Genomic DNA, 54,123 nt, shown 5'->3' with positions numbered 1-54,123 from the left:
TCCGGTTGACCTCGGTCAGCACGGCCCCGTACAGCTGCCAGGTGCGGGCGTCGCGCTGCACCTCCTCCAGGAGCAGCTGGGCGAGCTTGTCCCGGGTGGCCGCGGCCTGGCGCAGTTCGGCGGTCAGCCGGGCCTCGGCCGACTCGGCGCTGACACTCACGCTGGTGGTGACCAGGACCGCGAAACTGACCACCGCGTCCGCGATCTCCGACAGCAGCCGCTCCACCGCGGCCCCCGTCTCCGGCGCGAACAGCGGCTCCGGATCGCGTTGCTTGGCGAGGTCGGTCAGCGTGCGCGCCAGCACCCGCAGGACGACCGTGCAGATCTCCAGCGTGTCCAGCCCCGTGCGCAGCACCACCCGGTGCAGCAGGCCCTCACGCACGCGTGGGTTGAGCCGCAGGCTGTCCTCGGCCTGCCGGAGGGCCGCGTCCACCTCGACGATGTCGTGGTCGAGCCGGCGTGCCTCGTACAGCCGCTCGGTCGCGTGCTCGACCGGAGTACGGCCCGCGGCCTCCTCGCCCATCCGCAGCATCAGGCGCCGCACCCGGCGGGCCAGCCCCTCGATCGACTCGCCGGCCTCGTCCACCCACACCGGCGGCGCCAGCAGCAGATTGCAGGCCATCCCGACGACCGCGCCGATCAGTGTCTCGACGATCCGAGCCCAGGCGGTGTCCCCGACGGTGGTGACGCCGAGCACCAGCATCGCGCTGATCGCGACCTCGGGGACGTACTCGTCGACGCGCACCAGGCGTCCGACCGCGAGCGCGGCCACGATCAGCAGCGCGAGACTCCACCACGTCAGGCCCACCAGCAGGCTGAACGCGATCGCGACCAGGACACCGGCCACGACCGCGTTGACCCGGCGGATGCCGTTGGTGAGGGTGGCGTACAGGGTGACCTGGACGACCAGCAGCGCGGTGAGCGGCGCGGTCAGCGGCGCGGCCTCGGGACTCAGGCGCAGGGCGACGACGTAGGCGACCGTCGCCGCGACGGCCGACCGCAGTGTCTGCACCACCACGGGGTCGCGGCGCCGCTTCACGAACTCGACGAGCGGCGCCGTCCACTCTCGTACGTCTGGCACCTGGCGCTGATCCTCTTTCCTTGGCTTTCCCGTGCGCTCGTGCTCCTTGCGGTGCAAGAGGGGAGAACGGTGATGGCGGACACCCGGGGTTTCGAGGTTCTCACACGCGCGCACGCCCATCTCGGGGAGGTGGTCGCCGGGGTGCCGGTGTCCGCCTGGTGGGCGATGAGCGGGGAACTGGCGGAGGGGATCCGGCCGGCCGTGGAGCACCTCGTTGACCGGCCAAGAGGCCCGTAGAGCCCATAAATCGCTGGAGCGGCGTGAAAACCGTGGCAAGATCGTGCTCGCCGTGGGCGACCTCTGAGCCGCGGTCGAAGACGGGCGGCCCGGGGGAGGAGCCGGCGGTGGAAGTCACGAAGGTCCTGTCCGAGCGGGCGCGGCAGGCGTTGCGCCATGTCGCCTCCCGCTCGACGGGCCCGGCCGTCGGTGCCGACGTGCGGATCGCGCTGAACTTCCACCCCGACCGGCTGATCGGCGGGCTGCCCATCCTCCGGGCGCTGGCCCAGGACGGCTCCTACCACTCGCAGTTCGTCACCGGCACCAGCAACGGCGGCCTGACCGCGCACCCCGGCGGCGACCGCTGGCGCTGGGAGAGCCGGATCTTCGGCGGCGCCTACGACGAGGCCGACCCGTACGAGCGGCCCGTCTACGGCGCCCTGAACTTCCGCCGCCAAGTGGTCGGCGCCGCCCCGCGGTTCGGCTCCTCGCACTTCCGTCTCACCGCCGACGCCCTGGCCCGCGCCACCTTCTGCTACCCCGACAGCGCGGCCGAGCCGACCGACTTCGGGGTGGCGGCCGGCATGTCCCTCGTCGCGCTCGCCGAGGCCGACGAGCAGGACGCCCTGAACGACTACATCGAGGCCCAGGTACACGGCGGTGTCACCCTCGCCGGGCACGTGGAGGCACTGGTCCTGGACGCGAGCTACCGCGGCACGCCGGTCGAGGCAGCGGCTCGGCTGCTGCCCTGCCCCGTCGAGTGGCACCCCGGCTACCGGCTGACCGTGGCCGAGCTGCGCGAGCACGCCGACTACCGCGGACGGGAGTTCGCGGAACTGGGCGCCCGGATCGCCCAGGACGGCGTGGTCGATCCACGGATCATCGGGGACGCCGCCCGTACCGGCCACCACGAACTGCAGGACCTGAAAATGGTGTGGCACACCCTCGCCCGCTTCGGCGCCCCGGAGGGAGCGGGCACGGCCCGCGCTCCGGGCAGCCAGACCCCGGGTGCCGGAACGCCCACCGCATAGGCCCGGTCCGCCCCAACTCGGTGCGGTTCGCCGCGCCCCAGCACCCAGCGCTACACGATCATGCGGCGGACCCGGGGGTGAACTCGTCGGTGGCCAGCCAGACCGCCTGGTCAGGAGCCAGGACGCCGTCCTCCACCGGGCCGCTGGCCAGCAGCACCGACGTGTGCTCCGGCAGCGGGCAGGGCTCGGCGGAGAGGTTGACCGCGCACACGAATCCGGGTTCCCGGCGGAAGGCCAGCACTCCTGCGGGGACATCGAGCCACGCCAGGTCGCCGTCGCCGAGCGCGGGATGCTCGTGCCGCAGCCGCAGCGCCGCGCGGTACAGCGCCAGCATGGAGCGCTCGTCCCGCTTCTGCTTCTCGACGCTCAGCTCGGCCCACGCCGCCGGCTGCGGCAACCACGGCTCGCCCCGCGCACCGTCCGGGCTGAAACCGTACGGCGCGCTCCGACCCGACCACGGGATCGGCACCCGGCAGCCGTCGCGGCCCCGGTCGGTGTGCCCGGACCGCTCCCACACGGGGTCCTGCAGCGCCGACTCCGGCAGGTCCTCCACCTCCGGCAGACCCAGCTCCTCGCCCTGGTAGACGTAGGCGCCGCCGGGCAGCGCCAGCATCAGCAGGGCCGCCGCGCGGGCCCGCCGGGTGCCCAGCTCCAGGTCCAGGGGGCCCTCGGGCCGGTAGGGCTCGTTCACCGTCCACCGCCGCACGACCTTGCGGCCGTAGCGGCTGGGATGGCGTACGACGTCGTGGTTGGAGAGCACCCAGGTGGCCGGCGCGCCCACCGCGCCGAGCATCGCGAGGGAGCCGTCGATGACGGAGCGCAGGTCCTTCGGGTCCCAACTCGACATCAGGAAGTCGAAGTTGAAAGCGGTGTGCAGACCGTCCCGGCGGACGTAGGCGGCCAAACGCTCCGGTGTGTCCGCCCACGCCTCGGCGACGAAGGACCGGTCGCCGGGGAACTCGTCGGCCACCTTGCGCCAGGCCCGGTAGATGTCGTGCACCTCGTCGCGGTCCCAGTGCGGATGGTCGACGTGCTGCCGCGGCCCGTCGTCCGCCGGGCGCGGCGGAAGGTCGGGCAGTTCCGGATGCTTGATCAGCCCATGGGCGACGTCGATGCGGAAACCGTCCACGCCCCGGGCGAACCAGAACCGCAGGATCGACTCGAACTCGGCGCGCACCTCAGGGTGCTCCCAGTTGAGGTCCGGCTGCTCCGGGGCGAACAGGTGCAGGTACCACTCCCCGTCGGGCAGCCGGGTCCAGGCCGGGCCGCCGAAGGAGGAGGCCCAGTCGTTGGGCGGCTCGGCACCGTCCGGTCCGCGGCCCGGCCGGAAGACGTAGCGCTCCCGCTCCGGGCTGCCCGGACCGGCCGCCAGCGCCGCCTGGAACCAGGCGTGCCGGTCCGAGGTGTGGTTGGGCACGATGTCCGGGATGACCCGGATCCCGTGCCGGTGCGCCTCCTCGATGAGCTGCTCCGCCTCGGCGACCGTGCCGAACAGCGGGTCGATCTCACGGAAGTCCGCCACGTCGTAACCGTGGTCCGCCATCGGGGACCGGTACCACGGGTTGATCCAGACGGCGTCGACGCCGAGCCACTTCAGATACGGCAGCCGGGAGCGGATGCCGGCGATGTCGCCGACACCGTCGCCGTTCCCGTCGGCGAAGCTGCGGATGTAGACCTGGTAGATGACGGCGTCGCGCCACCAGGGTGCGGGCTGGGTGGACATAGGGGTGCGCGCTCCTCGCCTGTGACAACGCTTGCAAGCTTGCGGTCTCCAGGGTGGCACGGTCAATGCGCTACGTGCCGGTAACGCCGTGACAGCGCTGCCAGCCTCCCGTACGCCTGTGCTAGCGTCCGCGCATGCCAGCCGATCGACGGCACCCCACGATGGCCGACGTCGCCGAGCGGGCCGGGGTCTCCGTCTCCACCGTCTCCCGCACCCTGCGGGGCCTGTCGAACGTGTCGCCGCAGGTCCGCGCCCGCGTCGAACGGGCCGCGCACGAGCTGGAGTTCGCCGTCTCCCGGCACGCCTCCAGCCTGGTGACCGGCAGGACCGGAGTGGTCGCGGCGCTGGTGCCCACCCTCACCTCGTGGTTCATGGGCTCGGCCCTGTCCAGCCTGGGCCCGCTGCTGCGCGCGGCCGACAGGGAGCTGACCGTCTACGTCATACCGGACCTCGCCGAACGGGCCGCGTTCTTCGAGCGGTTGCCGGCCCGGCGCAACGCCGACGCGCTGCTGGTGTTCTCCTTCGACCTCACCGAGGAGGAGAGCGCGCGCCTGGACGACCTCGGGATGCCCGTGATCTACGTCAGCCAGCACGCCGAGGGACGCCCGAGCGTGTACGTCGACGACGTGGTCGGCGCCCGGAACGGCACCCGGCACCTGCTGAACCTGGGCCACCGCCGGATCGCCTTCATGCAGACCGCAGGGGCCACCGGGTTCGCCTTCAGCTCGCACGAGCGGCTGCTCGGCTACCAGCGGGCGCTCACCGAGGCGGGCCTCCCGCTGGACGACTCCCTGGTGGTGGCGGCCCAGGTCGCCGACGCACGCGGCGTCGCCGAGGCGCTCGGTGAACTGCTGAGTCTGCGCGAGCCGCCGACCGCCGTCTTCGCCGAGCAGGACGAACTCGCCGCCGCCCTGATCGCGACCCTGCGCAGGGCCCGGATCGCCGTGCCGGAGGGGATGTCCGTCCTCGGCTTCGACGACCAGCCGGTGGCCGACTGGCTCGACCTGACCACGGTCGCCCAGTCCCCGGCACGCATGGGCCGGCTGGCCGGCGAACTCGCCCTGGAGCTGATCGCCGAGGCAGACACCGACCACCGCCGGCACGTGGTCCTGCCGACCCGGCTCATCCCACGGGCCACGACGGCCGCCCCGCCCGAGCCGGAGATCGCGCCCTGACGCCTTGTCCATGCTCGGTGGTTCGAAAAGGCGCCCGAAGTGCGGGAGGCGTTCCGTACCCTGTTCCGTGATCACGGGGGAGAGGCGGGCGCACGGTGGTGGACTCCTGGGAGCGGGCTCGGGGCATCCTGGCGGGCGCGGGCATCCCGCCCGATCGTCTCGCCGGCCTGCGCGCCCTCAGCGGCGGCACCTACAACACCGTCGAGGAGCTGCGGCTCACCGACGGCGTCCGCCATGTGCTGAAGGTCGCGCCGACCACCCCCGGCCTGCGCCATGAGCGCCGGTTGCTCCTGGCGGAGGCGGAGTTCTACCGGGGCGCCGAGGAGGCCGACGTGCCCGCGCCGCGGGTGATCGCGCTCGACGCCGAGCGTGAGGTCCTGCTGATGACCGCGTGCCCCGGCGACCCCTGGGACGACTCGCTGCCGGCGGTCCAACGGCCGCCGCTGCGGACCGAGTTGGGGCGCCAGGTGGCGCGGCTGCACCGGGTGACCGGGCCGGCGTTCGGGTATCCGTCCGGGGCGCTCGGTCCGCTCGCCGCCGACTGGCGCACGGCGTTCGCGGGAATGCTGGACGCCGTCCTGGACGACGCCCGCGCGTACCGGGCGCGACTGCCCCGCCCCGTCGACGAGGTGGCCCGAGCCGTCCGCCCCGCCTACGGCGCGCTCGACGCGGTCACCGTCCCGCGCCTCGTCCACTTCGACCTGTGGCAGGGCAACATCCTGCTCGACCGTTCGACGGGGGAGCCCCGCATCGGCGGACTGATCGACGGCGAGCGCATGTTCTGGGGCGACCCGCTGGCCGACTTCGTCTCCCTCGCGCTGCTCGGGGACATCAGGACGGACGAGGCGTTCCTGGCGGGCTACCGCGAGGCCGGCGGCCGCACCGAGTTCGACCGGGGCGCCCTCCTGCGGCTCGCCCTGTACCGGGCCTACCTCTACCTGATCATGCTGACGGAGGTCGTCCCGCGGGGGCTGGAGAACGAGGAGTGGCGCCAGGAGCTGGTCGCCCCCGAACTCGTCGCGGCCCTGGACGAGATCGAGGACCTGGCCGCCGGCTACGCATAGCCGGCCCCAGACCCCACTCTCTTCGCTCACGACGTGAACTAAGGGTTGGAGGAATGTCGCGCCGGACCCGTCCGCAGAGGTATGTTGCAGCTCGGACAGGGTTCGGAAGGAGCCACATGGCGGGGCGGAACGGGCGCACGGTACGGGACCTCAGGCGGGCCAACCGCACGGCCGTGCTGCAGCGGCTCTACTTCGACGGACCGCTGAGCCGCTTCGAACTCGGCCCGGTCACCGGCCTCAGCTCCGGCTCGGTGAGCAACGTCGTCGCCGACCTGGTCGGCGACGGGCTGGTCGAGGAGGCCGGCAGCGTCGACTCCGACGGCGGCCGTCCCCGCACCCTGCTGCGCGTGGCGCCCGGCGCCGGCCACATGATCGGCGTCGACGTCGGCGAGACCCGCGTCCGCGTCGAGCTGTTCGACCTCACCCTCACCGAACTCGCCCGCGCCGAGCGGCCCCTGACCCAGCAGCGGTACGAGGTCGAGGTCATCGTCGGCCACATCCGCGACGGCATCGCCGAGGTGCTCGCCGGCACCGGAATCGACGCCGGCCGGCTGCTCGGCGTCGGCATCGGCGTCCCCGGCATCGTCGAGCACACCCCCGACCGCGGCGCCGTCGTGCACGGGCAGACCATCGGCTGGGACGCGGTCCCGCTGGAGGCGCTGCTCCGCTCGACGTCCGGACTCCCGGACACCGTCCGCTACTTCATCGACAACGGCGCCAAGACCCTCGGCCAGGCCGAGATGTGGTTCGGCGCCGGACGCGGCGCCCGCAACGCGATCGTCGTCCTGTTCGGCTCCGGCGTCGGCGCCTGTCTGGTCACCCCCGAGGTGGAGCACGGCCGGGCCGTCGAGTGGGGGCATCTGACGGTACGGGTCCGGGGGCGCCGCTGCCGGTGCGGAGCGCTCGGCTGCCTGGAGGCCTACGCCGGGGCCGAGTCCCTGCTGGAGCGCTGGCGCGAGGAGGGCGGACGGCCACCGGAGGGCACCGACGAGGAGACGGCGCTCACGGCGATGCTGGCCGCCGCGTACCCGGCCGAGGGGGGCGCGGCCGACCCGGTCGCTCTCGCCGTACTGGAGGAGACGGCCGAGTACCTGGGCGCCGGACTGTCCGACCTGATCAACCTCTTCCAGCCCGAGCGGATCCTCATCGGCGGCTGGGCGGGGCTCCAGCTCGGTACGCGGTTCCTGCCCGCGGTGCGCCGGCACGCGGCGTCGTACGCGCTGCGGCACCCGGCCGAGAAGGTCACGATCGACCTGGGCCGGCTCGGTCCGGACGCGGTCACCGTCGGTGCGGCGATCCTGCCGCTCGCCGACTTCTTCGCCCGCGGCGGGCGGCGCCTGGAACCCGCTCCCGAGGGACCGGTCCCGGCCTGGCGGACGGCTCTGGAGGAGCGCGCCCCCCACTGAGGGCGCCGCGCCGCGCCGGTCACGGCACTCCTCCGCGCACACGGACGTTTCGCCCCTCGCGCCCGGAGGTACTCGCGTCTGGCCCGACGACGTGAAGGGAGTGCGCCGTGGCCGATCGGCGTGACACAGGCCAGGGCGGCGAGCCCGTGCCGAGGGATCTGCCCGACCAGCAGGTGCGTGAGGGCGAGGATCCCCTCGACATCCCGCTTCCCGCCGCCGCGGAGAACGAGTCGGAGACGCCCGACACCGACGAGGCCGGGACGGGACGCCGTGACGGCCCCCGCTCCGCCACCGTCCACCCCGAACATCCCACGCCGGACGAGTCCTCCGCCTGACCGCGACAGGGAGCCACCATGGGTATGGGCGACCGGGTCCGCTCCTGGCCCGTCTACCGTCAGCTCACCGGCACCGACCGCACGGGCCGGGGTGCCGCCGCGGAATCGCCGTACACCGAGAGCCTGCGTCCGCGCACCGACCGCGCGGACCGGGTGGTCCAGTCCGTCTGCCCCTACTGCGCGGTCGGCTGCGGCCAGCAGGTGTACGTGAAGGACGAGAAGGTCGTCCAGATCGAGGGCGACCCCGATTCCCCCGTCAGCCGCGGCCGCCTGTGCCCCAAGGGCTCGGCGACGCTCCAGCTGACCACCGGACCGGCCCGTGAGCACCAGGTGCTCTACCGGCGCCCCCACTCCGGCGACTGGGAGACGCTCGACCTGGACACGGCGATGGACATGGTCGCCGAACGCGTGATCCGCACCCGGCGCGAGACCTGGGAGTGGGAGCACGACGGGATGCGCACCGCCCGCACCATGGGCATCGCCAGCCTCGGCGGCGCGACGCTGGACAACGAGGAGAACTACCTCATCAAGAAGCTGCTGACCGGCCTCGGCGTGGTCCAGGTGGAGAACCAGGCCCGAGTCTGTCACTCCGCCACGGTCGCCGGCCTCGGCACCAGCTTCGGCCGCGGCGGCGCCACCACCTTCATGCAGGACCTGCAGCACGCCGACTGCATCGTCATCGAGGGCTCCAACTTCGCCGAGTGCCACCCGGTCGGCTTCCAGTGGGTGATGGAGGCCAAGAAGCGCGGCGCCCGCATCATCGACGTCGACCCCCGCTACAACCGCACCAGCGCCCTCGCCGACCTCTACGTCCCGATCCGCGCCGGCACCGACATCGCCTTCCTCGGCGGGATCATCAACCACGTCCTGACCGAGGAGAAGGACTTCCGCGAGTACGTCCTGAAGTACACCAACGCCGCCACCCTGGTCAGCGAGGAGTTCCGGGACACCGAGGACCTCGACGGCGTCTTCTCCGGACTCGACGAGGACAAGGCCCACTACGACCCCACCACCTGGCAGTACGAGGGCGTCGAGATCCAGCAGCCCGCGGGCGAGGCCGACGAGCTGTACGAGGAGCGCACCCGCAAGGCCGCGGGCGCCGAGGCGCACGGCTCCGGAGGCGCCCGCACCGGGCACCGCGCCCCCACCGACGAGACCCTCCAGCACCCGCGCTGCGTCTACCAGGTCCTCAAGCGCCACTACGCCCGCTACACCCCCGAGATGGTCGAGGACGTCTGCGGCATCCCCCGCGAGACCTTCCTGCGGGTGTGCGACGAGCTGACCGGCAACTCCGGACCGCAGCGCACCAGCGCCTTCTGCTACGCCGTGGGCTGGACCCAGCACACCACCGGCAGCCAGTTCATCCGCGCCGCGTGCGTCCTGCAACTGCTGCTCGGCAACATCGGCCGCCCCGGCGGCGGCATCCAGGCGCTGCGCGGCCACGCCTCCATCCAGGGCTCCAGCGACATCCCGACCCTGTTCAACCTGCTGCCCGGCTACATCCCGATGCCGCACGCGCACGAGGACATGAGCCTCGACAACTTCATCGAGACCACCCGCACGGTGAAGGGCTTCTGGTCCGAGATCCGCGCCTACCTCGTCAGCCTGCTCAAGTCCTACTACGGCGACGCCGCCACCCCCGACAACGACTTCTGCTTCGACCACCTGCCGCGCCTGACCGGCTCACACTCCCACTACGACACCGTCATGGCCCAGCTCGACGGCGACTGCAAGGGCTACTTCCTGCTCGGCGAGAACCCGGCCGTCGGCTCCGCCAACACCCGGCTGCAACGCCTGGGCATGGCCAACCTGCAGTGGCTGGTCGTACGGGACTTCTCCCTCATCGAGTCGGCGACCTGGTGGAAGGACGGCCCCGAGATCGAGAGCGGCGAGCTGCGCACCGAGGACATCGGCACCGAGGTGTTCTTCTTCCCGGCGGCCGCCCACACCGAGAAGTCCGGCTCCTTCACCAACACCAACCGCTGGGTGCAGTGGCACTACGCGGCCGTGGAACCCGAGGGCGACGCGCGCAGCGACCTGTGGTTCATGTACCACCTGGGCCGCCGCATCAAGGAACGGCTGGCCGGCTCCACCGACCCCATGGACCGGCCCATCCAGGACCTCGCCTGGGACTACCCGGTCAGCGGCGAGCTCCAGGAACCGGTCGCCGACGCCGTCCTCGCCGAGATCAGCGGCCACGGCCCCGACAACAGTCCGCTCAGCGCCTACACCGAGCTGAAGGACGACGGCTCCACCCGCTGCGGCTGCTGGATCTACTGCGGTGTCTACGCCGACGGCGTCAACCAGGCCGCCCGCAAGAAGCCCGGCTCCGAGCAGGACTGGGTGGCCGCCGAATGGGCCTGGGCCTGGCCCGCCAACCGGCGCATCCTCTACAACCGCGCCTCCGCCGCCCCCGACGGCACCCCCTGGAGCGAACGCAAGAAGTACGTGTGGTGGGACGCGGACGCCGGGAAGTGGACCGGCCGCGACGTCCCCGACTTCGTGCCCGACCGCGCCCCCGACCACGTGCCCGACGAGGACGCCGAGGGCCCCGACGCGCTGCGCGGCGACGACCCGTTCATCATGCAGGCCGACGGCAAGGGCTGGCTCTACACCCCGGCGGGCCTGGAGGACGGCCCGCTGCCCACCCACTACGAGCCCCAGGACTCGCCCTTCCCCAACGCCCTCCACCCGTCGACCCCGCGCAGCCCCGTGCGCCAGCTGATGCCCCGCGAGGGCAACCGCTACCACCCCAGCGGAGACGAGAAGGGCGCCGAGGTCTTCCCGTACGTCGTCACCACGCACCGGCTGACCGAGCACTTCACGGCGGGCGGCATGAGCCGCTGGTCCGAGTACCTGTCCGAGCTGCAGCCGGAGTTCTTCTGCGAGGTCTCGCCCCAACTGGCCCGCGAACGCGGCCTGGAGAACGGCGGCTGGGCCACCGTCGTCACCGCCCGCAACGCCGTGGAGGCGCGCGTGCTGGTGACGGAACGGATCCGCCCGCTGCGGGTGCAGGGCCGCACGGTCCACCAGATCGGGCTGCCCTTCCACTGGGGGCCCAACGGTGTCTCCCCGGGCGACGCGGCCAACGAGCTGACCTCCATCTCCCTCGACCCCAACGCCCACATCCAGGAGGACAAGGCGCTGTCCGCCGACATCCTCCCCGGCCGCCGGCCGCGCGGACCGGACCTGCCGAAGCTGGTCGCCGAGTACCGGCGGCGGGCCGGCATCACCGGGACCACCGGGACGGAGGTGCGCAAGTGAGCGAGGAACGCGTCGGCTTCTTCACCGACACCTCCGTCTGCATCGGCTGCAAGGCCTGCGAGGTGGCCTGCAAGGAGTGGAACGCCATCCCCGAGGACGGCCTGTCCCTGACCGGCATGTCCTACGACAACACCCAGGCCCTCGGCGCCTCCACCTGGCGACACGTCGCCTTCATCGAGCAGCCGCGCCCCGACGGCCGCACCGAACTCCCCGTCGTCGAAGGCGGGGCGAGTGCCCAGGAGACGGCCGTCGACGGCTCGGGCGAACTGCGCTGGCTGATGTCCTCCGACGTGTGCAAGCACTGCACCCACGCCGCCTGCCTCGACGTGTGCCCCACCGGCTCGCTGTTCCGCACCGAGTTCGGCACCGTCGTCGTCCAGGAGGACATCTGCAACGGCTGCGGGTACTGCGTGCCCGCCTGCCCGTACGGCGTCATCGAGCAACGCCCGCACGACGGACGGGCGTTCAAGTGCACGCTGTGCTACGACCGCCTTGGCGCGGGACAGGAACCGGCCTGCGCCAAGGCCTGCCCCACCGAGTCCATCCAGTTCGGCCCGCTCGACGAACTGCGCGAGCGGGCCGCGCTGCGGGTCGACCAGCTGCACGAGGCCGGCGTCACCGAGGCGAGGCTCTACGGCGACGACCCCGACAACGGCGTGGGCGGCGACGGCGCGTTCTTCCTGCTGCTGGACCAGCCGGAGGTGTACGGGCTGCCGCCGGACCCGGTCGTCACCACCCGGGACCTGCCGGCCATGTGGAAGCACGCGGGCGCGGCCGCCCTGTCCCTGCTGGGCGGGGTCGCGGCCTGCTTCGCGCTCACGGGAAGGGGCCGGCGATGACCGTCTCGGAACGCCCGCGGCGCGCGGGGCGCAGGCGCCGGCGGGGCGAGCAGGCGATGGTGCCGCGCGCCGAGTTCCAGTCGTACTACGGCCGTCCCGTCATCAAGGCGCCGTCCTGGGCCGCGCCCGACATCGCCGGGTACTTCTTCCTCGGCGGGCTCGCGGGCGCCGGGTCGGTGCTCGCGGCGGGCGCGCATCTGACCGGCCGTACGACGACCGCCACGGCGCTGAAGGTGTCCTCGCTCGGCGCGGTCTCGCTGTCCGCGGCCGCGCTCATCCACGACCTGGGCCGGCCCGGCCGGTTCGCGAACATGCTGCGGGTGTTCAAGCCGACCTCGCCCATGAGCGTGGGGTCCTGGCTGCTGTCGGTCTACGGACCGGCGGCGGGCGCGGCGGCGGCGAGCGCCGTGACCGGCCGGCTGCCGCGTCTCGGGGGCGCGGCGACCGGGGCCGCGGCACTGCTGGGGCCCGCGGTCGCCACGTACACCGGGGTGCTGGCCGCCGACACCGCCGTACCGGCGTGGCACGGCGCCCACCGTGAGCTGCCGTACCTCTTCGGCGCCTCCGCGACGGCCGCCGCGGCCGGGATGGCCCTGGCGGTCGGTCCCACCGGCGAGAACGCGCCGGCGCGCTGCGCCGCGGGGCTGGCCGCGCTGGCCGACGCGGCGGTGGAGAAGGCGGTGGAGCGGCGGCTGGGGATGGTCGCGGAGACCTGGAAGGAAGGCCGGGCCGGAAACCTGCTACGGGCGGCCCGGGTACTGACGGCGGCAGGCGGGCTCGGCGCGGTGGCCTTCGGCGGCCGCCGCGTCCCGGCCCTGGCCTCGGGCCTCGCCCTCCTCACCGGCTCGGCCTGCACCCGCTTCGGCGTCTTCGCGGCGGGCGTGGCCTCGGCGAAGAACCCGAAGTACACGGTGGCGCCCCAACGGGAGAGGCTCGACGACCTCGACGACCTCGACGACGGAGAAGGGGCGGACGAAGAAGGGGTGTGAGCCCTCGGCCCACACCCCTCGGGGACCCGGGCTCAGCCGACCTTGCGGCCGTGCAGTGGCTCCGTGTCCGCTCCCGCTCCGTGCTGCAGGCCGTGCAGGAATTCCTCCAGGACCTCCGTCGCCGTGTGCTCGGGCTGCCAGTCCAGCTCCGTGTGGGCGCGGGTGCAGTCCATCAGGGGCAGCCGCAGGACCGCGTCGAAGAGGTGGGGCGAGGCGGGCAGCAGGTGCAGGCCCCAGGCGGCGGCGATCGCCTTGCGGGCCGCGCCGCGGGGGAGCCGCACCGGGCGCGTGCCCAGCATCTCGCCCAGCATCTCCGCGTCGACCGGCGGCTCCGCGGCCAGGTTGAAGGCGCCGCGTACCTCTCCCGCGAGCGCGAGGACGTACGCCCTCGCCGCGTCGTCGGTGTGCAGCGCCTGTACCCGCAGCCCCGGGATGTCGGGGAGGAACGGCAGCATCTCCGGACGCGCCAGCGGTCCCGGCAGGAACCGTCCGCCGAAGATCCGGCGCTGCTCGCTCGCCGACTCCCGCTTGAACAGGAACGCCGGCCGCATCCGCACCACCCGCACCTCGGGATGGTCCCGCTCGAAGCTGTCCAGGGCGCGCTCCAGATACGCCTTCTCCCGGCAGTACGCGGCGTCCGGCCAGCCGTGCGTCGGCCATGACTCGTCCACCGCGCGTCCCTTCGGCCCCGGCGAGTACGCCCCGACCGACGAGGCGTGCACCAGCGTCGGCACCCCCGCCCGCGCCACCGCCTCGAACACCCGGATGCCGCCGAGGACATTGGTCCGCCATGTCACCGCCGGATCGTGCGTGGGCTGGAAGGCCCAGGCCAGATGCACCACCGCGTCGGCGTCCGCGAAGACCTTGGTCAGATCCGTGCGCTCCGACGCCAGGTCGACCGGGGACCAGTCCGTCCGGGGCGGGGACCACTCGGGTATCCGCCGGGCCAGCCCCAGCACGGAGCCGACGTCCGATTCCTCGGCCAGGGCGCGCACCACGCTGGTACCGACGTTGCCGGTGGCGCCCGTGACCACGATCCTGCTGCCCGTCGTGCCGCTCACGATCGACTCCCTTCCAGGGGGAGGGTCCGAGTACCCGGCCGGTGCGGGGTTCATGACGTCGGAGGTAATCGACCCGCCCGGCGCCGCACGCGAGCATCAGGGACGTACCCACCGCACCGGCTCCCAGGGAGGACGTCCCATGCCGTACTTCGCCAGCCCCGCCGACGGTACGCGGCTCCACTACGTCGACCACGGACCGGCCGACGGACCCGTGGCCGTCTTCGTCAACAGCGCCTACCTGGGCTCGGAGATGTGGGAGTTCCAGATGCCCCGGCTCGCCGAGGAGGACTTGCGCCGAGTGGGCCTGGACCGCAGGGGGCACGGCCGCTCCGACGACGTGTGGGGCGGCTTCGACCTCGACACCCTCGCCGACGACCTGCACGGACTCCTGGTCCACCTGGATCTGCGGGAGGCGACCCTGATCGGTCACTCGATGGGCAGCGTCGAGATCACCCGCTGTCTCACCCGGCACGGCGCCGAGCGGGTGGCCCGGGTCGCCTTCGTCGCCGGGATCGCGCCGGGCCTGGTGCGCACCGCCGACAACCCGGACGGCGTGGCCCGGGACGCGGTGCCGGCGGCGAACGAGGTCTGCCGGCGTGACCGGGCGGCGTTCTTCCGGGACGGGGTCGACGCCTTCTTCGCCGTCGACCGCCCGGGCAACGACGTGTCCCTGGCGTACCGGGACCACGTCGTCGACCGCGCCCTGATCTCCACGCCCCGTTCCACGGCCGCGGTCCAGGCGCTGATCGCCGTCGTCGACGTCACCGCCGAACTCCCCGAGCTCGACCTGCCGGCCCTGGTGACCCACGGCACCCACGACACCTCGGCCCCCCTGGAGACGACGGCCCGCCGGGCCGCCCGCCTCCTGCCCGGGGCCACCCTCAAGGTCTACGAGCACGCCGGGCACGGCCTCTTCGCCACTCACGCCGAGCAACTCGGCGCGGATCTGGGGCAGTTCATGACGGACTGAGTCCGGCCCGCGGCGCCCGCATGCCGGGCGCCGCTCCTTCGGCTAGGCGGCGAAGGCGTTGACGCCCGTCAGCTGCGCCGACAGCTCCCACAGGCGGGCCGCCTGGTCCGGGTCGATGGCCCACTGCTTGACGCCGTTGGTGGTCGAGTCGTCCGGCGGGGCGATCTCGGCGACGTCGCAGTCCTCCAGGTAGACGCCGCCCAGGCCGTCCAGTTGGGGGGAGGTCGCCGCCCACACCTGGGTGGCCGCGCCCTGTTCCGGGGTCTTGAAGCCCTGGGGGTTGAGGATGTCGCCGTCCGCGTCGATCCAGCCGCGTTCGATCATCTCTTCCTTGGGGATGTGCCGTTGGAGGGGCGTGAGGATGCCGCCGGGGTGCAGGGAGAAGGCACGGACACCGGCGTCACGGGCCAGCCGGTCGAGGTGGACGGCGAAGAGGACGTTCGCGGTCTTGGCCTGGCCGTAGGCCTGCCACTTGTCGTAGCCGCTCGTCCACTGCACGTCGTCCCAGCGCATCCCGGAGAAGTGGTGGGCGCGGGAGGAGACGGAGACGACGCGGGCGCCGCCCGCTGCGATCGCCGGCCACAGCCGGTTGACGAGGGCGAAGTGACCGAGGTGGTTCGTGGCGAACTGCGCCTCCCAGCCCGGCCCCACCCGTGTCTCGGGGCATGCCATGATCCCGGCGCTGTTGATCACGATGTCGACGGTCCGTCCGGAGGCCAGGAACCGGTCGGCGAAGGACCGCACGCTCTCCAGGTCGCCGAGGTCCAGCTCGTCCACCTCCACGCCGGTCACCCCGGCCAGCGCCTCCTCGGCGGTGGCCCGGCGCCGCGCCGGGACGACGACATGGGCGCCCGCCCCGGTCAGCGCCCGGGTCGTCTCCAGGCCGAGCCCGGAGTAGCCGCCGGTGACCAGCGCGAGCCTCCCCGTGAGATCGACGCCCCGCAGGACGTCGTCGGCGGTGCTGGTCGCGCCGAAACCGGATCCGATCTTGTGCTGTGCAGTGGTCATGCCGTGAACGCTACGAATTGAAGTGCGCTCGAAGTCAAGCCGGAACCGGGGCCGGACGCGGAAGGGCCCCGACCGGACGGGGGAATCTCGGTCGGGGCCGTCGCAGGGTGGGCACGGATGGCGGTCGCCTCTCGGCGAAGGGCTCCACAGGGCTTCAGCCGAACGATCGTCCCTGTGGGCGAATGGTGAGGCCCGGGGACACTGTCCCATCCGCACCCACGACTTGTTCAACGGTGAACTACCGTGTGGTGTTCCGGCGTTGGGACCTTTTCCCGGTGATCTGCGTCACCGTCACCCGCGCACGGCGGCGGGAACGGTGTCCGCCCACAGGTTCTCCGCCTGCAGCAGCAGAGATCCGAGCACCGTCGTACGGTCCGCCCCGTACCCGGCCTGCTCCCGCAGCCCCTCCTGCAGCCGCCGGTGCAGCTCGCGCCGGGTCTCCTCGACCCGCTCGTCCACCTCCTCCTCGCCGGGCCCGTCGAGCAGCCGGCGCCCCTGCGCGTGGCAGGCCCGCGCGATCAGCTCCAGCAGGCGCGCGTAGGTGTGCAGCACCGGGGCGTCGGGCGGCGTGGGCGTCCGTCCGTCCTCGGCGGCGACCCCGAGGGTGCGGGTGAGTGCCGTCACGTGTCCGGTGATCCGGCTCCAGCGCTCGTCCTCGCTGTCGGGCGGTATGTCCGAGGGCAGCCGGCGCAGTCTGCGCAGCGGCCGGCTGGTCAGGCGCAGGCTCTCCCGGCTCCAGCGGCGGGCCGAGCGCACCGCCTCCAGCCGGTGTTCGAGCCGGGCGGCGCCGTGCTCCCAGCCGCCCACGGTCGCCGCGTCCCAGCGCTCGTGCCGCATGTCGTCGGCGACCGTGCGCAGCACGTCCGTCGCCTCCTCGGCGAGGGCCGCCAGGTTCTCGCGGACGTCCCGGAGATGGATCGGCGGCAGCACCAGCGCGTTGACGGCGATCCCGATGACCGCGCCGAGCGCCGCCTGCCCCACCCGGTGCCCGACCGTGGCCGCGCTGACGCTGCCGGCGGCGAGCGTGAACACCGCGGTGGTGGCGCCGTAGATGCCCTGGTCGCCGAAGCGGGACCAGTTCGAGAGCAGCATCAGCACCGGCAGGCACAGCGCCAGCGCGCCCAGGGTGTTCCCGGTGACCGCCTGGGCGAGTGAGGCGCACACCGTGCCGACGCAGATCGCCGCGAACTGCTGCGCCGCGCGCCGCAGGGAGCTGTACACGGTGGCCTGCACCAGGACCACCGCCACCCAGGGCGCCATCAGGGCCATCGGGTCGTCCATGCCGTCGCTCGCCACGAACCACGCCAGCACCGCCGCCCCCGCGGCCTTCAGCGACTGCACGACCAGGTCCCGCTCCCGGCCCGGCGAGCGCCAGGCCGCCAGCGTGTTCCGTCCGACGCCGGTCCACTTCCCGCCCTGTGCTGATCGTCGTACCGCTTCGGTCACTCGCGTCATCCGGTGCGGGTAACCGAAGATCGGCGGATCACAGCAGGCCGCGCCCAGTGACGTGGCGCACTCAGGGCCGCGCTCAGGATGCTGCCAAGGGCCCGCACCCGGCGCCGCACTCAGGCCAGCGGGCTGCCCTCGAGGTCGGCCAGAAGGTGCGCGGGGTCGTCGTACACCGCCTCGGCGCCCGCCTCCTCCAGGTCCGCCCGGGGGATTCCGCCGCACAGCACGCCGACGCAGCGCACGCCGGCCCGGGTGCCCGCGCGCATGTCCCACACGGTGTCGCCGACGAAGACCGCCCGTTCGGCGGGCACTCCGGCGAGCTCCAGGGCGTGTTCGACGGGCTCGGGGGCCGGCTTGCCCTCCTCGACGTCGTCGGCGCTGGCCGTGGCGTGGATCGCCTCGTCGGCGGAGATCGCGCGCCGCAGTGCGGACAGTTCCGGGCCGCTCGCGGAGGTGGCCAGCACCACCCGCCAGCCGTCGTGATGCAGCCGGCGCAGCAGCCGGCCGGCGTCCTCCAGCGCGGGCAGCCGGTCGAAGTACTGCGCGTACAGCGTCTTGTGCGCGGCGCTCAGCCCGCCGTCCCGGTCCTTGTCCCGCCGCTCGCCCAGCAGCCGGTCGATCAGATCCTCCGAGGGCAGGCCGACGGACCGGTGGATGGCGTGCATGGGCACCTGGTGGCCCGCCTGCCGGAACGCCTCCCACCAGGTCGCCACGTGCAGATGGTTGGTGTCCACGAGGGTTCCGTCGACGTCGAACACGGCCGCCCGTTCCATGCGCTCTCCCTTGCTCGCTCTCCGCCCGGGTACCACGTCACCGGCCCGCCACGCCCGCGGGCGTGCGCCGCTCGCGGGTCCAGGCGAGCAGGTCGTCGAGGGTCCAGCTGTTCACCACCCGCGCGGCTGGCACCCCGCACTCCTCGGCGCGGGCGCAGCCGAGGATCTGCCAGTCCAGCTGGCCGGGCGCGTGCGCGTCGGTGTCGATCGAGAAGAGCACGCCCGCCTCCACCGCGCGGCGCAGCAGCCGCCGGGGCGGATCGAGCCGCTCGGGCCTGCTGTTGATCTCCAGGGCGGTGCCCGTCTCGGCGCACGCGGCGAACACCTCGTCCGCGTCGAACTCCGACTCGGGCCGCCCCCGCCCGGTCACCAGCCTGCCCGTGCAGTGCCCGAGCACGTCGGAGTGCTCGTCGCGGACGGCGGCCACCATGCGCCGGGTCATCGAGCGGGCGTCCATGCGCAGCTTGGAGTGCACCGACACCACGACCACGTCCAGCCGTTCGAGGAGTCCGGGTTCCTGGTCCAGGGAGCCGTCCTCGAGGATGTCGCACTCGATGCCGGTCAGCAGCCGGAACGGCGCCCAGGTCTCGTTCAGCCGTGCCACCACGTCCAGTTGCTCCCTCAGCCGCTCGGGCGACAGCCCGCGCGCCACCGTCAGCCGCGGGGAGTGGTCGGTCAGGGCCGCCCACTCGTGCCCGAGCGCCGCGGCGGCCCGTCCCATCTCCTCGATCGGGCTGCCGCCGTCCGACCAGTCCGAGTGCAGATGGCAGTCCCCGCGCAGCCGCGCCCGCAGCTCCGCGCCCGCCCGGTCCATCTCCGCCGCCCCGGCCTCGTCCTCCAACTTGCGCAGATAGCCCGGCACCTGTCCGGCCAGCGCCTCCTGGACGACCTGGGCCGTCTTCGGGCCGACCCCCTTCAGCGACTCCAGCGACCCGGCGGCGGCCCGGTCGCGCACCTCGTCCGCGGGCAGCTTCGCCAGCACGCGGGAGGCCGTACGGAAGGCGCGGACACGGTAGGTCGGCGCCAGGGACCGCTCCAGCAGGAAGGCGATCCGGTCCAGTGCCTCGACGGGATCCATGGCTCCAGGGTTCCCCGGCCGCGCGGATCCCGCACGGTTTGTGCCCGCTCACCCGGGGTACTGCGATGCCCCACCCTCGGCGCGTTCAGGAGGAGGTCGGCGATGTCCTCATCAGCTTCCGGCAAGGTGGCCGTCATCACCGGCTCCGACTCCGGGATCGGCCGCGCGACGGCCGTCCGGCTGGCCGAGGCGGGCATGGACATCGGCATCACCTGGAACACCGACCGCGAGGGCGCCGAGGAGACCGCCGACGAGGTGCGCGCCCACGGGCGGCGGGCCGAGGTGGCCCACCTGGACCTGACCGGCCTGCCCGAGGCCGCCGACACGGTCGACGAGCTGTGCGAACGGCTCGGCCGCCTCGACGTCCTGGTCAACAACTCCGGTACGGGCACCATGACCCGGTTCCTCGATCTGGACCTCGGCACCGTGCGCGAGGTCCTCGACGTCGATCTGGTCGGCCCGTTCCTGTGCGGGCAGCGGGCGGCGCGGCGCATGATCCGGCAGGGCGACGGCGGCCGTATCGTCAACGTCACCTCCGTCCACGAGCACCAGCCGAGGGTCGGCGCGGCCCCGTACTGCGCCGCCAAGGGCGGCCTCGGACTGCTCACCCAGGTGATGGCCCTGGAACTCGCCGAGTACGGCATCACCGTCAACGCCGTCGCGCCGGGTGAGATCGCCACGCCGATGACCGGCCAGGAGGACGAGGACGTGCACACCGAGCCCCGTCCGGGCATTCCGCTCGGCCGGCCCGGTGACGCCCGCGAGGTGGCCGCCGTGATCGCCTTCCTCGCGAGCCCGGACGCCGGGTACGTCACCGGCGCGTCCTGGAGCGTGGACGGCGGCATGCTGCGGATGGGCCCGCAGGCGGGCTCGCATCTCGGCAGCGACGACTGGCGACGGCCCTGAGCGGGCTGAGGTGAGACTGCGCACCAGCCACTGCGACCGTCCCGGCTTCAGCCGCGTCCGCTGCGGCCGCGGCTTCCGCTACCGGGACGAGACCGGCGCGCCCCTGAAGGACCCCGCCCACCTCGAGCGCATCCGCGGCCTGGTCATCCCGCCGGCCTGGCGGGACGTGTGGATCTGCCCCTGGCCCAACGGCCATCTGCAGGCCGTCGGCACCGACGACGCCGGACGCCGCCAGTACCTCTACCACGAGCGCTTCCGCGCCCAGCAGGAGCAGGCCAAGCACGAACACGTCCGCGAGGTCGCCCGTACCCTGCCCGAACTGCGCGCCAAGGTGGCGGTCGACCTCGCCGGACGCGGACTGAGCCGGACCCGGGTCACCGCCTGCGCCGTGCGCCTGCTGGACCTGGGCTTCTTCCGCATCGGCAGCGACCGGCACACCAAGCAGAGCGAGACCTACGGCCTGACGACCATGCTGCGCGAGCACGTCACCTGCCGCCGCGGCGAGATCGAGTTCTGCTACCCGGCCAAGGGCGGCGTCGAGCTCGTCCGGGCCCTGGTCGACGAACAGGTCCACGCCGTCGTACGGGCCCTTGTCCGCCGTCGGCGCGGTGGGGAGCGGCTGCTCGTGTACCGGGAGCGGGGCGCCTGGCACGATCTGCACGGCGACGACCTGAACGAGGCGCTGCGGCGGCTGTCCGGGACCGAGATCACCGCCAAGGACTTCCGCACCTGGCATGCCACGGTCCTCGCCGCCGTCGCGCTGTCCGTCCCCACCGCGGAGACACGTGCCACCCCCGCGTCCCGCCGACGGCAGATCACGCGTGCGGTCCGCGAGGTCAGCCACTACCTGGGCAACACGCCCGCCGTGTGCCGGGCCTCCTACATCGACCCCAAGGTGTTCGAGCTGTTCGAGCAGGACGTCACGATCGCCGAGGTGCTCACCCGGCTGGGCGAGCACGGCGACTTCGGCCGTCCGGCCACGCAGGGCGCCGTCGAGCGGGCGGTGCTGGAGCTGCTGGAGAACGGGCGTTGACGGGTCGTCGTCCGGCTCGCGTTCTACGCTCTATGGCATGACCGAACAACGCGTTCCGCACATCCCCCATCCACGGGTTCTGGTGCTCGGGGTGTGCCCGGGCAGGCCGGGCGAGGCCCCCTTCCGGATCGTGGAGATCGACGGTCAGGTCATCGGCGAGGCCCGGGCCGTCACCGACGTACTGGAGGCCGCCGCCTCGTACGGCATCCCCATCCACGACCTCGACGACCCGGACCTGATCCGCTGGGTGGGAGGCGACAAGTACACCTGGACGAAGCACTGAGCCGACGCCTCAGCCGACCGTCCAGTCCTGGTCGGGGCCGCCGGTGCGGTCCCCACAGCATCGACGTGCCCGGCTAAAGGCTCTTCGTGCCCTTGGCGGGCCGGCGCGGGACCCGTTCCCGTGCGTGCACCCTGCCCATCCGCCGGCCCAGGACGACCCAGCCGATGAGCGCGCCGGTCGTGTTGAGGATGACGTCGTCGATGTCGAAGGCGCGTCCGTCGACCAGCGCTCCCTGGGCGAACTCCACGAGCAGCATGACCACTGCGGTCAGCAGCAGCACGCGCAGCAGCCCGCGCGCCCGTGGCGCGACGACCGGGATGAGAACCCCGAACGGGACGCCCAGCAGGATGTTGCCGCCGATCTGCTTCACGGCGTCGCGCAGCGCCGGCTGCTCGACATAGGCCCGGATCGAGCGGCCCGGATGCAGATTGGTGTGCACGAGCGAGGCCGAGGCGGGGGAGGGCTCCAGCGTCAGCTTGGCCAGCACCACGGCGAAGGCCACCATGAACCCGAAGGCGACCAGCATCGCCAGCAGCCGGATCGGCAGCGGCAGGACATGCCGCTCACGCGGCTCCGGAGGGGAGGCCCGCTCGGCCTTCGCCCTCCTCCAGACCTTGCCGCCCTTCACCGGTTCGCCGCTCTTCGCGGGCTTGGCGGACTTCGCGGGCTTCGCGGACCTCGCGGTCCTCTCCGCGCCGCCGTTCTTCGCGGGCCTCGCGGCCTTGTCGGGTTTGGCGATACCCAGGCGCCATGCGGAACGTGGGCGCGAGGCTGCACGGGCCATCCGGTCCTCCAGTCTCCAACTTCCCTGTGTCGTAAGGCGGTTACCCCCGCTGCCGCCGACGATGCCGCCGCGTCCCGGACCGGGGTGGTGCGCCCGCGCGGTTTTCCTTCCCGCTGTCGGGGCAACCGGGCGGTGAGCCGAGCGCGCCGCCACCCGCGGCGCCCACCGCGATGCTTGGATGCCGCGGAAGGACGGACCGGACCTCTCGCCGCGACGGCGGGCGAGCGGAGCCCGAGGAGGTGGCGCATGACCCCGCGGACAGCGCTCCTCGCGGCGGCCGAACTGCTGGGCTGGTGGGTCGCTCTCGCCCTGCTGTGGCTGGTCCTCATCAGCACCGTCGACCCCCTCGAACTCGCGGTCGGCGCCGGCTCGGCCCTCGTGGGCGCCCTCGCCGCGCGGGCCGCGCGACGGGCGGTGACCGGCTCGTGAACGGCTGGCTGCTCGCCGCGACCGTCGGTCTCGCCGGCGGCCTGGGCGCGGCCCTGTGGGGCGTCGCCACCGGCCCGCTGCGCCGCCGCGTCGTGGCGCAGAACCTGTCCACCGCCCTCGCCTGCCCGAGCCTGCTGCTCCTGTCCCAGGCCTACAACCGGCCGTCCTACGTCGACCTCGGTCTGGTCCTCGCCCTGCTCGGCCCGGTCGGCACCCTGGTCTTCGCGCGGCTGCTCGCCGACGAACTGGCCGAGGACCCGCCGCGCGCCTGGGGCCTGACCTGGACGGTCGCCGGCCTCGGCGCGGCCGCGGTCACCGCCCTGTGCGTGGCGACCGGACCCAGCCGCGCGATGGTCAAACTGCTGGTCATCGGCGCCCTGCTGATCAGCGGGAACGCCATCGCCTCGCGTGCCCTGTCCGGCGGCTTCCGGGGGGTCCGCGGTGGCTGACGCGGTGATCGTCGTCGCGCTGCTGCTGGTGGCGGCGTCCGCCACGGTGGCCGTGGCGACCCGCGACCCGATGCGCCAGGCCCTCGTCCTGTCCGTCCTCGGCGTCGTCCTCGCCGTGCTGTTCACCGTCCTGCAGGCACCGGACGTCGGCCTGTCCCAGCTCGCCGTGTGCTCCGCCCTCACCCCGCTGCTGCTGATGCTCGCCGTCCGCAAGGTCAGACGGCGCGGCCGGGAGAGGGAGGGCGAGCGGTGACCCGGCGCACCCGGCTGTGGGTCCTGCTGACCGGAGGCGCGGGCCTGGCCGCCCTGCTGGTCGCCGCCTGCCTGCGACTGCCGCACTTCGGCGGCGACCGGCACCCCTACGGCGACCGCGCGGTCCACGCCTCCCTGACCCGGCACACCGCCAACACCGTCTCCTCCGTCAACTTCGACCAGCGCGCCTTCGACACCCTCGGCGAGATGACCATCCTCTTCGCGGCCGTCCTGGGCTGCGTGGTCCTGCTGCGCCAGACCCGGGACGAGCGGCGGGCCCGCCCCGAACCCGCCGAGGTGGCCCGGCCGGTGCGCCGCTACGCCCTCCTCGTCCTGCCCGTCGCCCTGCTGAGCGGCCTCTACATCGTCGCCCACGGCCAGCTCAGCCCCGGCGGCGGCTTCCAGGGCGGGGTCGTCGCCGCGACCGCCCTGCACCTGCTCTACCTCGGCGCCGACTACGCCGCCCTGGAACGTGTCCGCCCGGTCGGCATGTACGAGGTCGGCGACGCTCTCGCCTCCTCCGCCTACGTCGTCACCGGCATCGCGGGCCTCATCGGCGGCACGGCCTTCCTGGCCAACACCCTGCTGCCGTACGGCACCTTCAACACCCTGTCCTCCGGCGGCACCGTGCCGCTGCTGAACGCGGCCATCGGCATGGAGGTCGCCTGCGCGGTCGTTGTCCTGCTCGCCCGCTTCCTGGACCAGGCCGTCGAGATCGAGGAGGAGAGCGGGAGATGAGATCCGTGATGGACGTGCTGCCGTACCTGGTGGCCGCGTGGGTCTTCCTGGCCGGCTGCTACGGCCTGGCCACCAGCCGCAACCTCATCCACGCCGTCGGCTGTCTGTCCGTCTGCCAGGCCGGCACCTATGTCCTGCTGCTGGCCGTCGGCTACCGGAACAAGGCCACCGCCCCGGTCTTCTCCGACATCAAGCCCGGCTCCCGCCCGGTCGTCGACCCGGTCGTCCAGGCTCTGACCCTCACCGACATCGTCGTCGGCGCCACCGTCACCGCCCTGCTCCTCGCGCTCGTCGTCCAGATCGCCAAACGCCACGGCACCGTCGACCCCGACGAACTCTCCGAGCTGCGCGGCTGATGAACGACCTGCTCCCCCTCCTGGTCGCCGTCCCGATCCTCGGGGCCGCGCTGCTCGTCGCCGTCGGCCGCCGGCTGCCCCGGGTCGCCGCCGAGTCCGCGGGCTGCGCGGTGTCGGCCGCGACGGCCGGACTCGCCCTCGTCCTGCTGCTCGGCTCCTCGCCGCCGATGACCGAATGGGTGGGCGGCTGGACGCCCGTCGACGGCCACAGCGTCGGCATCGTCCTGACCGGCGACGGACCCGGCCTCGGCATGGCCGCGCTCGCCTCGCTGCTGACCCTGGCGGCGCTGGTCTACTCCTGGCACTACTTCGACGAGCCGCCCCGCCGCCACGCGGGCTCCTTCCCGGCGCTGATGCTGCTGTTCCAGGGCGGCATGTGCGGGTTCGCGATCGCCGGCGACCTGTTCAACATGTTCGTCTGGTTCGAGCTGATGAGCGTCGTCGCCTACGCCCTGACCGGCACCCGGGTCGAGGAGGCCAAGGCCGTGCAGGGCGCCCTGAGCTTCGCGGTCGTCAACTCCCTCGGCGCGTACGCCATGCTGATGGGCATCGGGCTGCTGTACGCGCGCACCGGCGAGCTGGCCCTCACCCAGATCGGGCGCGGTCTCGACGCGCACGGCGCCCCGGACGCGCTCACCCTCGCCGGCTTCGTCCTCGTCCTGACCGGTCTGCTGGTCAAGGCCGCCGCCGTCCCCTTCCACTTCTGGCTCCCGGACGCGCACGCCGTCGCCCCCACCCCCGTGTGCATGCTGCTGTCCGGCGTCATGGTCGAACTCGGCGTCTACGGCGTCTGGCGCGTGTACGGCACCGTCTTCGCCGGCCCCGGCGGCGTCCCGCCCCACGACCTGCGGCGCGCCCTGGTGGTGCTCGGCGTGCTCACGGTGGTGATCGGCGCCGTGATGTGCTGGTACCAGCGGCACATCAAACGGCTGCTCGCCTACTCGACGGTCGCCCACACCGGGCTCTTCCTCATCGGCATCGGCGTGCTGACCCCCGAGGCCGACGACGGGGTCGCGTTGTACGTCCTCGGGCACGCGGGGGTGAAGGCCGCCCTGTTCGCCCTCACGGGCATCCTCCTCGACCGCTACGGCAGCGTCGACGAGCACGCCCTGCACGGACGCGCCCGGGAGTTGCGCGGGGTGGCCGTGATGTACGTCCTCGGGGGCCTCGGCCTCGCGGGGCTGCCGCCGTTCGGCACGGCGCTCGGCAAGTCCGTCGCCGAGGAGGCGGTGGGCGGCCCGCTGACCGTGCTGTACGTCGCGGGGAGCGCGGTGACCGCCGCGGCCGTGCTGCGCGTCGCCGCCGGGGTGTTCCTCGGCCTCGGACCCACCCCGCCGGACCAGGGCGAGGTCGAGACGACCGGCTCGGGCGAACAGCCGGAGACGGGACACCGCATCCGGCGGATCCCGGACACCATGACGGCGGTCCCGGCCGTGCTGCTGGCAGCGGCGCTCGCCGTGGGCGTGGGCCCCGGCTTCGGCGACCTCGTGGCGCGCTCGGTGAACGAGGCCGGGTCCGGCGGGGTGCTCGGCTCCGTGGAGTGGACGGGACCGGGCGTGCTGCTCGGCCTGCTGTCGACCGGGCTCGCCGTGGGCCTCGCCGCCCTCGCCGCCGTCCGCCCGAAACTGCTGACGTGCCCGGACTGGGCGCTGCCGCTGCGGCGGCTGCAGTCCGGGCACGTCGGCGACTACGTGGCATGGGTGCTGGTCGGGGCCGCGCTGCTCGGCGCGCTGGCGCTGCCGGGAGTGCTGGGCGCCTGATCAGCTCTGGTAGGAGACGTGCACCTCCTTGAAGCCGAGCGAGTGCAGCAGCCCCTGGAGCATGTCGACGGTGTTGGTCTCGGCACGCCTGGTCAGCCCGCTGTCCTTGGCGGCCGCGCCGATGTGCTTCACCGCGAGCTTCTGCACCGCCTGCTCGCTGTTGGGGTTGTCCGAGAAGAAGTCGCCGAGGCGGTCGAGCAGACCGCGCTGCTTGGAGACGGCGTAGGAGCGGTCGGGGTCGAGGGCCGGCTTGCCGAGCGCCGCGTGCGGCAGCCGGATGGTGGCGGACGTGCGGTCGCCGTTGACCGTCACGTCGTCCTTGCCGACCTTGCCCAGGTCGACATAGGCGTCGACGGTGCCCGCCCCGACGTACAGGGTGCGGGTGCCGCGGATCGCGTCGGGCAGGTACTTGGCGTCCTTCTCCAGGTCCACCACGACCTGGAAGTTGCCCGAGGCGGCGTCGTAACGGCTCATGTCCTGGATGGACTGCAGCAGTGCGGGACCGGAGCGGTCGTGCGTCTGCGTCCCGAACAGGTCCTTGAGACCCGGCAGCACGCTCAGCCGGATCCCGGCGAAGAACACCACGAGCACCAGCACGACGGCGCTCACGGCCTTCGCCCAGCCGGGCATGCGCCTGGACACGCGCCTGATGGGAGTCGTCATGGCCGCGGTCCTCCTTCCTGACTACTTCCACGGATGCCCGCCAAATCCCTTGGCAGACCGTGTCGTTGGCCGATCGATACCTTGGTGGAGGCAGTCGGGGCGCACTAGCGTGGGAGAACTGTCCGTACCGGCACCCCTGGAGTCCCGGATGAGTACAGACAGCACGTCCCGCTCCCGCTGCCCCATGCACCGCATCGACCTCCCCGAGGCCGGACCGCCCCGGCGCACCGCGCTGGCCACCGGCACCCCCGTCTGGCTCGTGACCCGCTACGCCGACGTCCGCCAGGTGCTCATGGACCACCGCTTCGACAGGCGTTCGCTGTACGCGGACGACGCACCGCCGCTGCTCGTCGTGCCGAACCTGCTGGGGGACCCCGACGGGATGGTCAACCTCGACGGCGAACCGCACCAGCGGCTGCGCGGCACCGTGCAGCGGGCGTTCACGCCCCGCGCGATCGCCCGCTGGCGGCCCTGGGTGGCCTCGGTCGTCGACACCCTCCTCGACGACTTCGCCGCCCGGGAGCGGCCGGCCGACATCGTCGAGGGGTTCACCCGCCCGCTGCCCGTCTCGGTGATCTGCCGGCTGATGGGCCTCGACCACCTCGACCGCGAGCGCATCCGCCACTGGACCGACCACGCCCTCTCCGGGGGCGCGCACACCCGGGAGGAGGTCGTGGCCGCCATGTCCGAGTTCGCGGAGTTCGGCGCCCAACTGGTCGCCGAACGGCGCAAGGACCCCGACGACGACCTGGTCAGCGGTCTGGTGGCGGCGGGCGACGGCCTCGGCATCGACGAACGGCAGCTCGTGCGGCTGGTGTGCGGTCTGGTGGTGGCCGGGCACGAGACGACCATGACGGCGCTCGGCAACCTCGTCGTCTACCTCCTCACCGACCGGCGGGACGTCTACGCCGGTCTCGCCGACGGCGAGGAGACGGCCGCCACCGCCGCCGAGCAGCTGCTGCGCGCCGTCCCGCTCAGCGAGGGCCGCGTCCTGCCCGGACTGCTGCGGCGAGCCGTCGAGGACACCGAGGTCGGGGGAGTCACCATCCCGGCGGGCGGCGTGGTCGCCGTACAGACCAACTCCGCCAGCCGCGACACCGCCGTCTTCCCGCCCGGCCCGCCGGACCCCTTCACCCCGCTGCCAGCGCCCACCGTCGTCTTCGGCGCCGGCCCCCACCACTGCCTCGGCGCCTGGCTCGCCCGCCTGGAACTCGGCCTCGCCCTGCACCGCCTCGCCTCCCGCTTCCCCGGCCTGCGCGCCGAGTTCACCCCGGACACGATCGACTGGCACGAGGGCCGGATGACCCGGAGCCCACGCACCCTGCCGGTGTCGTGGTGACTTGGGGTCAGGCCCCACAGGGCGGAGGCCTGCGGCAGGCATGGGCCTCCGCCGCGGAGCGTGACCAGCCACGACGGCGCAGCGGACGACCCACGGCACAGCGCGGCACCTCCAGCGGAGCGCTCAGTGCGGCCGCAGCTCCCTGTCACCCGACGGGCGGGACCACCACACCCCCTCGCCGTGGGTGAGGCCGGGCAGCCGCAGCTCGATCTCGCGCACCCGGCGGGCCGGCAGCTCGCCGGTGATCAGCCAGGAGGACGGGCCGGCCGTGGTTCCGGTGAACTCCGCACCCCGTGAGGCGAGTTCGGCGGTCACCGGGGCCAGGGCGTCGAGCGGGACCTCCGTCTCGAAGGCGTGGTACGGCTCGTACAGCCGGGTCCGCGCCTGCTCCAGCGCCTGGCGCAGCACGACCGGGGTGAGACCCCGGAAGTCGGCCGCCGTGCTGATGGGCGAGCAGTAACCCGAGCGGATCAGCGTCACCCGGTAGTCGGTGACCGGCGCGCCCGACAGCCCGGTCAGCATGCCGGCGTGCACGGTGTCCTCGATGGCCTGGTGGAAGGCGCGGGGGAGTGCGCCCAGTTCCGTCTCGTACGTGAACACTCCGCCGGAGTCGCGCGGTCCCGGCTCCACCCGCAGCCCGATCGTCGCCCAGTACCGGGTGCCCAGGTGCCACGGCAGCTCCGCGACGGCCTCGCCCACGCCCCGCGGCCGCTCCAGGAACCGCACCCGGCCCGGCTCGAAGTCCGCCTCGACACCGAAGTCCTGGGCCAGCGTCGCCGCGATCACCTCCATCTGGACCTCGCCGTACAGCAGCAGCGCGGTGGCCCCGGCAGGCGCCGGGCGTGCGTGGATCAGCGGGTCCTGGTCGGCGAGGGCGAGCAGGGCCGCGCGCAGTCGCGCCGCCTGCTCCGGGCGCCGGGCACGGACCACGGTCTCCAGGGTCGGGGGCGCGAACTGCGGTGCTCGGTCGCTGAGTTCACCGAGCCGGTCCCCCACCCGCACACCCGCCAGTCCGCCGATCGCCGCGATGTTCCCGGCGTTCAGGGGCCCCTCCCGGCCGACGACGTCCAGGCGGTGGGCCCGACCGGTGACCTCGGTGGTCCGGCCGTCGGCCTCGCGCCGCAGGAACGTCAGCCGCTGACGCCGCGCCACCTCGCCGTCGTACAACCGCAGGTAGGCCGTCCGCTCGCCGCCCGGTCCGGGCCGTACGGCGAACACGGTGCCGCGTGGTCCGGCGGCACCGGACGCCGGGGCCGGCGGGATCAGACGGATCACGGTGTCCACGAGACCGGAGACGCCCTGGCCGCCGAGTGCCGAGCCGAACAGGACGGGATGGAAGGAGCCGTCGGCCGTGTGCGCCGCGAGGGCCTTGGAGAGGTCGTCGGCGGTCGGCTCGGGGCCGTCGACGAGCGCCGCGAGGATGCCCGGGTCGACCTCGGCGAGTCCCTCGGCCAGCTGCTGATCCCCGGCCGGGCGGCGTGTCACGCGCGCGTCGGGGGTGCCGATGCCCGTCACGTCCGTGAGCGGGGCGACGTACGGCGTCAGCTTGCGGCGGATGTCGGTGAGCAGGCCCTCGGCCCGGGCGCCCGCCCGGTCGATCTTGTTGACGAAGACCAGGGTGGGCAGCCGCAGCCGCCGCAGCGTCTTCATCAGCACCCGCGTCTGCGCCTGTACGCCCTCCACGGCGGACAGCAGCAGCACCGCGCCGTCGAGGACCTCCAGGGCACGCTCGACCTCGGCGATGAAGTCGGAGTGACCGGGTGTGTCGATCAGGTTGACCTGGGTGTCGCCGACGGTGAACGCGGCGACGGCGGAGCGGATGGTGATGCCGCGCTGCCGCTCGATCTCCCTGTCGTCCGTACGGGTGTCACCGGCGTCGACGCTGCCGAGCCGCTCGATCGCTCCGTGGTCGAACAGCAGCCGCTCGGTGAGGCTGGTCTTACCGGCGTCGACGTGGGCCAGAATTCCGATGTTCAGGGTGTGCATGCGGGGTCGAGTCCTCGAGAACCGTGGGCCAGTGGGGGCGCTGGTTGATTCCGAGGAGTCGGCGCATGCGAGCAGTCCTGACGTGAGGGGAACAGGGACGGCGCCATCATGGCGCGCGGCCGGGGGCCGTCCGCAACCGAATATCCGGCCCGAAACAGGGCCCGTAGCATGAAGCCGTCCCCCCGTCATGATCATGCGAGGAGCGGATCGTGCGAGACATCTCCGTGTTCAGCGGCAGCGCCCACCCCGAGCTGGCCGCCGAGGTCTGCGCGCATCTGGGCGTGCCGCTCAGCCCCACCCGGGTCAGCCGCTTCGCCAACGACTGCCTCGAGGTGCAGCTGCAGGCCAACTGCCGTGAACGCGACGTCTTCCTGATCCAGCCGCTGGTCAGGCCGGTCCAGGAGAACCTGGTCGAGCTGCTTTTGATGTGCGACGCCGCGCGCGGGGCCTCGGCGGCCCGGATCAGCGTCGTCATGCCGCACTACTCCTACGCCCGCTCCGACAAGAAGGACGCGCCGCGCATCTCCCTCGGCGGCCGGCTCGTCGCCGACCTGATGGTGGCGGCGGGCGCGAGCCGGGTCCTGACGATGACCCTGCACTCGCCGCAGGTGCACGGCTTCTTCTCCGTTCCGGTCGACCATCTGCACGCCCGGCGCGAACTCGCCGCGTACTTCCGGCGCTACGACCTCACCCGCACCACCGTCGTCTCGCCCGACCTCGGCAACGCCAAGGAGGCCGCGGCCTTCGCCCGGATGATCGGCGCCCAGGTCGCCGCCGGCGCCAAGCAGCGGTACGCGGACGACCGGGTCTCGATCAGCTCGGTGATCGGCGAGGTCGCCGACCGGGACGTGATCATCCTGGACGACGAGATCGCCAAGGGCAGCACCGTCCTCGAACTCCTGGAGCGGCTGCGCGAGTCGGGGCCGCGTTCGATCCGCGTCGCGTGCACCCACGGACTGTTCGCGGCCGGTGCGCTGAAGCGGATCGGGGAGCAGCCGGACGTCCTGGAGATCGTGTGCACCAACACCGTGCCGGTCCCGGAGGAGGAGCGCACCGGGAAACTCCGGATCCTGACCGTCGCCCCCGCGCTCGCCGAGGCCGTGCGGCGCATTCACAACGGCGAGTCCGTCAGCGCCCTGTTCGACGCGCCGCGGAACGAATAGATGCCTGCTCCCGAGTGGAAAGCCTCATAACGTCCCGGACGTGGCCTCTGGCTGGCCCAGGGCCGCGTCCAGGGTCGGATGGGCGGGCAGCAGCCGGGACAGGCCGGTGACGCGCATGATCCGTAAGGTGAGCGGGTGGGTGCACACGAGCCGCAGCTCGCCGTCGTGGTCCAGGCAGCGGCCGCGGGCCCGGTAGAGCAGGCGCAGCCCGGAGCAGTCGAAGAACTCGGTCCGGCGGAGGTCGATCACCAGCCGGGCAGCGGGCTGCGCCGTCACCTCGTCCAGGTACGGGGCGATCTCCGTCGCGGCGGCGATGTCGATCTCACCCCGGAACTCCAGCACCGTGTGGCCCCGGTGCCGGTGGACACGCAGATGCCGGGTGAGCGGCGCAGGCTCCTGCTGCACGACGACCTCGCCTCCAACCTGCTCCTGTCGTGCCCCCGGGTACCGAGCGGGCGCACATCCCTTCCCCGCCCTGCAAGTTACCCTCGAACGAGTGAATTTGAGCATGTTCGATTGACATATGTCTTCGAATTGCGAGGAAGGATTGCGCCGGCGTGCGCTAGGACAGGGCGTGCCACGCCTTGGACAGCGCCTGGCGGAACTGCTCGGTCTGGTGCGAGGTGAGCTCCCGGACCATTCGCTCCTCCAACTCCCGTACGGGAGCCGCGTGTTGGGCGAGCAGCTCGCGCCCGGCGTCGGTCAGCAGGATCAGCAGTTCACGGCGGTTGTGGGGGTTGCGCTCCCGGCGCACGAGGCCGCGGTTCTCCAGGGACCGCACGAGGTCCGCGATGGACTGCGCGGTGACGAACGAGTCCCGGGCGAGCTGCGCGGCGGACAGCCCGTCGTGCCGCTCCAGGACGGTCAGGGCGGTGTACTGCAGCGCGGTGATCCCGGACGGCTTGACCAGCTCGTCCAGATGGGAGCGCACCACGAGTTCCACCTGCTTGACCATGTAGAGCAGGGACGGAGAAGTCTTCGCAGCCTGGGTGTCGAGCATGAATCCAGCCTAGAGCATTGACAGGAAACCTGTCTGTAATGAAACTGCGAACCAACAGGAATCCTGTTGGTTGAAATCTTGGCGAAGAGGCTGAGGAGTGGTGATGACCACCTTCGAGATCGAACCCGGACGGCTGTTCATCGGGGGGCAGTGGCGCGAGGCCGCCGACGGAGCGCGCACCGAGGTGGTCGACCCGTCCCGGGGCGCGGTCGTCACCACCGTCGCGGAGGCGGGCGCCGCCGACGTGGACGCCGCCGTACGGGCGGCCCGCGAGGCCTTCGACAGCGGCGCCTGGTCCGGGCTGAGCGGCCGTGAGCGCGGCCGGATCCTGCACCGGGTGGCCGAACTGATCCGCGAGAACGCCGGGGAACTCGCCCGGCTGGAGAGCCTGGACGTCGGCAAGCCCATCTCGCTGTGCCACGCCGTCGACATCACCAACGCGGCCAACGACTACGAGCACTTCGCCGCCCTCGCCTACTCGCTCGACGGCTCCGTGCGCGACACCCCGATGAACGCCCTCGCCTACACCCGGCGCGAGCCGCTCGGCGTGGTCGCCGCGATCACCCCCTTCAACTTCCCGCTGATCCTGGCCGGTTCGAAGCTCGGCCCCGCACTCGCCGCCGGCAACACGGTGGTCCACAAGCCGGCCGACGAGACCCCGCTCAGCGCCCTGTACATGGCCCGCCTGCTGCAGAAGGCGGGCGTCCCCGACGGCGTGGTCAACGTCGTCACCGGCGCCGGCCCGGTCGCCGGTGAGGCGCTGCTGCGCCACCGCGGGGTCGACAAGGTCGCCTTCACCGGCTCGACCGCCATCGGCCGGCATGTCGCGAGCGTGGCCGGCGAGGCCCTCAAGCCCGTGACCATGGAACTGGGCGGCAACGCGGCCCACATCGTCTTCGAGGACGCCGACCTGGAGAAGGCGGTCGGCACGATCATCAAGGCGTTCGTCTTCAACACCGGCCAGTTCTGCATGGGCGGCCCGCGTCTGCTCGTCTCCCGCCCGGTCTACGCCACCCTGCTCGGCATCCTCGCCGAGGCGGTGCCCGGCGTCCCGGTCGGCGATCCCCGGCAGCCGGAGACCGTCGTCGGGCCGATGGCGGGGGAGAAGCACCTGAAGAAGGTCGAGGAGTACATCGACCTCGCGCGCAAGGAGGGCGGCCGCATCGTCTGCGGCGGCGAGCGCCTCGGCCTCGACGGCGGCTACTACTACCAGCCGACCGTCGTCGCCGACCTGTCGAACGACTCCCGGGTGGTGCAGGAGGAGGTCTTCGGCCCCGTCCTGACCGTGCAGCCCTTCGACACCGAGGACGAGGCGGTCGAACTCGCCAACTCCACGCCCTACGGCCTGGCCTCGGGCATCCAGACGCAGAACCTCGCCCGCGCCCACCGCATCGCCGGCCGCCTCCAGGCGGGCATCGTCTGGATCAACGACTGGGCCATGCTCGACCCCGCGGTGCCCTTCGGCGGCGTGAAGGACTCCGGCTACGGCCGCGAGTACGGCCCCGAGGCCCTCGACGCCTACACCAAGGTCAAGTCCGTCGTCGTCTCGCTCGACTGAACCCGCCGAAAGCGCCCGAAAGCAAAGGAAGTCCGTACGATGTCCCTCTCCACCCGCGCCGCGGTCGTCGAGTCCGGCGGAGCACCGTTCACCCTCTCCGACGTCGAGCTCGACGAGCCCGGACCGCACGAGGCGGTGGTCCGCATGGTCGCGACCGGCCTGTGCCACACCGACCTCGGCGTCGCGAGCGGCGGCCTGCCCTTCCCGCTGCCAGGAGTCCTCGGCCACGAGGGCGCCGGCGTCGTCGAGGCCGTCGGCCCGGCGGTCACCGGTGTGGCGCCCGGCGACCACGTGGTGCTGTCCTTCACCTCGTGCGGCGAGTGCCGCAACTGCAACGGCGGCCACCCCGCCTACTGCGCGACCTGGCTGCCGCTGAACCTGATCGGCGGCCGCCGCCCCGACGGCACCAGCACCATCAGCCGCGACGGGGAGCCGCTCGGCGGCCACTTCTTCGGCCAGTCCTCCTTCGCCGAGCGGGCGCTCGTGGACGAGCGCAGCCTCGTCAAGGTCGACGCCGACGTCCCGCTGGAGTCCGTCGCGCCGCTCGGCTGCGGTGTGCAGACCGGCGTCGGCGCCGTCTGGAACGTGCTGAAGCCGGTGACCGGCAGCACGATCGTCGTCCTCGGCGCCGGCGCCGTCGGCCTCTCCGCCGTCATGGCCGCCGCCCTGACCCCCGCCACCCGGATCGTCGCCGTCGACCGGATCGGCGAACGGCTGTCCCTGGCCAAGGAGTTGGGCGCCACCCACACCGTCAACGCCGGCGAGACCGACCTCGGCGAGGCGCTCGCCGGGATCACCGGCGGCCAGGGCGCCGACGGCATCGTGGAGACCACCGGCAACGTCGCCGTCCTGCGCCAGGGCGTCGACGCGCTCGGCGCCCGCGGCACCCTGGTCGTCGTCGGGGCCCCGCCCTTCGGCACCGAGGTCGCCCTGGACGTCAACGGACTGCTGGGCGGCAAGCAGGTCGTCGGCCTCACCCTCGGCGACGCCGAGACCCAGTCCTTCATCCCCTCCCTGGTGCGCCTGGTCAAGGAGGGCCGGTTGCCGCTGCACCGCCTGATCAGCACGTATCCGTTCGCGGACATCGACCAGGCGGTGCGGGACATGGGCGCGGGCAAGGCGATCAAGCCCGTGCTGACGTTCTGACCGCGCTGCCGCTTCGACTCAGTCGACGGTGAGGACCAGCTTTCCCGTGGTCCGGCCGGTGTCGCCGAGCCTGTGTGCCTCGGCGGCATCGGCCAGCGGGAAGGTGCCGGCGATCGTGGCGCTCAGCTTCCCCGCCTCCACCAGCGCCGCGATCGCCTCCATACCGCTGTGCGAGGCGTCCACCAGCATCCGCAGCGCCCGCACCCCCAGCCGCTCGGCCTCCTCGTGGAAGTCGCCCGAACCCACCGGCAGGATCGACACCACGATGCCGCCCGGGCGCAGTACGCGCAGTGAACGCGTCGAGGTGTCGCCGCCGATCGTGTCCAGGACGACGTCCACGTCCTTCACGGCCTCGGCGAAGTCCGTCTCCCGGTAGTCGATCGCCTCGTCGACCCCGATGCCGCGCAGGAACTCGTGCTTGCCCGCGCTCGCCGTGCCGATCACGTACGCGCCGCGCGCCTTGGCGATCTGCGCCGCCACGTGCCCGACTCCGCCGGCCGCAGCGTGGATCAGCACCCGCTGCCCAGGCCGCACGTCCGCGTACTCCACCAGCGCCTGCCATGCGGTCAGGGACACCAGCGGCAGCGCGCCCGCCTGGACGTGGTCGACCGAGGCCGGCTTGTGCGCGAACCAGCGCGCCGGACCGGTAACGTACTCGGCGTGGGAGCCGTGACCGAAGGGGTACGACAGCATGCCGAAGACCTCGTCGCCGGGCCGGAAGCGGGCCACGCCCACCCCGACCGCCTCGACCACGCCGGACACGTCCCAGCCCAGGACGAAGGGCGGCTCGCCCAGGAAGCCGCCGGTGGCGCGGTGCTTCCAGTCGGTCGGGTTGACGCCGGCCGCGCGCACCCGCACCAGCACCTCGTTCGTACGCGGTTCGGGCCGCTCCAGCTCCACTTCCCTGAGGACCTCGGGACCGCCGAGGACGTCCTGGCTGATGGCTCGCATCGTCTTCACATCGCTCATGGTGAACCAGCCTGCCGGGGTTCGCCCGACAGGAAAATGGCACGATTGCCAACCTTCGATAGAATCATGCCATGACTGATGATCGGCGGGTGGAACGGGTCGTGGTGCTGGCTCTGGACGGTGTGTACCCCTTCGAGCTGGGCATCCCCAGCCGGATCTTCGGCGCGGCCGACGGCCGGTACGAGGTGCTGACGTGCAGCGTCGACGGTCAACCGGTGCGCAGCAGCGCCGACTTCACCATCGGCGTCGAGCACGGGCCCGAGATCCTGGCCACGGCCGACACGGTGGTGGTCGCCTCCATGACGCCCACGGACATCCCCGCGGAGCTGTCTGCCGAGGTCGCCGCCGCGCTCGCCCGGATCCGCCCGGACGCCCGCATCGTCTCCATCTGCACCGCCGCCTTCGTGCTCGCCGCGGCCGGCCTGCTAGACGGGCGCAGGGCCACCACGCACTGGCAGGTCACCGACGCCTTCCGGCGCCGCCATCCGCACGTCGACCTCGACCCCGACGTCCTGTTCGTGGACGACGGCCGGATCCTCACCTCGGCCGGCGCCGCCTCCGGGGTCGACGTCTGTCTGCACATCGTGCGCACCGACCACGGCAGCGAACTGGCCAACGCCGTGGCCCGGCGCTGTGTCGTCCCCCCGTTCCGGGACGGCGGCCAGGCCCAGTACATCGAGCAGCCGGTGCCGGAGAGCGGCGCCGCGAGCACGGCCGCCACGCGCGCGTGGGCCCTGGAGCACCTCGACGAACCGCTCACCCTGGCGGACCTGGCCGCGCACGCCCGGATGAGCCTGCGCACCTTCGCCCGCCGCTTCAACGACGAGGTGGGTCTGAGCCCCGGGCGCTGGCTGATCCAGCAGCGCGTCGCCCGTGCCCGGCACCTGCTGGAGTCCAGCGATCTGTCCGTCGACCAGATCGCCGGCCAGGTCGGCTTCGCCACCGGCGCCTCCCTGCGCCAGCATCTGCACGCCGCGATCGGGGTGTCACCACAGGCGTACCGACGCACGTTCCAGGCGGCGGCCGTCGGCTGAGCAGGCCGGGTGGAGTGGGCCGCGGTTCGGCAGCGTCCCGAAGCGGCGCGGGGCAGCGGAGGACATGCGGCTCCGCCGCGGAGCGCGACCAGCCCACGGCGGCCCGCAGGAGAACGACGGCACCTCGCGGCACTTCCAGGGGAGCGGAGTCGCGGTCAGCGGCTGGCGTGCAGCGCCACCAGCAACTGCCAGACCTGGTCGGCGATCGCGCCCGCGTCCGCGTCCAGGAGGCCGTGCAGCCAGTCCGCCAGTACCCCGGCGAAGGTGGCGGCCACCGCCGAGGCGACCAGCGGGGCGTCCGCCGCGCCCGCGCGTTCCCGCTCGCGCAGGCTGTAGGCGCGCAGGTCCCGGTGGAGCACCCGGCCCAGCGGACCGCCGCCGCCCGGCGTCAGCAACTCGCGGTACAGAGAGGCGTGCGGGGTCAGGGAGGCGAAGAACTCCCCGAGCGCGGGCGGCGCGTGGACCGGGTCGGGGCGGCCCGTCCAGGAGTGCAGCGCCTGAACGGCCTCCCGTACGACATCCGCGCAGGCGTCGACCGCCAGCGCCTCCAGGTCGGCGTAGTGGACGTAGAACGTGGCCCGGCCGACCCCGGCCCGGCGCACCAGCGCCGCCACCCCCACCTCCGCGAGCGGGCGTTCGGCGCACTCGGCGAGCAGGGCCTCCCGCAGTCGAGCCCGGGTGCGCGCGGCCCGCGGGTCCTCGGGCGCTTGCCGGGTCACCGCGCGATCAGCACGGCGGCCAGGGCGAGCGCGCCGGGCAGGGCCTGGGCGAACAGGATGCGGCGGTTGGCCGTGACGGCGCCGAAGACACCGGCGACCACGACGCAGGACAGGAAGAACACCTGGGCACGGTAACCCGTGGGGTCCGCCGCGATCAGGCCCCAGACCAGCCCGGCGGCCAGAAAGCCGTTGTAGAGCCCCTGGTTGGCGGCCATCGGCGCGGTCGCCCGCGCCATCTCCCGGTCGAACCCGTGCAGCGCCCGGCCGGGCTTCTTCTGCCACAGGAACATCTCCATCACGAGGATATAGGCGTGCAGGGCGGCCACCAGGCCGACCAGCACGTTCGCGACCGTCTGCATTGCTGGGCTCCGAGTTCTGTGAACCGACTTCCTGGACAGGTGTCCACTATAGCTGGACATCCGTCCAGGAAGTCATGGCGCCCCCGCGCAGCTCCAGCGCCCGCAACGCCAGCTGCATCTCGAACTGGACCGCCCTGTCGTGCAGTTGGGCGCCGAAGAGATCGTCCAGCTGCCGCAGCCGGTAGCGCACGGTCTGCGGGTGTACGGCCAGCCGCACCGCGACCTCGCTCGCGTTGTGCCCGCACTGCAGCCAGCTCAGCAGGGTCTCGGCAAGGCGCTCGCGCTGCGGCGGACGTATGCGCTTCAGCGGTCGCAGCCGCTGTGCGGCCAGGGCGTCGATCAGGGTGTCGTCGCGCAGGAGCAGCAGCGTCGCCAGATGGTCCTGGCAGCGCACCATCTCCGCGTCCGGGAGCACACCCCGGCGGACCAGGTCCAGCCCCTGGGCCGCCCAGCGCAGCGACCGCGCACCCTCGTGCAGGGCCACCGTCGGCCCCATCGCCGCCCGCAGCCCGTGCAGCGCCGCGGCCACCGCCCGCGCCCGGCCCGGGCCTTCCGGATCCGGTACGACCACCACGGCCGGTGTGACGTCGAACCGGGACAGGAACTCCGGCGCCACGATGGGCTGCCGGACGCGCCGCGGGCCCTGGTCGACGGCGACGACCGCCAGCGCCCGCGGCACCGGCCAGCGCGCGCTGTGCGCGAGCTCCGCGATGGCCTCGGCGGAGGCCGGGGGATCGGCCGTGAGCAGGTCGACCAGCCGCGACCTGCGCTGCTGCAGCTCGCCGGCCTCGCGCAGCCGCGCCTCCGTGTAGCCCGCCGTGGTCGCGGCCGCCATCTCGTCCAGGTGCAGGAACAGTGCCTCGCCGAACGCCGCGAGTACGTTGCGCGGCAGCAGGTCCGCGTCGACCAGCGCGTTCACCCGCCGCCAGGTGACCCGGGCGCCGAGGCGCAGTGCCCACTGGAACGAGTCGAGGCTGCGGCCCTCCTCCGCCTCCCCGCGGCCGATGCGCCGGTACGTCGCCTTCACCGGCTCCCAGTCCGTGTCCGGCTCGGCCATCCGCTCCAGCAGCCCCCGCAGGGCGTGGTCCACACCCCGGTGCACCCCCTGCAGATACGCGTCGTCGGCGGGCCGCGCGTACTCGGGGATCTCGGTCTGGATGGCTCGTACGACCTCCTCCGCGATGTCGGCGAAGAAGGGTCTGAGATGGCGGTGCAGGTCCGGTGGCAGGGCGTTGAACGGGCCGCCCGGATCGTCCTCGGTCACAGCGGCTCTCTTCGGCATCCGGCGACGATACCCGCCGGTAACACGGCGGCGCTCATCACCGGCGGACAGTCATGGACCCGCGAATTGTCGGCCCGCGACAACGGACCGCGAGCGCCGCCCTGCCGAAGGCGGCCCGGGAGGCGGAACGGGCCGTGTGGCGGGCGACGTACGCCCGGCTGCCGACGGCCACACACCCGCACAGCGCCGCGAGCGCCCGCCATCTGGTCGCCGACATGGCGCGCAGCGCCTACCCGGCCGCCCTGGACCTGCTGCTGGACGCGGCGGCGGCCCGGCTCGCGGAAACGCGGGCGCCGGGGACGATCACCGGCCACACTGGACAGACCAGTTGACCAGGACCGCGAGGAGGCCCGCCGCACCATGACCGCACCCGCCCCGCGCACCCCCGAGCAGCGCAGGAAGGACACCCTGCACCGGCTGGAGAACGACGTCGACGCCTGGGTCGCCAGCGCCGGCGCCGCAGGAGGAGCGCCGTACCTCGTACCGCTGTCCTACCGCTGGGACGGCGAGACCCTGCTGTTGGCGACGCCCGCCGCCAGCCCCACCGGCCGCAATCTGCGGGCGACCGGCACCGCGCGCGTCGGGATCGGCCCCACCCGGGACGTCGTGATGGTCGAGGGCACCGTCCTGACCTTGTCCCAGGCGGAGCTGAGCCAGGAGGAGGGCGACCTCTTCGCGGCCAGGACGGGCTTCGACCCGCGTCAACTGTCCACGCCGTACCTGTACTTCCGTATCCGCCCGAGCCGGGTCCAGGCCTGGCGGGAGGCCGACGAGCTCCAGGGACGGGACGTGATGCGGGACGGGGAGTGGCTGGTCGCCGACTGAATCGGCGGGCGCGGGATATCCGACAGGGAGAGGGCGGCGGGACACGACCTGCCCCGCGCCCGGGACCCTTCGGAGGAGACATGCCACTGGTCGAAGCGGGTTACATCGTGCTCGACTGTGCCGAGCCCGAGAAGCTCGCCGTGTTCTACAAGGAACTGCTGGAGGCGGAGGAGACGGACGCGACCGCCAACCGCGTGGAGCTCAGGAGCGCCGACGGCACCCGGATGGCGTTCCGCCGCGATGTGAACGCCACCCCGCCGAGCTGGCCGCGCCCGGAGAACTCGCTCCAGGCGCACCTGGACTTCCTCGTGACGGACCTGGACGCGGTCGAGCGCAAGGTGGTGGAGCTCGGCGGGCGCCCGCTGGAGACCAAGGACCCCGCCGGGCCGTACGAGGAACGCGGGTACGCCGACCCGTCCGGCCACTCCTTCACCCTGCGCCGCACCACGCCGACCGCCCCGAAGCAGGGCTGAGGCACCGCGTCCGCGTCAGTCCCGGCCGCCGTCGTCGGCGGCCGGCCAGACGCCGGTCGAGCGCTCGATGGCCTTGGCGCCGCCGCGGTCCACCGCGCTGCGCACCACCGCGAAGATCGCGCCCTGCACCGCGGCGGCCAGCAGGATCTCCCCCCAGCCGCGGTCCTTGTCCAGCGCGTCCGGCGCCTCCTCCTCGTGCCGGATCGCCATCCACGTCTTGCGGAAGGCGAGGCCCGCGAGGGATCCGCTCACCCAGCCGAGCGCGAAACCGAGCGGCTTGTAGGCGAGGGGCAGTTTCAGTTTCTTCTTCTTGGCCATGTCCTACTCCTTCGTCGTCAGAGGCGCCCGGTCACGGCGACCCGCTCGTCCGCCGGCACGGGCCCCGGCGGGGTGCCGTCACCGAACGGCCGGCCGCCCAGCTCCTCGCGGTGATGGGCCGTCAGCCAGCCGGACAGGTCCGGGCCCAGGGGCACGATCCGGGTCGGGTTGATACCGGTGTGCACCTGGTAGTAGTGCCGTTTGATGTGATCGAAGTCGACGGTGTCTCCGAAGCCGGGCGTCTGGTAGAGGTCGCGGGTGTAGGCCCACAGCACCGGATTCTCCGTCAGCTTCCAGCGGTTGCACTTGAAGTGGCCGTGGTAGACGGCGTCGAACCGCACCAGCGTGGTGAACAGCCGGATGTCCGCCTCGGTGATCGTGTCCCCGACCAGGTACCGCTGCCGCTCCAGCCGCGGCACCAGCAGCTCCAGCCGCCGGAAGACCCCGGCGCAGGCCGCCTCGTACTCCTCCTGGCCGTTGGCGAAACCCGCCCGGTACACCCCGTTGTTGACGTCCTCGAAGACGTCCGCCATCACCGTGTCGATCTCGTCGCGCAGGGCGTGCGGATACAGGTCGGGCGCGCCGGGGCGGTGCAGGGCCGTCCACTCGGTGGCGAGGTCCAGGGTGAGCTGCTGGTAGTCGTTGGTCACCAGCTTCCCGCTGGGTACGTCCACGATCGCGGGGACGCTGACCCCGCCCGGGTAGCCGCTCTCCCGCCGGTCGTAGGCCTCGCTGAGGAAGTGGATGCCGAGGACGGGGTCTCGGCCGTCGGGGTCGAGGGTGAAGCGCCAGCTGCGGTCGTCCTGGATCGGGTCGGCGATGCCCATCGACAGCGCGCCCTCCAGGCCCAGCAGCCGGCGCGAGATCACCGCACGGCTCGCCCACGGACAGGCACGGCTGACCACCAGCCGGTAACGTCCCGCCTCCACGGGCCACCCGTCCCGGGCGTCCGCGGTGATCCGGTCCGTGAAATGGCTCTTGGACCGCTTGAAGGCCTTCCTGCCGTACGCCTCGTTGCCCCCGCCCATGCCTCCTCCTTCCGCTGCGCCGGTGCTCTGACAACCGCGTTCCCCGAATTCCGCCGCCCGCACGGTGTGATCCGAACCGTCAGGGGCAGTCGGCGAAGGTGAGTAGGACATCCTCGGACAACCAGGCGGACCGAAGGACACGCGTCACCGTACTCGTGGCGCTCGCGGCCAACCTCGTGATCGCGGCGGCCAAGGCGGCGGGCGGCCTGATCGCCGGATCGCCGGCCCTGCTGTCGGAGGCGGCGCACTCGGTGGCGGACAGCCTCAACGAGGTCTTCCTGCTGGCCGCGCTGCGCCGCAGCCGAAGGCCGGCCGACCGGCGCCACCCCTTCGGCTACGGCAAGGAGCGCTTCTTCTGGTCCCTGCTGGCGGCCGTCGGCATCTTCGTGATGGGCGGCTGCTTCTCCTTCTTCCAGGGCGTGGAGGCGTTCCGCAACGGCGCCGAGGAGAAGACCAGCGGCTATGTGGCGGGCCTCATCGTGCTCGGCGTCGCCTTCCTCGCGGAGAGCGCCTCCCTGCTGCGCGCCCTGCACCAGGTGCGCCGGCAGGGCGGCAGGGGCGGCCTGCGCGACCCGGCGCTGCGCACGGTGGTCGCCGAGGACGGCACGGCGGTGCTCGGTGTGACGGTGGCCGCCGTCGGCATGGCGCTGCACATGGTCACCGGGCAGGTGGCCTGGGAGGCGTCGGCCTCGATCGTGATCGGCGCGCTGCTCGTGTACGTCGCCTACCACCTGGGCCGGGAGGCACGCGACCAGCTGATCGGAGAGGCCGCCGACCCGGAGTCGGCCGACCGGATCCGGGAGGTGCTGGAGGCGCAGCCCGAGATCGACAGCGTGGAGGCGCTGTTCACCATGAAGACCGGCCTCGACAAGGCCCTGGTCGCCGCCCGTGTCGACCTGGTGCCCGGACTGGACAGCGAACGGGTCGAGGAGGTCGCCGTACGCATCAAGCGGTCCGTGGCCACCAGCGTGCCGGAGGCCGACCAGATCTTCCTCGACATCACCGACCGGCCGGCCGAGGAGGCACGGGAAAGCCCCGCCGCGACGGGGGAGCGCGGCGGGGCCTGACGCACGCGTGCCCGGCACTCGCCGGACCATGCGTCCCTTCCCGGAGAATTTCCCCGAGTTTTTTCCGGACCGGTGCACCGGCGAGCGGGCCGGGCGCGGATCACCCGTTCGAGTCGTCCGGTTCCAGCACGAACAGCGGGATCTCCCGGTCGGTCTTCTTCTGGTAGTCGGCGTACGGCGGATAGGCCGCAACCGCACGCTCCCACCACTCGTCCTTCTCCGCGCCGGTCACCTCACGGGCCGTGTAGTCCCGCTTCACCGGCCCGTCCTGGAGTTCCACATGGGGATCGCCCTTGACGTTGTGGTACCAGACGGGGTGTTCGGGAGCGCCGCCCTTGGAGGCCACCACCGCGTACCGTCCGCCGTGCTCGACACGCATCAGCGGCGTCTTGCGGATCTTGCCGCTCTTCGCGCCGCGGGTGGTCAGCACGATGACGGGCATCCCGGTGTCCATCAGGGTCGTGCCCTTCGTGCCACCGGAGCTCTCGTACAGCTCCACCTGCTCGCGAACCCACTGCTCCGGACTCGGTACGTACTCGCCCTCGAGAGGCATGGCATCCGTCCCATCGTCGTGTTCTGGTGCTCGACCGGCACCGTGCTTCAACACAGGTGCCCGCATGGTTCATCCCTATCGCACGGCCTGCGGAACCACACCCTTGCCTCTCGGATCCGCGTCGCCGCGCGCTCCGGGACGTGCTGGAGCGGATCCTGGTCGACGGCGAGCCCGCCGTCGCCCTCGGCGAGATCCGGCAGACCGCCAGGCCCACGGGGCGCCCCTATCAGGCCAGGTTCGCGCCGCACCTCACGTCGGCGGACGGTCGTGTCACCCGCCACCACGTCCACGAGGACAGCCTCGCCGTCAGCCGGGCGTTCGGCTGAGGAGCCGACCGGTCCGCGATCACCACCGGGCAGCTTCGGCCGGAGCGACAATCCTCGGCCAGAATCCCCGCGTCACCGATCTGGCCGAACTGTTCGTCGCCCCATAGATGCCCCGGGCATCTAATGAAGATCTGCACGACGCACTCATCGTCTGCGAGGTCTTCCATGACGGAAACGGAACCTGTGGCCTTCCCCCAGGACCGGACCTGTCCCTACCACCCGCCCACCGGCTACGACCCCCTGCGTGCCACCCGCCCGCTCGCCCGCGTCACCCTCTACGACGGCCGTCCCGCCTGGCTGGTGACCGGACACGCCCTGGCCCGCCAACTGCTCGCCGACCCCCGCCTGTCGACCGACCGCGACCATCCCGGCTTCCCCGCGACCACCGAGCGCGTCGCGGCCGTGAAGAACCGGAGGGTCGCGCTGCTCGGCGTCGACGACCCCGAGCACCATGCCCAGCGGCGCATGATGGTGCCCAGCTTCACCCTCCGTCGCGCCGCCGAACTCCGGCCGCGGATCCAGCGGATCGTCGACGGGCTGCTGGACGCGATGACCGAGAAGGGGCCGCCCGCCGAGCTGGTGAGCGCCTTCGCGCTCCCCGTGCCGTCGATGGTGATCTGCGAACTGCTCGGCGTCCCCTACGAGGACCACGACTTCTTCGAGGCGCAGTCACGGCGTCTGCTGCGCGGCCCCGCCGTCACGGACGTCCAGGACGCACGCGGCCAACTGGACGGCTACTTCGAGGAGTTGATCGACCGCAAGCAGAAGCAGTCCGAGCCCGGCGACGGGGTGCTGGACGAACTCGTCCACCGGCAGCTGCGCGAGGGCGTGCTGGACCGCCGGGGAGTCATCGCGTTCGCGACCATCCTGCTGGTCGCGGGTCACGAGACGACCGCCAACATGATCTCGCTCGGCACCTTCACCCTCCTCCAACACCCCGACCGCCTGGACGAGTTGCGCGCCGATCCGGGGCTGCTCTCGGACGCCGTCGAGGAGTTGATGCGTCTGCTGTCCATCGCGGACGGGCTGCTGCGCCGGGCCACGGAGGACATCGAGGCCGGCGGCACGACCATCCGGGCCGGTGACGGCGTGGTCTTCTCCACCTCGGTCATCAACCGCGACGCGGACGTCTACCCCGCCCCCGACACCCTCGACTGGCACCGCCCCGCCCGTCACCACGTCGCCTTCGGTTTCGGCATCCACCAGTGCCTCGGCCAGAACCTCGCCCGGGCCGAGCTGGAGATCGCCCTGCACAGCCTCTTCGACCGGCTGCCCGGACTGCGTCTGGCCGCCCCGCCCGAGGAGATCCCCTTCAAACCCGGCGACACCGTCCAGGGGATGCTGGAACTCCCCGTGACCTGGTAAGAGGCTCGAGGCCATGCACACCGACACCCGTATCGAGATCGACAGGGACGTCTGTATCGGCGCCGGCCAGTGCGCCCTCGCCGCCCCGAAGGTCTTCACCCAGGACGACGACGGCTTCAGCACGCTGCTGCCGGGCCGCGAGGACGGCGGCGGCGACCCGATGGTCCGGGAGGCCGCCCGCGCCTGCCCGGTGAGCGCCATCACCGTGGCCGAGGGGTGAGGCTCAGCCGGCCCGCACCAGCAGCCGCGCGGCCTCGCGGGCCTCGCGGGCGGGCTCGGTCTGCCCGGTTATGCCCGCGGTGACCATGGCGCCCTCCGCCAGCAGGAACAGCTGCCCGGCCAGCGTGCCGGGCAGTCCCGCGTCCGCCACCAGACCGGCGAGGTAGCCGCGGAAGGCCTGTTTGTGCGCCCGCACCTGGGCCGCCACCCGGGACGACGTGGCGCCCAGCTCGCCGTAGGAGTTGATCCACGCGCACCCGCGGAAGCCGTCCTCGCCGAACCACTCCTCCAGCCAGTCGAACACCGCGAGGATCCGCTCCCGGGGGTCCTCGCGCCGCGCCACGAACCCCGCCAGCCGGTCCCGCCAGCGCACGTCCCGCCGCTCCAGATACGCCTCCACCAACTGCTCCTTCGCCGGGAACAGCTGGTAGAGCCGCTTGAGGGAGACCCCGGAGGCACCCCGGACGTCGTCCATGCCGACGGCCTGGACGCCCCGCCCGTAGAACAACTCCTCGGCGGCGTCCAGCGCCTGCTCCCGGGCGACTGCGCTGTCCATGACGGCCATGCGGGGCACGACCTCCTCCTGTGTGGCGTTCCTTGACGTGAGAACGAGCGTTCTCCTACGGTAGCAGCCGGCCCGGAGAACGCTCGTTCTCCACCGCTGCTGCCCGCCCAACCGCCGAGGAGGACCCATGTCCGGCGACCGCCCGCCCCTGCCCCCGTTCACCCGCGAGACCGCGGCGCAGAAGGTCCAGGCCGCCGAGGACGCCTGGAACACCCGCGACCCGCACAAGGTGGCGCTCGCCTACTCGGAGGACTCGGTCTGGCGCAACCGCGACACCTTCCTCACCGGCCGCGCCGAGATCGTCCGCTTCCTCGCCGCGAAGTGGGAGCGCGAGCTGGACTACGCCCTGCGCAAGGACCTGTGGGCCTTCGACGGCAACCGCATCGCCGTCCGCTTCCAGTACGAGTGCCGGGACGCCGACGGCCAGTGGTGGCGCTCCTACGGCAACGAGCTCTGGGAGTTCGACGAGCACGGCCTGATGACCCGGCGCGAGGCCGGCATCAACGACGTCCCCATCGAGGAGAAGGAGCGCCGCATCCACGGCCCGCGCCCCGAGGCCGAACGCGGGGAGAGCTTCCCGCTTCAGTAGGGCTCCCATTCGGCAGGGCTCCCCGTTCAGTAGGGTCTCGGCGTGACCGAACAGGCCCAAAGGCCCTTCCTCTACGTCGTCGTCTGTGCCGCCGGGATCGCCGCGGACGTGGGCAGGCTGATCACCGCCGCGCAGGAACGGGACTGGGAGGTCGGCGTCATCGCCACCCCGGTCGCCATGAACGGCTTCTTCGACACCGCGGCCGTCGAGGCGCGCACCGGCCGCCCCATACGCTCCGCCTGGCGCACCCCCGGCGACCCGCGCCCCTTTCCGCCCCCGGACGCGGTCGTGGTCGCGCCGGCCACCTTCAACACGGTCAACAAGTGGGCGGCCGGCCTCGCCGACACCCTCGCCGTGGCCACCCTCTGCGAGTCCTACGGCCTCGGCGTCCCGGTCGCCGTCCTCCCGTGCGTGGCCGACGCCCTGGCCGCCCATCCCGCCTACCAGGACAGCCTGGTCCGGCTGCGCGGCATGGGCGTCCGGTTCGGCGAGCCGTACTCCGGGGAGGTCGGGGAGGACGGCGTGCGCCCGGAGTTCGGCTGGGAGACGGCGCTGGACCTGCTCGGTCGGCGCTGACGTTCAGCCCTCCGGCACGACGACGTACGCTCCCCTCGGGTACCCCAAACCGAAGGCAGGAGCGGCAACGATGCAGTACGTGAAGCTCGGTTCGACGGGCCTGGACGTCTCGAGGATCTGTCTGGGCTGCATGACCTACGGCCTGCCCGACCGAGGCACGCACGAGTGGACGCTCGACGAGGAGGCGTCCCGGCCGTTGATCCGGCAGGCGCTGGACGCCGGGATCAACTTCTTCGACACGGCCAACGTCTACTCGGACGGCACCAGCGAGGAGATCGTCGGCAAGGCGCTGCGCGACTTCGCGAACCGCGACGAGATCGTGCTCGCCACCAAGGTGCACGGTCGGACCCGGCCCGGCCCCAACGGCGCCGGCCTGTCCCGCAAGGCGATCCTGAGCGAGCTCGACCACAGCCTCAGCCGGCTCGGCACCGACTACGTCGACCTGTACCAGATCCACCGCTTCGACCCGCACACCCCGGTCGAGGAGACCATGGAGGCCCTGCACGACGTGGTCAAGGCGGGCAAGGTCCGCTACATCGGGGCCAGTTCGATGTTCGCCTGGCAGTTCTCCAAGATGCAGTACGTCGCCGAGCGGCACGGCTGGACCAGGTTCGTGTCCATGCAGAACCACTACAACCTCCTCTACCGCGAGGAGGAGCGCGAGATGCTGCCGCTCTGCGCCGACCAGGGCGTGGGCGTGCTGCCCTGGAGCCCGCTGGCCCGGGGCCGGCTCACCCGGGACTGGGGCACGGTCACCGAGCGCAGCGCGGGCGACAACTTCGGCAGCCGTCTGTACCCGGACAGCGACCGCACCGTCGTCGAGGCCGTGACCCGCATCGCCGACGACCGGGGTGTGCCGCGCGCCCAGGTCGCCCTGGCCTGGCTGCTGCACCAGGACACGGTGGCGGCCCCGATCGTCGGAGCCGCCAAGCCGCACCACATCGAGGACGCGGTGGCCGCGGTCGAACTCGAGCTCAGCGACAAGGAGATCGAGGAACTCCAGCAGCCCTACACCCCGCACCCGATCATCGGACACAGCTGACCGGCGGAGTTTCCGGTCAGTGGGGCCCCTGCGGCGCGAACTCCGTGCCGCAGGGGCCCGCTCCCTCGCTCTCGGCGAGCCGTACGGGCTCGCCGCTCATCGTCAGCGTGCGGTAGTACACCCCGATGCGCTCCGCCGAGCGGCCCACGTAGTGGCCGATGAACGAGCGGCGGAACCGGTCGGCCGTGCCGTTGGGCTGGGAGCCGTGCACCAGGCTGCCGTTGAAGAACAGGACGTCCCCCGGCGCCAGAGGAGTTGGCTGTTCACCTGGACGACCGGCGGCCGGGGCCGGCTGCGGCAGGGCGACGCGGAGGTGGCCGCCCGCGCCGGGGACCTGGTGGTGCTCGCCCCGGGCGTCGGCCACCAGTACGGCGTCGAACCGGGCGCCCCCGGCTGGCGGTTCTGGTGGGCGCACTGCCAGGCGCGGCCCTCCTGGACGCCGTGGCTGCGCCCGTACGGCACCGGGGACGGGCTGTACGCCGTCACACCGACCCCGTCCGCACTGCACGGCCGCGTCGAGGCGGCGTTCCGCCGGATGCTCGCCGACGCCCGCTGGACGGGAACCGAGGCGCCGCCCGCCGCCGCGCCGGACGACGACCGGGTCGCCGTCGCGCACGGCACCGCCGCCCGGGAACTCGCCCTGACGGCGCTGGAGGAGGTCGTCCTGCTCACGGCCGCCGGCGCGCGCCCGGCCGCGCCCGCCGCCGGTGCCGACGCCCGGGTGCGCCGGGCCGAGGCGCTGATCGCCGCCGACCCGGCCGCCCCGCACACCGTCCGCTCGCTCGCCGCGAGCGTCTCCCTCTCGCCCTCCCGGCTCGCCCATCTGTTCACCGAGCAGCTCGGCCAGTCCCCGATGCGCGCCCTGCGCGAGGCGCGGCTGCGGCACGCCGCCCGGCTGCTGGAGGGCAGCGACCTTTCGGTCGAGCGGGTGGCCGCGGTCTCGGGGTTCGCGAGCCCTTTCCACTTCAACCGCGTCTTCCGCGCCCGCTACGGTGTGCCGCCCGGCACATACCGGGCGAGCGGCCCAATGGTTGGGGAGTGAACCGGCGTACGCCGGCGCGACCGGCGGCGCGTGTGGTGGGGGAGGTCGCTCAATGGTTGTCGTCCGGCGTTTCGGCCCGGGGGCGGGAAATCTCTTCCCCGGATTGACGATTCGTCAAAAACCGGGTGCCCCACACGCACCGCACAAAACCGCGAGATCCCTTGTTCCGCTTTGCTGACCTGTGAAAAGGTGTGCGTCGTCGGCGCACAGAAAACGCACGTATTCACTGTGCGCGCGAGGCGACTCCCGTTCGTTCCCGAGCTTCAAAAGAGCTGTCTCCGGCGGACGTTCGGGATGCCGAACCCGTACGAGTGGATCCCGTCGCCTTGTCGGCGGGTCCCCATACCAGTTGGTATGGACTTTATGCGCATGCCCCGAGAGGAACGCAGCCGTGAAAGACGCCGGCCTGTCGAATTCCCCCACGTCTGCCCGTCGGTTCGAGGTGACGGACGAGCAACTGAGTGCCGAACTCAAGAAGTGGACGGGGACGACGCCCGCGCTGCAGCCCGTCGGTGAGCTCCTCGACCGGCACTGGGAGGCCGGGTTCGCCTACGCGCGGCTGTGCACCGACGGCGCTCCCGCCGCGGGCATGCTGACCACCGCGGCGTTCACCCGCCTCTTCGGCGAGACCCTGCGGCAGAACGGCCCCACCTCCGCCTGGCGGCCCCAACTCCTCGTCACCGTGCGCCGTATCGCGGCCGAGTGGGACAACGACCACCGCCGCGAACACCTCCACCCCGAACTGCGCTCCGCGGCCGAGGGCGGCGACCGTCTCGCCGCCCATCTGCTGCCCTCGGCCGAACGGCGCCTGCTGTCGGGCGCGTTCCAGCGGCTGCCCCAGTCGCTGCGCTGCGTGCTGTGGCACGTGGAGGTGGAGGCCGAACCGCTGGAGATACCCGGCGGGCTGCTCGGTCTCGAGGTGGAGGACGCGCGCGTCGAACTGGGGCGGGCCCGCGACCGGCTGCGCGAGGAGTGCCTGCAGGTCCACCGCGAGCTCGCGCCCGAGCAGGAGTGCCGGCGCTATCTGCGGATGCTGGACGTCACCTACCGGCGCGGCGGCATCGACGTCGACCCCGACCTCGCCGCGCACCTCGCGCGCTGCACGCACTGCCGGCACACCGCGGACCAGCTGGCCCAGTTCAACCACGGCCTCGGCCTGGCGCTGGCCGAGGCGGTCCTGGGCTGGGGCGCCCAGGCCTATGTGCAGTCCCGGATCGCCGGTCCCCTGCGGGACGGCACCCCGCCGCCCGCCGAGGCCCGGCCGCCGAAGCCCCAGGGGATCGTGGGCGAGTCGTTCGCCATGGCGGGCGAGTCCTTCACGACGCCGGGCACGCCGTTCATGCGCACGCGCGAGGCCTTCCCGGCGGCCGGCGCCCCCGCCGACCCCGCGCCGGGCAGCCGTCCCGCCTCCCGCCGCTCGGCGCAGAAGGCCGCACGGCGTGCCGCGGCCCGCCGCCGCAACCTCACCGCGGCCGTGCTGACCGTGAGCGGACTGGTCGTCCTCCCGCTGGTCCTGTGGTCCGTCCTCGGCTCCGGCGGCGACCACGCCCCGACCGCCGGGGGCCACGCCTCCCCGACCCCCGACCCCGGGCCGAGCACCGCCGCCGGCCACCCCTCCTGGATCAGCGCCGCCGAGGCCGCGCAGGGCGACGTGCAGGGCCGGCTGCACAACCTCGACTCCGGTCTGTGCATCGCCGTCATCGGCAAGAAGGTCGTCCAGGGCGCCGAGACCGAACTCGCCACCTGCTCCTCGGCCACCGGCCAGCAGTGGGCGTACGAGACGGACGGCCGGCTGCGCAGTGTCGCCGACCCCGAGCTCTGCCTCGACTCCCATCTCGCCTACTCGGTGCAGCTCGCCCCGTGCACGGGCGGCGACCCGAAGAACATCCGCTACGACTTCACCCTCCAGGGCACCGTCGTGCCGCGCTGGAACCAGAACCTGGCCCTGAGCCCCGCCGCCACCGACGGCTCCGGCGCGCTCGTGGTCAAGACCCGCGACGACACCGACGCCCAGCGCTGGGCGTTCGACACCTCCCGCGCCGACCTGCAGATGCAGGTCGTCAACTGGGACGCGGACACCAGCGCCGAGCCGTCCCCGTCCGTCAAGAAGGCCGCCCCCAAGGCCTCCAGTACCCCGACCGCCACACCGACGCCGAGCGCGAAGCCGACCACCGCCCAGCCAACGCCGTCGACCTCGTACCCCTCGAACCCGTACTGCTACTACAACCCCGCCTACTGCCAGGGCTCGGGCGGTGGCAACGGTGGCGGGTACGGCTGGGGCGGCCGCGGAAGCGGCCGCAACTGACCGCCCAGCCTCAGACCACCTGCAGCGACAGCCACAGCGCCGCCACGGCCGACACCAGCGCGGCCGGAGTGGCGACGAGGCCGAGCCGGGTGAAGTGCCCGAGGTGCACGTCGTGCCCGTGCCGGTGCACGATACGCCGCCACAGCAGCGTCGCCAGGGACCCGGCGTAGGTCAGGTTCGGGCCGATGTTCACCCCGAGCAGCACCGCCAGCACCGCGCCGGGTCCGGCCGCCGCCGACAGCGGCAGCAGGACCAGCACGGCCGGCAGATTGTTGATCAGGTTGGCGAGGACGGCGGCCAGCGCGGCGATCCCGAGCAGCGCGAGCAGCCCCGAACCGGTGGGCACCACATGGCCGAGCGCCTTGGCGAGCCCGTTGTCCACCACCGCCCGCACCACGACGCCGAGCGCCAGCACGAACGCCAGGAACGCGGGCGAGGCGGCCTTCACCACCGCAAGCGGGGTGGCGCGCCGCCGTACCAGCGCCCGGCCGGCCAGCACCAGCGCGCCCGCGGTGGCCACCCACACCGGCTCCACGCCGAGCGTCGAGGCGACCACGAACCCGGCCAGCGTGCATGCGACGGTGATCAGCGCGAACAGCGGCAGCTCGGGCGTCTCGCCGGGCTCTGGGGAGTGGGCGGCGGCGCTCAGGTCGTCACGGAAGAAGCGCCGGAAGACCAGGTACTCGGCGCCGATCGCCACCACCCACGGCAGCGCCATGAGCGCGGCGAACCGGGTGAAGCTCAGCCCGCTCGTCTCGAACGCCAGCAGGTTGGTCAGGTTGGACACAGGCAGCAGCAGCGAGGCGGTGTTCGACAGATGGGCGCACGCGTACAGATGCGGCCTGGCCCGTACGCCCGCCCGGGCGGCCGTCGCGAACACCACCGGCGTCAGCAGCACCACCGTGGCGTCCAGGCTGAGCACCGCGGTGATCACCGAGGCCAGCACGAACACCGCGGTCAGCAACCGCCCGGGCGACCCGGCCGCCCAGCGGGCCGTCCACGCCCCGCACGCCTGGAACAGCCCCTCGACGTCACAGAAGTGGGCCAGCACCAGCACCGCCGCCAGAAAGCCGACGACCGGGCCGAGCCGCGCCGCCTCCTCCCGGGCGTGGTCCAGCGAGATCGCACCGGTGGCGATCACGATCCCCGCCGCCGGCACCGCCAGCACCGCCTCGGGCAGCCCCTTCGGGCGGACGACGGCGAAGCCGAGGACGGCGGCGAGCAGAACGGCGGAGAGGGCTTCGGCGAGCGGGGTGTTCAGGGCAGGGTCCTTCAGGGCGACGCGCGGCAGGAGGGCTCCATGAAAGCAGGCCCCGGTAAGAGGCCTGTCAGGACCCCGCTGTTCAGGGGCCCGTGCCGGGGGCGAACACCATCAGGCGTACGGAGGACGCGTTCCCGGAGACCGGCACCGGACCGCCCGTCCACGTCACCTTCAACGGGTCCCGCTCGTCCGGCGGGGTCACCAGCAGCGCCGCTGGGGTGGCGGCGTGGGCGCCGCTGACGCCGGGGTTGGAGAACGTCATCCCGGCCCAGGCGCTCCTGCCGGGCGCCAGTGTCACGGTCGTGGGCGTCCCCGACTCGCGCACCGGGTCCGGGCCGAGCTGCTTGCCCGACGCGTCGAGGAAGGCGGCACCGGGATAGCCCCGCACCGTGCAGGTGCGCGAGGACGTGTTGGTCAGCACGACCGGGAAGTTCTCCTGTCCGGCGCCGGGGTCGTTGCGCCCGACGCTCGCCCGCAGCTCGGAGGTGTGGCAGCGGCTCTTGGCGGCGGCCGGAGCGGGCTGCGAGGGCGGCTTGGACACGGTGAGGGTGGCCTCACCGGCCGTGCCGCCCGGTGCGGTGGCGGAGGCGGTGGCGGACGCGCTCGCCGAGTCGGTGGTGGCGCCGCCGGTGGCCGGCGCGGCCGTGCCGCTCAGCGTCTGCGGAGAGCTCGCGCCGCCGGCACCGCCACTGCCGCAGGCCGTCAGCGTGCCCAGCAGCAGGGCCGAGCCCGCCACGAGGGCCGCCCGGTGGACGGAGGGGGACTTGTTCGCCATGGTCCTCAACACTCCCGGAGTTTGTCCGCACCCGCCACAGCGGGTGCGTACGGCGCTCTGTGCCCCGTCATACAGGTCCGATGCGCGCCCGGACGAAAAAGTTCGCGCGTGTTCAGGGTGCGCC

General features: G+C 72.8%; 57 protein-coding genes and 3 pseudogenes (2 of these 60 cut by a window edge). 36 read left to right on the top strand and 24 right to left on the bottom strand.

Annotated elements, in window-relative coordinates; genetic code table 11:
• Positions 1–1,081 carry the 5' portion of an FUSC family protein gene (locus MKW14_RS06015; protein WP_240859470.1) on the bottom strand. It extends 191 nt beyond the left edge of the window, so only the first 1,081 of its 1,272 coding nucleotides appear in the window; it begins with the start codon at positions 1,079–1,081; its stop codon lies off the left edge, out of view.
• 72 nt (positions 1,082–1,153) lie between these two features.
• On the opposite strand from MKW14_RS06015, the gene MKW14_RS06010 reads away from it, so the two are divergent.
• Positions 1,154–1,318, top strand: coding sequence for a hypothetical protein (locus MKW14_RS06010; RefSeq protein ID WP_240859467.1), 165 nt, complete (start codon positions 1,154–1,156; stop codon positions 1,316–1,318).
• Positions 1,319–1,425: 107 nt separating this feature from the next.
• Positions 1,426–2,328 carry a DUF3626 domain-containing protein gene (locus MKW14_RS06005; RefSeq protein ID WP_240859465.1) on the top strand — a complete coding sequence of 301 codons (903 nt, stop codon included), beginning with the start codon at positions 1,426–1,428 and terminating at the stop codon, positions 2,326–2,328.
• A gap of 58 nt (positions 2,329–2,386) precedes the next feature.
• Here MKW14_RS06005 and MKW14_RS06000 read toward each other — a convergent pair whose 3' ends face one another.
• Positions 2,387–4,051 carry a glycoside hydrolase family 13 protein gene (locus tag MKW14_RS06000; protein WP_240859464.1) on the bottom strand — a complete coding sequence of 555 codons (1,665 nt, stop codon included), beginning with the start codon at positions 4,049–4,051 and terminating at the stop codon, positions 2,387–2,389.
• A gap of 134 nt (positions 4,052–4,185) precedes the next feature.
• On the opposite strand from MKW14_RS06000, the gene MKW14_RS05995 reads away from it, so the two are divergent.
• The 7 genes from MKW14_RS05995 to nrfD all read left to right on the top strand — a co-directional run bounded on the left by MKW14_RS05995 (position 4,186) and on the right by nrfD (position 13,123).
• A complete protein-coding gene (locus MKW14_RS05995) occupies positions 4,186–5,226 on the top strand; it encodes a LacI family DNA-binding transcriptional regulator (RefSeq protein WP_308314581.1) in 1,041 nt (346 codons plus the stop codon).
• A 95-nt stretch (positions 5,227–5,321) separates the two neighbouring features.
• Positions 5,322–6,290, top strand: coding sequence for a phosphotransferase family protein (locus tag MKW14_RS05990; protein ID WP_240859463.1), 969 nt, complete (start codon positions 5,322–5,324; stop codon positions 6,288–6,290).
• A gap of 116 nt (positions 6,291–6,406) precedes the next feature.
• Entirely contained in the window at positions 6,407–7,696 is a 1,290-nt protein-coding gene (locus tag MKW14_RS05985) for an ROK family protein (RefSeq protein ID WP_240859461.1), read from the top strand.
• Positions 7,697–7,803: 107 nt separating this feature from the next.
• Complete coding sequence (locus tag MKW14_RS05980; RefSeq protein WP_240859459.1) at positions 7,804–8,031, top strand: hypothetical protein; 228 nt, start codon at positions 7,804–7,806, stop codon at positions 8,029–8,031.
• An 18-nt stretch (positions 8,032–8,049) separates the two neighbouring features.
• Positions 8,050–11,295: a formate dehydrogenase gene (gene fdh / locus MKW14_RS05975; protein WP_240859457.1), complete on the top strand. Its 3,246-nt coding sequence runs from the start codon at positions 8,050–8,052 to the stop codon at positions 11,293–11,295.
• Complete coding sequence (locus MKW14_RS05970; protein ID WP_240859455.1) at positions 11,292–12,134, top strand: 4Fe-4S dicluster domain-containing protein; 843 nt, start codon at positions 11,292–11,294, stop codon at positions 12,132–12,134. The genes fdh and MKW14_RS05970 overlap by 4 nt, the downstream gene beginning before the upstream one ends.
• A gap of 56 nt (positions 12,135–12,190) precedes the next feature.
• On the top strand, positions 12,191–13,123 hold the full coding sequence (gene nrfD / locus MKW14_RS05965; RefSeq protein ID WP_308314584.1) for an NrfD/PsrC family molybdoenzyme membrane anchor subunit: 933 nt from the start codon (positions 12,191–12,193) through the stop codon (positions 13,121–13,123).
• Positions 13,124–13,155: 32 nt separating this feature from the next.
• Here the strand turns inward: nrfD and MKW14_RS05960 are convergent, their stop codons facing one another.
• Complete coding sequence (locus MKW14_RS05960; protein WP_240859451.1) at positions 13,156–14,184, bottom strand: SDR family oxidoreductase; 1,029 nt, start codon at positions 14,182–14,184, stop codon at positions 13,156–13,158.
• Positions 14,185–14,323: 139 nt separating this feature from the next.
• On the opposite strand from MKW14_RS05960, the gene MKW14_RS05955 reads away from it, so the two are divergent.
• On the top strand, positions 14,324–15,154 hold the full coding sequence (locus tag MKW14_RS05955) for an alpha/beta fold hydrolase (RefSeq protein ID WP_240859449.1): 831 nt from the start codon (positions 14,324–14,326) through the stop codon (positions 15,152–15,154).
• Positions 15,155–15,196: 42 nt separating this feature from the next.
• Here MKW14_RS05955 and MKW14_RS05950 read toward each other — a convergent pair whose 3' ends face one another.
• The 4 genes from MKW14_RS05950 to MKW14_RS05935 all read right to left on the bottom strand — a co-directional run bounded on the left by MKW14_RS05950 (position 15,197) and on the right by MKW14_RS05935 (position 19,462).
• Positions 15,197–16,162, bottom strand: coding sequence for an SDR family NAD(P)-dependent oxidoreductase (locus MKW14_RS05950; RefSeq protein ID WP_240859448.1), 966 nt, complete (start codon positions 16,160–16,162; stop codon positions 15,197–15,199).
• Between the two features lie 291 nt (positions 16,163–16,453).
• Complete coding sequence (locus MKW14_RS05945) at positions 16,454–17,617, bottom strand: FUSC family protein (RefSeq protein ID WP_240859447.1); 1,164 nt, start codon at positions 17,615–17,617, stop codon at positions 16,454–16,456.
• Between the two features lie 110 nt (positions 17,618–17,727).
• Positions 17,728–18,384 (bottom strand): HAD family hydrolase, encoded by a 657-nt coding sequence (locus tag MKW14_RS05940; protein WP_240859446.1) that lies wholly within the window; start codon positions 18,382–18,384, stop codon positions 17,728–17,730.
• A gap of 37 nt (positions 18,385–18,421) precedes the next feature.
• Complete coding sequence (locus MKW14_RS05935; RefSeq protein ID WP_240859445.1) at positions 18,422–19,462, bottom strand: PHP domain-containing protein; 1,041 nt, start codon at positions 19,460–19,462, stop codon at positions 18,422–18,424.
• A gap of 102 nt (positions 19,463–19,564) precedes the next feature.
• Between MKW14_RS05935 and MKW14_RS05930 the strand changes: the two genes are divergently transcribed.
• The 3 genes from MKW14_RS05930 to MKW14_RS05920 are packed head-to-tail and all read left to right on the top strand — an operon-like array spanning position 19,565 to position 21,684.
• Positions 19,565–20,368, top strand: coding sequence for an SDR family oxidoreductase (locus MKW14_RS05930; RefSeq protein ID WP_240859444.1), 804 nt, complete (start codon positions 19,565–19,567; stop codon positions 20,366–20,368).
• Positions 20,369–20,378: 10 nt separating this feature from the next.
• A complete protein-coding gene (locus MKW14_RS05925; protein ID WP_240859443.1) occupies positions 20,379–21,401 on the top strand; it encodes a DNA topoisomerase IB in 1,023 nt (340 codons plus the stop codon).
• A gap of 37 nt (positions 21,402–21,438) precedes the next feature.
• Positions 21,439–21,684 (top strand): hypothetical protein, encoded by a 246-nt coding sequence (locus tag MKW14_RS05920; protein ID WP_240859441.1) that lies wholly within the window; start codon positions 21,439–21,441, stop codon positions 21,682–21,684.
• Between the two features lie 73 nt (positions 21,685–21,757).
• Here MKW14_RS05920 and MKW14_RS05915 read toward each other — a convergent pair whose 3' ends face one another.
• Positions 21,758–22,468 (bottom strand): VanZ family protein, encoded by a 711-nt coding sequence (locus tag MKW14_RS05915; protein WP_240859440.1) that lies wholly within the window; start codon positions 22,466–22,468, stop codon positions 21,758–21,760.
• A 246-nt stretch (positions 22,469–22,714) separates the two neighbouring features.
• Between MKW14_RS05915 and MKW14_RS05910 the strand changes: the two genes are divergently transcribed.
• From MKW14_RS05910 to MKW14_RS05885, 6 genes are read left to right on the top strand one after another with little or no spacing between them, the layout of a single operon-like run.
• Entirely contained in the window at positions 22,715–22,897 is a 183-nt protein-coding gene (locus MKW14_RS05910) for a hypothetical protein (protein ID WP_240859439.1), read from the top strand.
• Positions 22,894–23,346 carry an MrpF/PhaF family protein gene (locus tag MKW14_RS05905; RefSeq protein ID WP_240859438.1) on the top strand — a complete coding sequence of 151 codons (453 nt, stop codon included), beginning with the start codon at positions 22,894–22,896 and terminating at the stop codon, positions 23,344–23,346. Before MKW14_RS05910 ends, MKW14_RS05905 begins: the two co-directional genes overlap by 4 nt.
• Positions 23,339–23,599 carry a hydrogenase subunit MbhD domain-containing protein gene (locus MKW14_RS05900; RefSeq protein WP_240859437.1) on the top strand — a complete coding sequence of 87 codons (261 nt, stop codon included), beginning with the start codon at positions 23,339–23,341 and terminating at the stop codon, positions 23,597–23,599. Before MKW14_RS05905 ends, MKW14_RS05900 begins: the two co-directional genes overlap by 8 nt.
• Entirely contained in the window at positions 23,596–24,336 is a 741-nt protein-coding gene (locus MKW14_RS05895) for an MnhB domain-containing protein (RefSeq protein ID WP_240859436.1), read from the top strand. Before MKW14_RS05900 ends, MKW14_RS05895 begins: the two co-directional genes overlap by 4 nt.
• Before the next feature lie 8 nt (positions 24,337–24,344).
• A complete protein-coding gene (locus tag MKW14_RS05890) occupies positions 24,345–24,692 on the top strand; it encodes a sodium:proton antiporter (protein ID WP_240859665.1) in 348 nt (115 codons plus the stop codon).
• Positions 24,692–26,452, top strand: coding sequence for a complex I subunit 5 family protein (locus tag MKW14_RS05885; RefSeq protein WP_240859431.1), 1,761 nt, complete (start codon positions 24,692–24,694; stop codon positions 26,450–26,452). The genes MKW14_RS05890 and MKW14_RS05885 overlap by 1 nt, the downstream gene beginning before the upstream one ends.
• Here the strand turns inward: MKW14_RS05885 and MKW14_RS05880 are convergent, their stop codons facing one another.
• Positions 26,453–27,115: a DUF4230 domain-containing protein gene (locus MKW14_RS05880; protein WP_240859430.1), complete on the bottom strand. Its 663-nt coding sequence runs from the start codon at positions 27,113–27,115 to the stop codon at positions 26,453–26,455. It abuts the gene before it with no gap.
• 148 nt (positions 27,116–27,263) lie between these two features.
• On the opposite strand from MKW14_RS05880, the gene MKW14_RS05875 reads away from it, so the two are divergent.
• The gene (locus MKW14_RS05875) at positions 27,264–28,454 is read left to right on the top strand and encodes a cytochrome P450 (RefSeq protein WP_240859429.1); all 1,191 of its coding nucleotides are present in this window, start codon (positions 27,264–27,266) and stop codon (positions 28,452–28,454) included.
• A gap of 123 nt (positions 28,455–28,577) precedes the next feature.
• Here the strand turns inward: MKW14_RS05875 and otr(A) are convergent, their stop codons facing one another.
• Positions 28,578–30,440, bottom strand: coding sequence for a tetracycline resistance ribosomal protection protein Otr(A) (gene otr(A), locus MKW14_RS05870; protein ID WP_240859428.1), 1,863 nt, complete (start codon positions 30,438–30,440; stop codon positions 28,578–28,580).
• A 209-nt stretch (positions 30,441–30,649) separates the two neighbouring features.
• Between otr(A) and MKW14_RS05865 the strand changes: the two genes are divergently transcribed.
• Positions 30,650–31,603 carry a ribose-phosphate diphosphokinase gene (locus MKW14_RS05865; RefSeq protein ID WP_240859427.1) on the top strand — a complete coding sequence of 318 codons (954 nt, stop codon included), beginning with the start codon at positions 30,650–30,652 and terminating at the stop codon, positions 31,601–31,603.
• Between the two features lie 24 nt (positions 31,604–31,627).
• On the opposite strand, the gene MKW14_RS05860 is transcribed toward MKW14_RS05865, so the two are convergent.
• Both MKW14_RS05860 and MKW14_RS05855 read right to left on the bottom strand, forming a co-directional pair.
• Entirely contained in the window at positions 31,628–32,008 is a 381-nt protein-coding gene (locus tag MKW14_RS05860; RefSeq protein WP_240859426.1) for an anti-sigma factor antagonist, read from the bottom strand.
• A 157-nt stretch (positions 32,009–32,165) separates the two neighbouring features.
• Positions 32,166–32,603 carry a MarR family winged helix-turn-helix transcriptional regulator gene (locus tag MKW14_RS05855; protein WP_240859424.1) on the bottom strand — a complete coding sequence of 146 codons (438 nt, stop codon included), beginning with the start codon at positions 32,601–32,603 and terminating at the stop codon, positions 32,166–32,168.
• A 103-nt stretch (positions 32,604–32,706) separates the two neighbouring features.
• On the opposite strand from MKW14_RS05855, the gene MKW14_RS05850 reads away from it, so the two are divergent.
• Positions 32,707–34,161 carry an aldehyde dehydrogenase family protein gene (locus MKW14_RS05850; RefSeq protein ID WP_240859423.1) on the top strand — a complete coding sequence of 485 codons (1,455 nt, stop codon included), beginning with the start codon at positions 32,707–32,709 and terminating at the stop codon, positions 34,159–34,161.
• A gap of 39 nt (positions 34,162–34,200) precedes the next feature.
• Positions 34,201–35,307, top strand: a complete 1,107-nt coding sequence (locus tag MKW14_RS05845; protein ID WP_240859420.1) for an NAD(P)-dependent alcohol dehydrogenase — start codon at positions 34,201–34,203, stop codon at positions 35,305–35,307.
• Between the two features lie 18 nt (positions 35,308–35,325).
• Here the strand turns inward: MKW14_RS05845 and MKW14_RS05840 are convergent, their stop codons facing one another.
• Entirely contained in the window at positions 35,326–36,276 is a 951-nt protein-coding gene (locus MKW14_RS05840) for an NADP-dependent oxidoreductase (RefSeq protein ID WP_240859418.1), read from the bottom strand.
• 71 nt (positions 36,277–36,347) lie between these two features.
• Between MKW14_RS05840 and MKW14_RS05835 the strand changes: the two genes are divergently transcribed.
• Positions 36,348–37,310, top strand: coding sequence for a GlxA family transcriptional regulator (locus MKW14_RS05835; protein ID WP_240859416.1), 963 nt, complete (start codon positions 36,348–36,350; stop codon positions 37,308–37,310).
• A 155-nt stretch (positions 37,311–37,465) separates the two neighbouring features.
• Here MKW14_RS05835 and MKW14_RS05830 read toward each other — a convergent pair whose 3' ends face one another.
• From MKW14_RS05830 to MKW14_RS05820, 3 genes are read right to left on the bottom strand one after another with little or no spacing between them, the layout of a single operon-like run.
• A complete protein-coding gene (locus MKW14_RS05830) occupies positions 37,466–38,029 on the bottom strand; it encodes a TetR/AcrR family transcriptional regulator (protein WP_240859413.1) in 564 nt (187 codons plus the stop codon).
• Positions 38,026–38,388, bottom strand: a complete 363-nt coding sequence (locus MKW14_RS05825) for a DUF1304 domain-containing protein (protein WP_240859411.1) — start codon at positions 38,386–38,388, stop codon at positions 38,026–38,028. Before MKW14_RS05825 ends, MKW14_RS05830 begins: the two co-directional genes overlap by 4 nt.
• 46 nt (positions 38,389–38,434) lie before the next feature.
• Entirely contained in the window at positions 38,435–39,670 is a 1,236-nt protein-coding gene (locus MKW14_RS05820) for a PucR family transcriptional regulator (protein ID WP_240859409.1), read from the bottom strand.
• Positions 39,671–39,756: 86 nt separating this feature from the next.
• Here MKW14_RS05820 and MKW14_RS05815 point away from each other — a divergent pair.
• The 3 genes and pseudogenes from MKW14_RS05815 to MKW14_RS05805 form a co-directional block, all read left to right on the top strand.
• A pseudogene (locus MKW14_RS05815) lies at positions 39,757–40,002 on the top strand (hypothetical protein); the annotation flags it as partial.
• Between the two features lie 28 nt (positions 40,003–40,030).
• Entirely contained in the window at positions 40,031–40,495 is a 465-nt protein-coding gene (locus tag MKW14_RS05810) for a pyridoxamine 5'-phosphate oxidase family protein (RefSeq protein WP_240859407.1), read from the top strand.
• 80 nt (positions 40,496–40,575) lie between these two features.
• Positions 40,576–40,968 (top strand): VOC family protein, encoded by a 393-nt coding sequence (locus tag MKW14_RS05805; protein ID WP_240859406.1) that lies wholly within the window; start codon positions 40,576–40,578, stop codon positions 40,966–40,968.
• A 15-nt stretch (positions 40,969–40,983) separates the two neighbouring features.
• On the opposite strand, the gene MKW14_RS05800 is transcribed toward MKW14_RS05805, so the two are convergent.
• Positions 40,984–41,286, bottom strand: coding sequence for a DUF4235 domain-containing protein (locus tag MKW14_RS05800; protein WP_240859404.1), 303 nt, complete (start codon positions 41,284–41,286; stop codon positions 40,984–40,986).
• Positions 41,287–41,303: 17 nt separating this feature from the next.
• Entirely contained in the window at positions 41,304–42,314 is a 1,011-nt protein-coding gene (locus tag MKW14_RS05795) for a glutathione S-transferase family protein (RefSeq protein WP_240859403.1), read from the bottom strand.
• Positions 42,315–42,412: 98 nt separating this feature from the next.
• On the opposite strand from MKW14_RS05795, the gene MKW14_RS05790 reads away from it, so the two are divergent.
• Positions 42,413–43,381: a cation diffusion facilitator family transporter gene (locus tag MKW14_RS05790; RefSeq protein ID WP_240859401.1), complete on the top strand. Its 969-nt coding sequence runs from the start codon at positions 42,413–42,415 to the stop codon at positions 43,379–43,381.
• Between the two features lie 100 nt (positions 43,382–43,481).
• Here the strand turns inward: MKW14_RS05790 and MKW14_RS05785 are convergent, their stop codons facing one another.
• On the bottom strand, positions 43,482–43,934 hold the full coding sequence (locus MKW14_RS05785; RefSeq protein WP_240859399.1) for a nitroreductase family deazaflavin-dependent oxidoreductase: 453 nt from the start codon (positions 43,932–43,934) through the stop codon (positions 43,482–43,484).
• A 143-nt stretch (positions 43,935–44,077) separates the two neighbouring features.
• Here MKW14_RS05785 and MKW14_RS05780 point away from each other — a divergent pair.
• From MKW14_RS05780 to MKW14_RS05770, 3 genes and pseudogenes are all read left to right on the top strand, one after another.
• Positions 44,078–44,260: pseudogene (locus MKW14_RS05780) on the top strand (nuclear transport factor 2 family protein); the annotation flags it as partial.
• A 165-nt stretch (positions 44,261–44,425) separates the two neighbouring features.
• A complete protein-coding gene (locus tag MKW14_RS05775; RefSeq protein ID WP_240859397.1) occupies positions 44,426–45,625 on the top strand; it encodes a cytochrome P450 in 1,200 nt (399 codons plus the stop codon).
• A 13-nt stretch (positions 45,626–45,638) separates the two neighbouring features.
• A complete protein-coding gene (locus MKW14_RS05770; protein ID WP_208778277.1) occupies positions 45,639–45,845 on the top strand; it encodes a ferredoxin in 207 nt (68 codons plus the stop codon).
• Positions 45,846–45,848: 3 nt separating this feature from the next.
• Here MKW14_RS05770 and MKW14_RS05765 read toward each other — a convergent pair whose 3' ends face one another.
• Positions 45,849–46,400, bottom strand: a complete 552-nt coding sequence (locus MKW14_RS05765) for a TetR/AcrR family transcriptional regulator (protein WP_240859663.1) — start codon at positions 46,398–46,400, stop codon at positions 45,849–45,851.
• Between the two features lie 136 nt (positions 46,401–46,536).
• Here MKW14_RS05765 and MKW14_RS05760 point away from each other — a divergent pair, with 136 nt between their 5' ends.
• The 3 genes from MKW14_RS05760 (at position 46,537) to MKW14_RS05750 (ending at position 48,616) form a co-directional block, all read left to right on the top strand.
• Positions 46,537–46,998 (top strand): nuclear transport factor 2 family protein, encoded by a 462-nt coding sequence (locus MKW14_RS05760; RefSeq protein WP_240859396.1) that lies wholly within the window; start codon positions 46,537–46,539, stop codon positions 46,996–46,998.
• A gap of 42 nt (positions 46,999–47,040) precedes the next feature.
• Positions 47,041–47,574 carry a flavoprotein gene (locus tag MKW14_RS05755; RefSeq protein ID WP_240859393.1) on the top strand — a complete coding sequence of 178 codons (534 nt, stop codon included), beginning with the start codon at positions 47,041–47,043 and terminating at the stop codon, positions 47,572–47,574.
• Between the two features lie 70 nt (positions 47,575–47,644).
• Complete coding sequence (locus tag MKW14_RS05750) at positions 47,645–48,616, top strand: aldo/keto reductase (RefSeq protein WP_240859392.1); 972 nt, start codon at positions 47,645–47,647, stop codon at positions 48,614–48,616.
• 16 nt (positions 48,617–48,632) lie between these two features.
• Here MKW14_RS05750 and MKW14_RS05745 read toward each other — a convergent pair.
• Positions 48,633–48,875 (bottom strand): annotated as a pseudogene (locus MKW14_RS05745) (phytanoyl-CoA dioxygenase family protein); the annotation flags it as partial.
• Here MKW14_RS05745 and MKW14_RS05740 point away from each other — a divergent pair.
• A complete protein-coding gene (locus MKW14_RS05740; protein WP_276618637.1) occupies positions 48,813–49,658 on the top strand; it encodes a helix-turn-helix domain-containing protein in 846 nt (281 codons plus the stop codon). The pseudogene MKW14_RS05745 and the gene MKW14_RS05740 overlap by 63 nt on opposite strands.
• Before the next feature lie 391 nt (positions 49,659–50,049).
• Entirely contained in the window at positions 50,050–51,963 is a 1,914-nt protein-coding gene (locus tag MKW14_RS05735; protein WP_240859390.1) for a ricin-type beta-trefoil lectin domain protein, read from the top strand.
• Positions 51,964–51,973: 10 nt separating this feature from the next.
• Here MKW14_RS05735 and MKW14_RS05730 read toward each other — a convergent pair whose 3' ends face one another.
• The 3 genes from MKW14_RS05730 to MKW14_RS05720 form a co-directional block, all read right to left on the bottom strand.
• Entirely contained in the window at positions 51,974–53,224 is a 1,251-nt protein-coding gene (locus MKW14_RS05730; protein WP_240859661.1) for an arsenic transporter, read from the bottom strand.
• A gap of 82 nt (positions 53,225–53,306) precedes the next feature.
• Complete coding sequence (locus MKW14_RS05725; RefSeq protein ID WP_240859388.1) at positions 53,307–53,999, bottom strand: DUF4232 domain-containing protein; 693 nt, start codon at positions 53,997–53,999, stop codon at positions 53,307–53,309.
• Between the two features lie 112 nt (positions 54,000–54,111).
• Positions 54,112–54,123: the 3' portion of a serine/threonine-protein kinase gene (locus MKW14_RS05720; RefSeq protein WP_240859386.1), read on the bottom strand. It continues 1,359 nt past the right edge of the window; 12 of the gene's 1,371 nt are visible here — the last part of the coding sequence; its start codon lies beyond the right edge, outside the window; its stop codon occupies positions 54,112–54,114.

Origin of the sequence: Streptomyces gilvus, assembly GCF_022513565.1 — a bacterium.
GTDB classification, from domain to species: Bacteria; Actinomycetota; Actinomycetes; order Streptomycetales; family Streptomycetaceae; genus Streptomyces; species Streptomyces gilvus.
Note: the sequence above shows the minus strand (reverse complement) of the source record. Positions and strands in the feature narration are given on the sequence as shown.

What these genes read in the sequence shown, in the direction of transcription:
- MKW14_RS06010 (WP_240859467.1), top strand. Translation starts at nt 1,154, where the DNA reads ATGGCGGACACCCGGGGTTTCGAGGTTCTCACACGCGCGCACGCCCAT.
- MKW14_RS06000 (WP_240859464.1), bottom strand. Translation starts at nt 4,051, where the DNA reads ATGTCCACCCAGCCCGCACCCTGGTGGCGCGACGCCGTCATCTACCAG.
- MKW14_RS05995 (WP_308314581.1), top strand. Translation starts at nt 4,186, where the DNA reads ATGCCAGCCGATCGACGGCACCCCACGATGGCCGACGTCGCCGAGCGG.
- MKW14_RS05985 (WP_240859461.1), top strand. Translation starts at nt 6,407, where the DNA reads ATGGCGGGGCGGAACGGGCGCACGGTACGGGACCTCAGGCGGGCCAAC.
- fdh (WP_240859457.1), top strand. Translation starts at nt 8,050, where the DNA reads ATGGGTATGGGCGACCGGGTCCGCTCCTGGCCCGTCTACCGTCAGCTC.
- nrfD (WP_308314584.1), top strand. Translation starts at nt 12,191, where the DNA reads ATGGTGCCGCGCGCCGAGTTCCAGTCGTACTACGGCCGTCCCGTCATC.
- MKW14_RS05955 (WP_240859449.1), top strand. Translation starts at nt 14,324, where the DNA reads ATGCCGTACTTCGCCAGCCCCGCCGACGGTACGCGGCTCCACTACGTC.
- MKW14_RS05950 (WP_240859448.1), bottom strand. Translation starts at nt 16,162, where the DNA reads ATGACCACTGCACAGCACAAGATCGGATCCGGTTTCGGCGCGACCAGC.
- MKW14_RS05945 (WP_240859447.1), bottom strand. Translation starts at nt 17,617, where the DNA reads ATGACGCGAGTGACCGAAGCGGTACGACGATCAGCACAGGGCGGGAAG.
- MKW14_RS05940 (WP_240859446.1), bottom strand. Translation starts at nt 18,384, where the DNA reads ATGGAACGGGCGGCCGTGTTCGACGTCGACGGAACCCTCGTGGACACC.
- MKW14_RS05935 (WP_240859445.1), bottom strand. Translation starts at nt 19,462, where the DNA reads ATGGATCCCGTCGAGGCACTGGACCGGATCGCCTTCCTGCTGGAGCGG.
- MKW14_RS05930 (WP_240859444.1), top strand. Translation starts at nt 19,565, where the DNA reads ATGTCCTCATCAGCTTCCGGCAAGGTGGCCGTCATCACCGGCTCCGAC.
- MKW14_RS05920 (WP_240859441.1), top strand. Translation starts at nt 21,439, where the DNA reads ATGACCGAACAACGCGTTCCGCACATCCCCCATCCACGGGTTCTGGTG.
- MKW14_RS05915 (WP_240859440.1), bottom strand. Translation starts at nt 22,468, where the DNA reads ATGGCCCGTGCAGCCTCGCGCCCACGTTCCGCATGGCGCCTGGGTATC.
- MKW14_RS05910 (WP_240859439.1), top strand. Translation starts at nt 22,715, where the DNA reads ATGACCCCGCGGACAGCGCTCCTCGCGGCGGCCGAACTGCTGGGCTGG.
- MKW14_RS05890 (WP_240859665.1), top strand. Translation starts at nt 24,345, where the DNA reads ATGGACGTGCTGCCGTACCTGGTGGCCGCGTGGGTCTTCCTGGCCGGC.
- MKW14_RS05885 (WP_240859431.1), top strand. Translation starts at nt 24,692, where the DNA reads ATGAACGACCTGCTCCCCCTCCTGGTCGCCGTCCCGATCCTCGGGGCC.
- MKW14_RS05880 (WP_240859430.1), bottom strand. Translation starts at nt 27,115, where the DNA reads ATGACGACTCCCATCAGGCGCGTGTCCAGGCGCATGCCCGGCTGGGCG.
- MKW14_RS05875 (WP_240859429.1), top strand. Translation starts at nt 27,264, where the DNA reads ATGAGTACAGACAGCACGTCCCGCTCCCGCTGCCCCATGCACCGCATC.
- MKW14_RS05855 (WP_240859424.1), bottom strand. Translation starts at nt 32,603, where the DNA reads ATGCTCGACACCCAGGCTGCGAAGACTTCTCCGTCCCTGCTCTACATG.
- MKW14_RS05850 (WP_240859423.1), top strand. Translation starts at nt 32,707, where the DNA reads ATGACCACCTTCGAGATCGAACCCGGACGGCTGTTCATCGGGGGGCAG.
- MKW14_RS05845 (WP_240859420.1), top strand. Translation starts at nt 34,201, where the DNA reads ATGTCCCTCTCCACCCGCGCCGCGGTCGTCGAGTCCGGCGGAGCACCG.
- MKW14_RS05840 (WP_240859418.1), bottom strand. Translation starts at nt 36,276, where the DNA reads ATGAGCGATGTGAAGACGATGCGAGCCATCAGCCAGGACGTCCTCGGC.
- MKW14_RS05835 (WP_240859416.1), top strand. Translation starts at nt 36,348, where the DNA reads ATGACTGATGATCGGCGGGTGGAACGGGTCGTGGTGCTGGCTCTGGAC.
- MKW14_RS05825 (WP_240859411.1), bottom strand. Translation starts at nt 38,388, where the DNA reads ATGCAGACGGTCGCGAACGTGCTGGTCGGCCTGGTGGCCGCCCTGCAC.
- MKW14_RS05820 (WP_240859409.1), bottom strand. Translation starts at nt 39,670, where the DNA reads ATGCCGAAGAGAGCCGCTGTGACCGAGGACGATCCGGGCGGCCCGTTC.
- MKW14_RS05810 (WP_240859407.1), top strand. Translation starts at nt 40,031, where the DNA reads ATGACCGCACCCGCCCCGCGCACCCCCGAGCAGCGCAGGAAGGACACC.
- MKW14_RS05805 (WP_240859406.1), top strand. Translation starts at nt 40,576, where the DNA reads ATGCCACTGGTCGAAGCGGGTTACATCGTGCTCGACTGTGCCGAGCCC.
- MKW14_RS05800 (WP_240859404.1), bottom strand. Translation starts at nt 41,286, where the DNA reads ATGGCCAAGAAGAAGAAACTGAAACTGCCCCTCGCCTACAAGCCGCTC.
- MKW14_RS05795 (WP_240859403.1), bottom strand. Translation starts at nt 42,314, where the DNA reads ATGGGCGGGGGCAACGAGGCGTACGGCAGGAAGGCCTTCAAGCGGTCC.
- MKW14_RS05785 (WP_240859399.1), bottom strand. Translation starts at nt 43,934, where the DNA reads ATGCCTCTCGAGGGCGAGTACGTACCGAGTCCGGAGCAGTGGGTTCGC.
- MKW14_RS05775 (WP_240859397.1), top strand. Translation starts at nt 44,426, where the DNA reads ATGACGGAAACGGAACCTGTGGCCTTCCCCCAGGACCGGACCTGTCCC.
- MKW14_RS05770 (WP_208778277.1), top strand. Translation starts at nt 45,639, where the DNA reads ATGCACACCGACACCCGTATCGAGATCGACAGGGACGTCTGTATCGGC.
- MKW14_RS05765 (WP_240859663.1), bottom strand. Translation starts at nt 46,400, where the DNA reads ATGGACAGCGCAGTCGCCCGGGAGCAGGCGCTGGACGCCGCCGAGGAG.
- MKW14_RS05760 (WP_240859396.1), top strand. Translation starts at nt 46,537, where the DNA reads ATGTCCGGCGACCGCCCGCCCCTGCCCCCGTTCACCCGCGAGACCGCG.
- MKW14_RS05750 (WP_240859392.1), top strand. Translation starts at nt 47,645, where the DNA reads ATGCAGTACGTGAAGCTCGGTTCGACGGGCCTGGACGTCTCGAGGATC.
- MKW14_RS05725 (WP_240859388.1), bottom strand. Translation starts at nt 53,999, where the DNA reads ATGGCGAACAAGTCCCCCTCCGTCCACCGGGCGGCCCTCGTGGCGGGC.